38 protein-coding genes and 1 tRNA gene (1 of these 39 only partly in view) are annotated in these 57671 nt (G+C 53.5%); 18 read left to right on the top strand and 21 right to left on the bottom strand.

Annotated features, from left to right (window positions below):
- Nucleotides 1-3679 carry the 5' portion of a CHAT domain-containing protein gene (locus tag CA13_RS25680; protein ID WP_419194819.1) on the bottom strand. 29 nt of this gene lie to the left of the window's left edge, so the window shows 3679 of its 3708 coding nt (coding positions 1-3679); it begins with the start codon at nucleotides 3677-3679; its stop codon lies beyond the left edge, outside the window.
- Between the two features lie 263 nt (nucleotides 3680-3942).
- A complete protein-coding gene (locus CA13_RS25675; protein WP_419195156.1) occupies nucleotides 3943-6336 on the bottom strand; it encodes a DUF6288 domain-containing protein in 2394 nt (797 codons plus the stop codon).
- A 313-nt stretch (nucleotides 6337-6649) separates the two neighbouring features.
- Here CA13_RS25675 and CA13_RS25670 point away from each other — a divergent pair, with 313 nt between their 5' ends.
- Both CA13_RS25670 and CA13_RS25665 read left to right on the top strand, forming a co-directional pair.
- The gene (locus CA13_RS25670; protein WP_146401552.1) at nucleotides 6650-6901 is read left to right on the top strand and encodes a hypothetical protein; all 252 of its coding nucleotides are present in this window, start codon (nucleotides 6650-6652) and stop codon (nucleotides 6899-6901) included.
- Complete coding sequence (locus CA13_RS25665; RefSeq protein WP_146403892.1) at nucleotides 6835-7038, top strand: integrase core domain-containing protein; 204 nt, start codon at nucleotides 6835-6837, stop codon at nucleotides 7036-7038. The genes CA13_RS25670 and CA13_RS25665 overlap by 67 nt, the downstream gene beginning before the upstream one ends.
- 45 nt (nucleotides 7039-7083) lie before the next feature.
- Here the strand turns inward: CA13_RS25665 and CA13_RS25660 are convergent, their stop codons facing one another.
- Nucleotides 7084-8559, bottom strand: coding sequence for an alpha-L-fucosidase (locus CA13_RS25660; RefSeq protein WP_419194818.1), 1476 nt, complete (start codon nucleotides 8557-8559; stop codon nucleotides 7084-7086).
- 935 nt (nucleotides 8560-9494) lie between these two features.
- On the opposite strand from CA13_RS25660, the gene CA13_RS25655 reads away from it, so the two are divergent.
- On the top strand, nucleotides 9495-9971 hold the full coding sequence (locus CA13_RS25655; protein WP_419194817.1) for a VTC domain-containing protein: 477 nt from the start codon (nucleotides 9495-9497) through the stop codon (nucleotides 9969-9971).
- Nucleotides 9972-9989: 18 nt separating this feature from the next.
- Entirely contained in the window at nucleotides 9990-11024 is a 1035-nt protein-coding gene (locus CA13_RS25650) for a DUF1559 domain-containing protein (protein ID WP_146401546.1), read from the top strand.
- Between the two features lie 367 nt (nucleotides 11025-11391).
- Here the strand turns inward: CA13_RS25650 and CA13_RS25645 are convergent, their stop codons facing one another.
- The 4 genes from CA13_RS25645 to CA13_RS25630 all read right to left on the bottom strand — a co-directional run bounded on the left by CA13_RS25645 (nucleotide 11392) and on the right by CA13_RS25630 (nucleotide 17848).
- Nucleotides 11392-12219 (bottom strand): hypothetical protein, encoded by an 828-nt coding sequence (locus tag CA13_RS25645; protein ID WP_146401544.1) that lies wholly within the window; start codon nucleotides 12217-12219, stop codon nucleotides 11392-11394.
- 106 nt (nucleotides 12220-12325) lie between these two features.
- On the bottom strand, nucleotides 12326-15046 hold the full coding sequence (locus CA13_RS25640; RefSeq protein ID WP_146401542.1) for a cation-transporting P-type ATPase: 2721 nt from the start codon (nucleotides 15044-15046) through the stop codon (nucleotides 12326-12328).
- 397 nt (nucleotides 15047-15443) lie between these two features.
- Complete coding sequence (locus tag CA13_RS25635) at nucleotides 15444-16412, bottom strand: universal stress protein (protein ID WP_146401540.1); 969 nt, start codon at nucleotides 16410-16412, stop codon at nucleotides 15444-15446.
- A 461-nt stretch (nucleotides 16413-16873) separates the two neighbouring features.
- Nucleotides 16874-17848: a glycerophosphodiester phosphodiesterase family protein gene (locus CA13_RS25630; RefSeq protein WP_419194816.1), complete on the bottom strand. Its 975-nt coding sequence runs from the start codon at nucleotides 17846-17848 to the stop codon at nucleotides 16874-16876.
- Nucleotides 17849-18205: 357 nt separating this feature from the next.
- Between CA13_RS25630 and CA13_RS35670 the strand changes: the two genes are divergently transcribed.
- Together CA13_RS35670 and CA13_RS25620 are read left to right on the top strand one after the other, a co-directional pair.
- Complete coding sequence (locus tag CA13_RS35670) at nucleotides 18206-20614, top strand: glycosyl hydrolase family 28-related protein (protein ID WP_419194815.1); 2409 nt, start codon at nucleotides 18206-18208, stop codon at nucleotides 20612-20614.
- Nucleotides 20615-20656: 42 nt separating this feature from the next.
- Nucleotides 20657-21028, top strand: a complete 372-nt coding sequence (locus tag CA13_RS25620) for a site-specific integrase (RefSeq protein WP_146401536.1) — start codon at nucleotides 20657-20659, stop codon at nucleotides 21026-21028.
- Between the two features lie 196 nt (nucleotides 21029-21224).
- Here CA13_RS25620 and CA13_RS25615 read toward each other — a convergent pair.
- Nucleotides 21225-21298: transfer RNA gene (locus CA13_RS25615), tRNA-Val, on the bottom strand.
- Nucleotides 21299-21402: 104 nt separating this feature from the next.
- Nucleotides 21403-21597, bottom strand: coding sequence for a 30S ribosomal protein S21 (rpsU, locus tag CA13_RS25610; RefSeq protein WP_146401534.1), 195 nt, complete (start codon nucleotides 21595-21597; stop codon nucleotides 21403-21405).
- A gap of 456 nt (nucleotides 21598-22053) precedes the next feature.
- Here rpsU and CA13_RS25605 point away from each other — a divergent pair, with 456 nt between their 5' ends.
- On the top strand, nucleotides 22054-22209 hold the full coding sequence (locus tag CA13_RS25605; protein ID WP_419194814.1) for a hypothetical protein: 156 nt from the start codon (nucleotides 22054-22056) through the stop codon (nucleotides 22207-22209).
- Nucleotides 22210-22265: 56 nt separating this feature from the next.
- Nucleotides 22266-22940, top strand: a complete 675-nt coding sequence (locus CA13_RS25600) for an ABC transporter ATP-binding protein (RefSeq protein ID WP_146401532.1) — start codon at nucleotides 22266-22268, stop codon at nucleotides 22938-22940.
- Here the strand turns inward: CA13_RS25600 and CA13_RS25595 are convergent.
- Genes CA13_RS25595 through CA13_RS25585 form a run of 3 tightly spaced genes read right to left on the bottom strand, consistent with a single transcriptional unit; the run spans nucleotide 22930 to nucleotide 34916 of the window.
- A complete protein-coding gene (locus CA13_RS25595; protein WP_146401531.1) occupies nucleotides 22930-27003 on the bottom strand; it encodes a non-ribosomal peptide synthetase in 4074 nt (1357 codons plus the stop codon). The genes CA13_RS25600 and CA13_RS25595 overlap by 11 nt on opposite strands.
- Nucleotides 27000-33638 carry a type I polyketide synthase gene (locus CA13_RS25590; RefSeq protein WP_146401529.1) on the bottom strand — a complete coding sequence of 2213 codons (6639 nt, stop codon included), beginning with the start codon at nucleotides 33636-33638 and terminating at the stop codon, nucleotides 27000-27002. The genes CA13_RS25595 and CA13_RS25590 overlap by 4 nt, the downstream gene beginning before the upstream one ends.
- A 60-nt stretch (nucleotides 33639-33698) precedes the next feature.
- Nucleotides 33699-34916 carry an ABC transporter permease gene (locus CA13_RS25585; protein WP_419194813.1) on the bottom strand — a complete coding sequence of 406 codons (1218 nt, stop codon included), beginning with the start codon at nucleotides 34914-34916 and terminating at the stop codon, nucleotides 33699-33701.
- Nucleotides 34917-35089: 173 nt separating this feature from the next.
- On the opposite strand from CA13_RS25585, the gene CA13_RS25580 reads away from it, so the two are divergent.
- Nucleotides 35090-36208 (top strand): S49 family peptidase, encoded by a 1119-nt coding sequence (locus tag CA13_RS25580; RefSeq protein WP_419194812.1) that lies wholly within the window; start codon nucleotides 35090-35092, stop codon nucleotides 36206-36208.
- 139 nt (nucleotides 36209-36347) lie between these two features.
- On the opposite strand, the gene CA13_RS25575 is transcribed toward CA13_RS25580, so the two are convergent.
- The 3 genes from CA13_RS25575 to CA13_RS25565 form a co-directional block, all read right to left on the bottom strand.
- Nucleotides 36348-37274, bottom strand: coding sequence for a hypothetical protein (locus tag CA13_RS25575; protein ID WP_146401526.1), 927 nt, complete (start codon nucleotides 37272-37274; stop codon nucleotides 36348-36350).
- Nucleotides 37255-37563, bottom strand: a complete 309-nt coding sequence (locus CA13_RS25570) for a Dabb family protein (protein ID WP_146401524.1) — start codon at nucleotides 37561-37563, stop codon at nucleotides 37255-37257. The genes CA13_RS25575 and CA13_RS25570 overlap by 20 nt, the downstream gene beginning before the upstream one ends.
- A gap of 65 nt (nucleotides 37564-37628) precedes the next feature.
- Nucleotides 37629-38084, bottom strand: a complete 456-nt coding sequence (locus CA13_RS25565; protein ID WP_146401522.1) for an FHA domain-containing protein — start codon at nucleotides 38082-38084, stop codon at nucleotides 37629-37631.
- 189 nt (nucleotides 38085-38273) lie between these two features.
- Here CA13_RS25565 and mnmL point away from each other — a divergent pair, with 189 nt between their 5' ends.
- From mnmL to CA13_RS25540, 5 genes are all read left to right on the top strand, one after another.
- A complete protein-coding gene (gene mnmL / locus CA13_RS25560; RefSeq protein ID WP_146401520.1) occupies nucleotides 38274-39344 on the top strand; it encodes a tRNA modification radical SAM protein MnmL/YtqA in 1071 nt (356 codons plus the stop codon).
- Between the two features lie 143 nt (nucleotides 39345-39487).
- On the top strand, nucleotides 39488-40552 hold the full coding sequence (locus CA13_RS25555) for an AAA family ATPase (protein WP_419194811.1): 1065 nt from the start codon (nucleotides 39488-39490) through the stop codon (nucleotides 40550-40552).
- Nucleotides 40542-41423 carry a DUF58 domain-containing protein gene (locus CA13_RS25550; RefSeq protein WP_146403888.1) on the top strand — a complete coding sequence of 294 codons (882 nt, stop codon included), beginning with the start codon at nucleotides 40542-40544 and terminating at the stop codon, nucleotides 41421-41423. The genes CA13_RS25555 and CA13_RS25550 overlap by 11 nt, the downstream gene beginning before the upstream one ends.
- A gap of 32 nt (nucleotides 41424-41455) precedes the next feature.
- The gene (locus tag CA13_RS25545; RefSeq protein WP_419194810.1) at nucleotides 41456-43882 is read left to right on the top strand and encodes a BatA domain-containing protein; all 2427 of its coding nucleotides are present in this window, start codon (nucleotides 41456-41458) and stop codon (nucleotides 43880-43882) included.
- Nucleotides 43879-46674: a vWA domain-containing protein gene (locus tag CA13_RS25540; protein WP_146401516.1), complete on the top strand. Its 2796-nt coding sequence runs from the start codon at nucleotides 43879-43881 to the stop codon at nucleotides 46672-46674. Before CA13_RS25545 ends, CA13_RS25540 begins: the two co-directional genes overlap by 4 nt.
- Before the next feature lie 98 nt (nucleotides 46675-46772).
- Here the strand turns inward: CA13_RS25540 and CA13_RS35665 are convergent, their stop codons facing one another.
- Together CA13_RS35665 and CA13_RS25530 are read right to left on the bottom strand one after the other, a co-directional pair.
- A complete protein-coding gene (locus CA13_RS35665) occupies nucleotides 46773-47330 on the bottom strand; it encodes a hypothetical protein (RefSeq protein WP_419194809.1) in 558 nt (185 codons plus the stop codon).
- Between the two features lie 107 nt (nucleotides 47331-47437).
- Nucleotides 47438-49096, bottom strand: a complete 1659-nt coding sequence (locus tag CA13_RS25530) for a serine/threonine-protein kinase (protein WP_146401514.1) — start codon at nucleotides 49094-49096, stop codon at nucleotides 47438-47440.
- Between the two features lie 71 nt (nucleotides 49097-49167).
- On the opposite strand from CA13_RS25530, the gene CA13_RS25525 reads away from it, so the two are divergent.
- Genes CA13_RS25525 through CA13_RS25510 form a run of 4 tightly spaced genes read left to right on the top strand, consistent with a single transcriptional unit; the run spans nucleotide 49168 to nucleotide 53728 of the window.
- Nucleotides 49168-50283, top strand: a complete 1116-nt coding sequence (locus tag CA13_RS25525; RefSeq protein WP_473087487.1) for a glycosyltransferase family 2 protein — start codon at nucleotides 49168-49170, stop codon at nucleotides 50281-50283.
- 6 nt (nucleotides 50284-50289) lie between these two features.
- Nucleotides 50290-51918, top strand: a complete 1629-nt coding sequence (locus CA13_RS25520; protein ID WP_146401512.1) for an ArnT family glycosyltransferase — start codon at nucleotides 50290-50292, stop codon at nucleotides 51916-51918.
- A gap of 2 nt (nucleotides 51919-51920) precedes the next feature.
- Nucleotides 51921-53060, top strand: coding sequence for an LptF/LptG family permease (locus CA13_RS25515; protein ID WP_146401510.1), 1140 nt, complete (start codon nucleotides 51921-51923; stop codon nucleotides 53058-53060).
- Nucleotides 53057-53728: a TIGR04283 family arsenosugar biosynthesis glycosyltransferase gene (locus tag CA13_RS25510; RefSeq protein ID WP_146401508.1), complete on the top strand. Its 672-nt coding sequence runs from the start codon at nucleotides 53057-53059 to the stop codon at nucleotides 53726-53728. The genes CA13_RS25515 and CA13_RS25510 overlap by 4 nt, the downstream gene beginning before the upstream one ends.
- A 16-nt stretch (nucleotides 53729-53744) precedes the next feature.
- Here CA13_RS25510 and xerC read toward each other — a convergent pair whose 3' ends face one another.
- From xerC to CA13_RS35660, 4 genes are all read right to left on the bottom strand, one after another.
- Nucleotides 53745-54647 (bottom strand): tyrosine recombinase XerC, encoded by a 903-nt coding sequence (xerC, locus tag CA13_RS25505; RefSeq protein ID WP_146401506.1) that lies wholly within the window; start codon nucleotides 54645-54647, stop codon nucleotides 53745-53747.
- 222 nt (nucleotides 54648-54869) lie between these two features.
- Nucleotides 54870-55115, bottom strand: coding sequence for a hypothetical protein (locus CA13_RS25500; RefSeq protein ID WP_146401504.1), 246 nt, complete (start codon nucleotides 55113-55115; stop codon nucleotides 54870-54872).
- Nucleotides 55116-55186: 71 nt separating this feature from the next.
- Complete coding sequence (locus CA13_RS25495) at nucleotides 55187-56326, bottom strand: hypothetical protein (RefSeq protein ID WP_146401502.1); 1140 nt, start codon at nucleotides 56324-56326, stop codon at nucleotides 55187-55189.
- Between the two features lie 704 nt (nucleotides 56327-57030).
- On the bottom strand, nucleotides 57031-57671 hold a 641-nt coding region (locus CA13_RS35660), incomplete at its 5' end, for a sodium:solute symporter family transporter (RefSeq protein ID WP_419194808.1).

The raw sequence follows: 57671 nt of genomic DNA, 5'->3' as shown, positions 1-57671 counted from the left end.
CTTTCGGATGAAGTTGGCTAAGCAGGACTTCGATTTCGTCGCCGCTTGTTTTACGCAGGACAACCCGTTGGTCGTTGACGGAAACGAGCTGGGCCGTCACGGAGAATTTCCCGTTGGCGCTTTTCCATTGTCGCGGTGAACTGGCCACTTGGGCGCCAGTTGTGTGAGTCGGCGGTCGGTGAACCTTCGGCAGAGGCGGCCCCGCAATGGTGAACGCAGCCCATTGCGAAGGATCAGCGGTTCCCCCCTCTTTCTCGAGTCGCTCGATCGTTGCCAACTGGGCCGATCGCAATGCGGACGCCGGCGTGCTGCCTGATGAGTAGTGTTTGAAAAAGTCACGCATCAGATCCGCCGTAACCTCATCCGGAATGGACCACAGTGTGGCTGCGATGTTTCTCGCACCGGCCAACTGAAATGCGTACCGCAGACTAGCGACACCTTCACCGCTACGAATGCTTCCCAGTGCCGTCTGGCAAGCGCTGAGTACCACCAATTCGGTACCTCGATAGTCCGCCCCCAAAATTTCAAGTCCTGTCAGAACGCCATCTCCGTTGCCTTTGATCGCCGCGTTGGCTCCCGCGAACGCCAACCCGCAAGTGGCCAAGGGGTGTTCGTCGGCGACCACTGTGGCAAAGCCATGCGTACTGAAGAGTGCGACTTTCGGACGCTGTGCAGCCTTGACGACCGACTCGATCGCATCGCTTCCAACGTAGAAATCAGGCTCGGAGTTTGCAAAGTCTCGCAGGTATGGCCGAACGGATTCCGCTTCCTTCGCGGTTCCCGGCAAGGGACTGAACGCGGAATCGCCTTTGCCATCGATTGCACCGGCGTTGTAGTCCGGATTCGCGACGATCATCGGCGCGGATTTTGACTCCGTCGACGGTAGAGTCAGCAGATCGCGGCCGCTGAGCAGGTATTGAACTTCATGTCGGTGGATCACCAGTCGGTTGTCCGACTCCGGAAGTGCCGCCCAGGGAATCAACCACAACAGATGGTCGGGCGAAACCAACCACTTTTTTGCACTGCTGACTTCGCGGGGCAACGGACGGACGAGCTGCGCGGCAATCGCTGCGAGACTCTGACGACTGACGTTTGCCACTTGATTGGCAGGCACTCGTCCGTTGACGCAGGCGTAAAAACCCGCCAGTGGACGGGCTAGACTCATCAAGTCGTCACAGAGCACCACCATCCGGACCTTGCCCTGTCCCGCGGGGGGAATGATCCACATGACGACTTGGGGCTTTTCATTCTTAGGACCAACGTTGGCTTCTCGCCCAGCGTCCTTCTCTTGCGGTTCAACCATACCGGTGATCGTTAACTCCAAAAGCACGGAGTCGCCTGGGATCTTGTCGCGTATCGCCGACACGGAGGTCCAGGGATCTCGCCGGAGTTCTGTCCAACCGGCCAAGCCAAGTTTCCATGACAGCTCGGACTCCTGTTCTCGAAGTCTGTTGAGTTCCCCCTGAGTTTCGTTGTGACCGTCGCTTTCCGTCTTGGACGAAAGGTTGGCAAGACTCAACGACGAGAGCATCTCACGCGTCTCGCTTAGCTCCGCAGCGATTGCCTGGACCTGCGGATCGCTCGTCGACGCCGCAATCCTGGCACGTTCTGCCAACGCCCGTGTTGCAGTGCCTTTGCTGTTGAGAATCCAGCCGGCAGAAACTTCAGCCGCGTTGGGCAACTGTTTCAGTCGAACGGCCAGACGCAAAGCGGCGTCAAGTGATGGTTGAAAGCGACGTGTGAGGAATTCTCTTTGTTCGGTCTCCGACATCGAAGGCAACTGTCGCGCAACATGATCTCGCAAGATCCGTTGACTCTGGTCCATGGTCGTCAGCGCCAGTTCCGACTTGCCAAGACGACCGTAGAGCTCCGCCAATTGCAGTGTCGCCTCCGCTGTTTCTGGGTGAGTCGGTCCCATGTATCGTCTGTTTTCATCAAGCTGCTTCACCAAAATAGGTTCGAGCAATTTCCATCCACCCACCTCGTCGACCTCCTTGAGCAGCCTGTCGTAGGACATACGCGTTGTCTGATGAAGCGGTCCCCATTCTGTTTTGTCTTGTTGCCAAGCGCGGTGGTACAGCGAGATGGACTCTTGAGTATTTCCCGCGATTTTGAGCCAAAAGGCTAGGCCTGCCAAGTTATGACTCGAGGGCGTTTTGCCTTCGGAGATGCGTTGATCGATAATTCGCCGTTTGGTAGCGACCGCTGCTTGGTAATCGCCTTTCGAATATTGCTCGACCGCAATATCGCCGATCATACTTTCCCAATAGGAATCGAATCGTTTGCCAGATTCCGCCATCTCAAGTGCCTCACGAATCAAAGGCATCCCCTTTTCTCGGTCCTGCAGACAAGAGTTGTAGGCGGAACCACACTCTTGAAGCAGCTTCTGAAGCCTTTTCGGGGCTCTCTGCAAACGCTTTCGTCCGGCATCGACCAATGCTTCGATTTCAAGTCGGGCGAGATCTTTCTTTCCTTCGTTACAGAGTGCGTTCGCCTTGCGAACAATGCCATTAATCCGATTCAGAAAGAGTTGCTCGCGAGAGAGTTTTTGATTCCCTGGTGACTGTCCCGAGCCAGTAGCACGTTTGATCTTCGAGTGCGACGCAAGCAAATCTTGATCCTTGATTCCCTGCAAGTTCCAGACTTGGCAAAGCGACCCTCGAGCAAGGGTCAACAACAAATACCGTTTGTCGGGAGAAAGCGACATCTTGGGTACACCCCAGCCTTTCCCAGAGCGAGTCCATTCCTTCAGCCGGTTGTCGAAGGCGAGGTACTTCGGAACCCCAGGATTCGAAAGCTTACGTATTTGGACCGCTTGGATCAGTTCCTCTTCCCCGAGCTCCATCGTGTACCAACGATCGGTTGTGACATCGGTTAACATCGCATCGTGATCATCAAGAAACGTCAGCCGTCGCCCTGAACGCAGATCATAGCAACCCGCGCCACTGGGTGGATCTCCGCCCCAACGCGTTGCGAACAGCCGGTTTGTATTGCGATCGATTGCCAGGCTGGTGAATTCGTCGTGGACTCCAAGGGTTTTTCCTTTGCCCGACGTCAGATCCCATGACCGCGTGACTTCGCTACAACTTGATAGCAACATCGTGCCACTGTCATCAAACGCGAAGGTGCGAATTCGCGTCGGATGGCCATCCAACCGGCGCTTGCACTCGCCACTTTTTAAATCCCAAATCGAAATCACTCGTTCTTCACGCACAGCCAATGTCAAACCGTCGGGACTGATGGCAGGAACCGCCCAAGTGATGTCAATCGGCCACGTCCGCACGACCTTTCCCTGCTCGAGGTCCAGGTGATGGACCCTTTCCCTGTCGATGACAATCAGGTAGCGACCATCCGGCGTGCAGGCCGATCGAGAAGGGTCTGCGGTGCGAAAGTCCATCCTATGAAGCTCACGTCCGCTCTTCAAATCGTAGACGATCAGGGCTTCCGACATGGAATTCGACTTGGTCGGTGGTCTGCCGGCAGCGTATTGGCACGCGATCAATCGGCCGTTAGCCGCAACGTGAAGGGCTACCGGACCACGTTCGCAATTCATCACCACATTGCTGGCGTCAGCACCGCGTGGAAGCACATCGGTGGTCTCCTGGGCGGAAGCAACCCCTTGGACCATCGATGCAACGATCACGATCCATCCCGTCAAACGCCCTTGCCGATTCTTCAATGGTCTACTCGATTCGTGGAAAAAAAGTGAGGAATCAGCCGATACGGAGCTTCTCATCCAACGAGTCGCAACAGCTCCCTCTGGTTTACAGACGTGGGATAGTCCGTTTAGGTTCCCAAAAGAATTTGTTCTCAGCGTCGCTCATCGAGGACATTGTGAAGAAGTTTGGTCGCGTCTTTAAGCGAACGGCAGGAACTCCAGAAAACTTTTTTTCCTGTCAAGAACGTCGTTCCGCTGAACCGTTGACCAGAGCATGCGAAACGCTACCGGAGATGAATCAACTCGGGATGCTCGTCCGAAGCCTCGATGGCACGGATTGTCTGGCGGACAACCTTGGCCTTTTCGAGCATCAATCTCCGCGGAAAATCTTTCTCGTCGTTCTCGAAATAGTCGGCGATTTGCCTCAGTTCTGGAATGGCTGGCTTAGCGTGGGCGCCGTAGAGAAGCAGCAACTTCATCAGCTCCGGCGTGCGTTTCTCGCTGGCCCATGGGTTTTGCGTTCGCGTGTACTTCACGCACGCATCGATGCCTTCCGCGACCCGATGCTTGGCCAACAACCGGAGTCCCTCGACCCGGATGTTGCTGGCGAACATGACCCCGCTTGGCGCCGGCACAACGATCGCTTGATGGATCGCGGGCAACAGCGGTTTGATTTCATCGTAGCTGAGATTCTCGTACACCGTCGCAAGACTGCCGCGAGCCCGTCCATCTTCGTTTTGCAATCCGGCGCGAATCGCTTTGAACAGCGACTCGCGATCGACGCCTTCGAGCGACTTGCCGATCAGTCCGCCTCGCTTGTTGAATAAGGCGAAACAGAGGTAACGTTGCTCCATGCTGCGAGGATCGTTGTTCGGGTCGGTCTTGGCGAGTCTTGCCAGCATATCGGGAATGGCCGCTCTGGCCGGATCTCCAATCCCTGCCATCGCCTCGTCTGCCAGAATCCGCAGCCAGAGGTCGTCGGATCGGGACGCTTTCTGCAGCGCCGGCACCGCCGCAGCGCCACGTCCTCGTTGCATCTTGATCGCCTGGCAGACGCCGTATTGTGTGTACAGATCCGAAGCGCCGAGCAACGGAATCAATTGGGCCATGATGTCCTCCGGCCGACGCCCCAGCGCCATCGCGGCGCGATTGCGAACAATGGGCGACCAACTGCTCAGGCGGCTGATCAGTTCCTGGCTGCTTAACTCATCATAAAAGCGGGTGCGATCCTTATTCGTCCAACCGCGTCCGTCAAGGATTAGAGCTTGTGCCGCGGCGGAATCGAGTTGAGGTGCGACCGACGACTGTTTGCCGGTCAGATGGATTTTTTTCAGCGGCAAGGCGTAGGCCAGCAGGTAGGCGCCGGTGCAGTCCCAACCGACATACTTGTCGCCCTTCGTTTCAGGCGGTCCCTGGTGAAGGTAGGTCCCGTCCCAACCTCGCGCAAGGTCGAAATACCACGCGCCGAACTCCTGCATCCACACGCCTGTGGCGTGCGGTCCCGACTGCGCGACGCTGGGCATCGACCACAGGATGTTGAAGAAGTTTCCTGTGTGCCCGGTGTCACGTTCCGACCCGTGCGAGGCGACGCTCATCCGCGAGAAGAATTCAGCGCCTTTGGTTTCGCCAAGCAGATTGAACATCAAAGCAGCGATTCCGTTTTTACCGTTGTCTTCGTGGGCTTCGATCCAGGGAGCATGATCGCCGTACGGGATGCTTCCCTTGCCAATGTAGAACCGCATCAAACGCAAGCTCTTCTCAATGGCTTGATCCAGCTTGGGATCTTGCACGCCCGCTTTTCGAGCGAGAATCAGCGAGGTGGTCAGCGGCAATCCCGGGGCGTTCATCATGCCATAGCCGCCGAGCCGTCCGTCGGGATTCGCGAAGCGATGCCCCCACGTTCCGACCACGCTCTGCCCATTGGCGGCTTCCATCGTCAGACGCCGCAAGCCCGGCATGACGGAGTCGTCTCCGGTTTCAATCACATACTCTGAGAGCAACATGATGACGTAACCGTAGTACCAGGTTTGAAAACTATCGGCCGAGTAGTCCGCGGCCCATTGAGCCTCCTTTTTCACCAGCGGTAGGTAATCGTCATTGCCGCTTGCTAGAAGAGCGAGAGCATTCAATGAACGCGTGATCGGATTCTGCTGGTAAGAGGGGGCCGCGACGCGCAGAGCCAACGCCTTGCACCCCACTTCGAGGATCCGTTTCGACTTCGGGCAGTTGTAGGGCGCGGTGGCGCGGTAGGTGCCAAGAACCGGTAGCTTGACGACAACTTTCTCTGTCTTGCCGGCCCGCCAGCGAATCAGCGACAAGTCTCCGCCACCTGCGTCCGATTCAGCAAACGTGATCGCCTTGCCCAACTCCGTGCGTGGATCGTAGGAAAACGGCTGTCCGCCCACACCGAGAATCACGTCACCGACCGCAAGAACTCCGTCACTAGGTGAGTTCTTTTGCACGCTTGTGATCGCTATCTGTCGCGCGTCGGTGGTAACCAGCTTGTCACTGAACATCCAGCCGCGGGCGCCTGTCGGCCCGAGATTCCAGTCGTGGTCCGCGCCCTCGGGGATTTTTTCGTTGTGCGTAAAGTCGGGGTTGGCGATCGCAGAACCTGGCCCGGCGGCCGACAACGGATCCGCGAACAAGACGAGTACGGAAACGAATTGTGTTGCCATTACAAGGAAAACAAACGGAAACACGGTCTTGCATCGGTCGTTCATCATTATCCTTGCCTGCCTTATTTGGCATGTGAAGTGAGTGCGTTTAGCACCAATGTAGCGGCTCAATGCAATGCGTATCGATTTGTAGGAAATTTCATCGTTATTTTGTGCGAACGTTTAGTTGCGTTCGCCTTTCGGACGCAGTTCGTTCCTGCGATTCGCTTGAGACAGAGAGGCAACTCACGGTCACTGTAGATTGTCTTCGAGCTGGTCAAAGGTGAGACGTAGCTGTGGGCTCATTGGTTGTTTTCAGTGAGCGAGAGAACTTGTGTCCGCCAAAGCGGAAGAGAATGTGGCAAAGGCGGTTCCTTTGTTCGATGGAATCCATGGTTTGGATTGTCCTCGGGGGATGCGGAAAGAGCCAGCGATGCAAAGCCAAGGCAATCGCAGTGCAAGAATGGCGATCGCGGGGCGATTTCAAATGTGTTTTAAGCATGAAATCAATACTATCCCCTGGCAAAACGGTTATGTCGAAAGCTCCACAGCCGTTTTCGCGATGAGTGCCTGGCATGCAAGCTGACCGGGAATCTACCGCAAACACGGGCAGTGATTGAATCTCAGCGAGTCGACTACAACGAACATCGAGCCCACAGCGTTTTGGGCAATCTGACTCCCAAAGAGTTCGCTTCATCTGGTCAGGCTAGCCCAGCCAGATGAAACCCGGTTTCGCTCACTGAGGTTGGTACAGGAAAGGGGAGCAGGTCACCACAACGTAAATTCGTGGATTGTGGGAACGTCCTTGGCTTCAAGAATGTTCAAGCGAAAATGTTGCGATTGGACCGGCTCGAACTTCAGTTCCTTATTTGGCCCCAGTGTGGTGCCGCCAGACACGGTTTTCCACTGGTCATGTTGTAGGAATTGCAGTTCGAAGCGGCGAACTCGATCCCAGTCGCCCTCATCAATCACCGCATGATCGATCGTTATTGGCTGTCCCAAATCCACTGCGAGCCAACCGCTGCGTGAATCCTCTTCCGCGCCCCAACGAGTACTCGGGTCGCCGTCAAAGGCAGCCCGCGGCCCATAGTTCTGATTCAACTGCCACACGCTGGACGCGCTGGACGATTGGCCCTGACTGATCGGCAGTGGCGGTGGTTTGATCTCGCCGCGAACATATTGCCCCACCTTCAAAAGAGTTGCTACGTCGATCGGCCGAAGTTGACCGTCGGGCATCGGGCCGATGTCGAGCGAATAGATGTTGCCATACTTCTCGGCCCCCAGATAATCCGCATAGATTTTCTCTGCCGACAAGCAAACATCGTCATTGTCTGGATGCGAATAGAACCACTTGGCGCCCTTGGGACGACTTGGTTGGATCGGGTAAGTGAACTCGGCTAAACGATACTTTGAGCCTGGGGCATCTCGCATGTGCGGGCCGGCAGCGGTTTGATCGTCCAACGGCCCAGGACGCCCTCTTTCGCCAAGACGAATGTCTGCACTGGCTTGGTCGCCATGATTGAACCCAATGAAGCATTCAGGTTGCAATTGCTTGCACCAAGCGGTCGTCTCGTCGTGGGGCAGCCCGCCGGTCCCAATGGCGTGATCGAACCAAATGTACTGGATCGGGCCGTATTGTGTCAGCAGCTCTTTCAGTTGACTCTTCTTCATTTCAGGTTTCAGCCCGCCGCCATTCTGTTGCCGCGGCCCCGGCCAGCGCCACTCGCCTTCTGAGAAGTACAAGGCCAGCTTGATTCCGTACTTGTCACAGGACTCGCGCAGTTGAGCCAGCACGTCGATACCCAAGGGGCTCTCGGTCACCTTGCGATCCGTGGTCTGGGTGTCCCAAAGACAGAATCCGTCGTGATGTTTTGTCAAGAACAGAATATAGCCCATACCGGACTCCTTGGCCGTGCGGCACCACTGGTCCGTATCGCATCCGCTTGCTTGAAAGAAATCAACACTCTCGATATCGCGTGTCCACTCCATGCCGGAAAACGTGCTGAACGACCAGCAGATGAACATGCCAAAGCGTAGTTGTTGAAGCTCCTCGGTACGCCGGCCCATGTCGACCAACGCGGGATCGGTGACGGTTGGCTCCGTCGCCCCATTGCGTCCAACTGAAAAGCAAAGCATCAAGAAAATGCTAAGTGCGACGCGCCCGCAACCTGCGAGCTTGCGTTCAGAGACAAAATCGACCCTCGATAACAAGAATTCACCTGCTAATTGATTTAGGTACCACATGGTATTGTGAATGACTCCTCCAAAAAAATGCACAACTTGCTCTGGAAAACGAACGGCGACGTAAGCTTGTTGCTTTCGATTCTCCTGCACATTGTAGTGCATTAGCCGAGTACTTTTGGCGGACGCGCTTCGAAAGAAAAAGTTTGGCAACAAGTGCATGCTTGGAATCCCAACTGAATTCCGATCAACGTTCATGGCAGGCGTGCCCACCGAGTGGTTGCCTGTCCGCTGAAAAATCCGCCCCAATGGTGGGCATCGAACTGCGGACCGATCAGACCTCACTGATCGGACCTCGCGGGGAAGCGCGTCTTGGAATTTCCACGCATGCTCATTTCCACGCATGCTCAAGTGGATAGACTCCGCCGTGTCCAGGTTGTTCTTGCCTTCCCCATGTCAGGACAAGGTCGGCACACGAAAGCGAGGATTTCAGAGCTCAATAGCTGGCCTTCGTTTCCCCCGATACGGACGCTCGGCACGACCTTTTTTACCGGACTCGCACTTTCGCCGGAGGTCGAAGTCGATGGCTACTCGTTCTTCGTAAGAGAGGTTTGTTCTCTATCCAAGACTGGTTTCATCTCGGCACCCCCCGACCCATTTGGTTTCTCGCAAAACATTCGGAATCTGTCTTCGAAAGCCGAACATTGCAATTTGGTTCCACAGCCATCCGTTCGAAAGTTTTTTTCGCAAACCCTTTTCTTCGATGCCAATGATTCCGTTTCCAAGGATGAATTATTGAGGGTGGCCGCTTTTTGGATCGATGTGATTTCTCCGAGAATCCACTCCAGCGACGCCATTGTGGTTCGCCGACCGATTAGTATATTAAGTATTCATGAAGGCCCGGTGTCGGTCTGCGAACTCGATCATCGTGTTGGTCGCAACACGTCAAGAAGATGCCCTGAGTAGCGATGCCCTGTGCGAATACGAAACGGATTGAGATGAAGTATCGGCTGCACGCTAGTTTGGTCGCCGAGGTGCGAACTTTGACGCGAGAGCAGATGTCAGCGGACAACATCGGACATCTCGACGGCGGCGATTGCGACGGAATCCATTCGCTGTATTTTGACACTCCCGAGCGAGATTTGTATTACCGTAGCGGCATGGTAGGACGTTCTAAGCATCGCATCCACCGTTATGGCGACGAACCGACGTTGGGGTCCGAGCCGAAACGGAAGCAGAAAATGGTCGTGCGAAACAGGCGGACGGCGGTCTCCGAATGCTGCTTGCGAGCGTGGTTGGCCGACAGTGATTCAGGCGGCAGCCATCTTACTTCGGCCGAAACGATTCGTCGCGGCAGCGCGGCGATGCAGATGGTTTATCGAATCGAACCCAGCCCGCCATCCCGACCAGCCGAACTCGTCGCAGCACTCAGTGCACTGCCCGTTGTCGAAGCGGTCGCTACTCGAACACTCTAACCCAGGTCTTGCTTACCTATGATCGGACATCGTTGGCGCCATCGGCTGCCCGGCTTCACTCTAATTGAGTTGTTAGTGGTGATCGTGATCATCGGCATCCTGGTCGCCTTGTTGTTACCGGCGGTACAGGCGGTTCGCGAGGCGGCACGGCGTACGACTTGTACCAACAACCTCAAACAGATCGGTTTGGCGATGCACAATCACGTCAGTGTTGAGGGCGGTTTTCCGCCGAGCCGCATCAATATCTCCGAGCCAGATTTCGAAGCCGGCTGGCAAACCTTGTTGCTGCCGCTAATCGAACAACCCGGCCTGTTCGAGGTTTACCAGACCGATCTGAAGTGGTCCAACAAAAAAAACCAAGTCGCCACCGCCACGTCGATCCCCGTTTTCTTGTGCCCCTCGACGGCGTCGGGACGCACGATGCCGCCGCCGCTGATCATGGAAGATCGTGGCATCAATTACGAATCAGCTCAATTCGGCGGCAGCGATTACTCGGCGATCAACAACGTTCGTCGGAGTTGTTGGATCGCGCAGGGATCGGACCTGCCCGGCGGCAATAGCCGCGAACTTCGCGGAGCGTTATTCCCGCCCGATCACAAAGCCCCCGGCGTGGTGGGCCGTTGGATTCCGACGAGCGAAATTTCCGACGGATTGTCCACGACGATTATGTTAGTCGAAGACGCCGGCCGTCCCGAATTGTGGATCAACCGGCGACTGGGGAGCAATCCCGATCCCGGCGAACTCTGGACCGGAACATCTTATGTCAAAGAGGGTTGGGGATGGGCCGACATCCAAGACAGCCTCAGTTTGGATTTCGCTGATTCGGTTTCAGGTCGTACCAACAAGACCGATAAGGCCCCGCCATTCGACGTTGACTTGCACGGGACCGCTGCGGTCAATGCGACCAACGACGGCGAAATTTACTCGTTCCACCCGAGCGGCGCGATGACGCTTCGCTGCGACGGCTCGGTCCATTTCATCTCGGAAAACATTGACGGATTGGTGTTAATTCGGCTATCGACTAAGACCGGTGGCGAGGTCGTCGAGGAGTAAGGCCGACGGTCCGCAATGAGATCAATGATTCCGCCGAATCGCTCGCATTGCAATCGCTTGCAGTAAGCATGGACGGCAAAGGACGCGCAATCGATAACGTCGATGATTGAACGACTGTGGTGAACTGTAAAACATGACGAAGTCGATATCAAGGCAAACGCCATAGGAACGGATTGTCATCAAGGGCTCAGTGACTACCTGGGCTTTTCCGAACGCAAGCGTCGGCACCAGTCCTTAGACCGTCACTCGCCTTGGGGAAATCGACCATCCCAAAGGCTCGAAGCGAACACTGCTCTCTATCGAAGAATCCCGCCGTGGTTTGAACATTGGAGTCCACTTCATAACATCGGTGATTACGCGAATCGGTTCAAACGCTGTCTCCGTCTGTATATGGCTTCAAGCTATCCTGGGCAACGAATTCGGCAGGGACTTCAAGGAGACGATCCAATGTCTCTGTCAACTGAACGATCACGTCCCAATTTTCAACAGTGAAAGATTGCGAATGGGCGAGATTATTTCGAAGGCTTTCTATTCCCTTAATCGACTTTTCGATTTGATTTCGCGAACGATTCCAGTGGCGCAATCTAAGTTCCTGTGTCCTCGCAAAAATTTGGCCTTTGTCCGATAGCTGTAAACAATCAATTAGATCGACTGCCTGCTTTCGACGCGTGCGTTCAGCCTGTAATTGCTGCGCCTTTGCAATTCGTTGATCTGAAAGCGATTCGCACCAAACGTTGTTTGCCAGAGAGCCGTCAATGATTCGCGTTAGAATCATTTCGAACAACGTCACCATACCGAACAACCACATCCGCATTGGCGGTTTCTCGAGGTCGGATCGGACGATCACGCCAACAGGTTGCCCTAAAGTCGACACCAATACAAACCTCGTTTCGTTCAGGCTTCGCACGACATCTTGAAACGGCGTCGTTGTTGTCACGATGGCGGCCGATGACAAAGCCACCATTTGCTCGGCCAGCGGATAATCGGTTACGTTGTCCTGTTCGATGAATCCAGCAACGACCCCCTCTCGTCGGATGCCAATCACCGTCAGCGGGCGACTGACCATGAATCGGCGAACTTCTTCAACGTCCGCGGTTACATCAAAGGATGCGAGCGGCTCGGCAAGATCTCTGGCAACAAAACTGTCGTAGAAAACTCGACGGAGACTCTGAACGGTGGTTGGCGACGTTTGCATCGCGACCTCTTTGGTGCTTGAATGTTTATGATTGATCCTAGACCCGCGAATACGATAGGCGAGATGGTCGCTCTTGAATAACTCAGGTTCTTTTACAGAGCCTGCTCTAATCCACGCGGCTTTGCCCGAACCGCCACTTGTCTAGCTCGACAAGCATATAGAGTAACAGGCCGGAACCGATGGCTAGAGCCCACGGTCGCCACGTGGTCGGCGCCGATTCGAAAAGGCGATTCATCAAGGGGGAATAGGTAAATAACAGTTGTAGTGCGATCATCCCTACGACCCCAAGCCACAGCCATCGATTACTAAATACTCCAACCCGAAACATTGAATGCCGAAGCGATCGACAGCTCAACAAGTAGAACACCTGTCCCAGCACGATGACGTTAACAGCAGCGGTGCGCGCGGAATCCACATCGACGCCAAGGGACTTCTTGAAAGCGAAGACCATGTAGGTGGCAACGACCAAAATCCCACCAACCCATAACGTACGCCAAATCATTGTTCGAGAGAGTATCGGATCGTTTTGTGCCCGCGGCGGGCGAGACATCAGGTTGGGTTCCTTCGGCTCAAAGGCGAGCGTCGCGCCAAGCAGTACGGCAGTCGCCATGTTTATCCAGAGGATTTGCAGCGGAGTAATGGGAAGCTGAAGTCCCAAAAACGCTGCAACGAGAATGATTCCGGCCTCACCCAAATTCGTTGGTAATGTCCAAGCGATAAACTTAATCAGATTGTCATAGATCCCACGCCCCTCTTCCACGGCCGCTTCAATCGACGCAAAATTATCGTCGGTCAAAATCATATCGGCTGCTTCTTTGGTCACTTCTGTACCAGTGATTCCCATCGCAACGCCAATATTGGCTTGTCGCAGGGCAGGTGCATCGTTCACACCGTCACCGGTCATCGCCACAACATGATCGCGAGATTGCAGTGCCTCAACAAGACGCAGTTTCTGACTTGGTGACACGCGTGCGAATACCGCAGCGTTTTCGGCAGACTCGATCAATTGACGGTCGGTCATCTGTTCCAGTTCCAAACCGGTGAACCCAACCAGCGACTGTGTATGCTCGTCTCGTTGGCCTTCAAGGCCCAATTGCGACGCAATCGCTGTGGCGGTTCCAACGTGATCCCCCGTGATCATCTTTACTTTGATGCCAGCTTGCTGACACGCCTTAACCGCCGTGATTGCTTCGGGGCGGGGCGGGTCAATCATGCCCTGCAAACCTAGCAACTGTAATCCGTCTTGGACGTCATCGTGAGAGAGTGTTTCCTGATGCGATGGCATCGGCTTCGTAGCCAATGCAAGAACACGAAGGCCTTGTTTTGCCATCGTCTGTACCATTACCGTGGTCTCATCAACGTCAAGATCACCCCCACCGAAAAGACTAACGCAACGCGGCAGTAATTGTTCAACCGAACCTTTCATGTACACCGTAGTTTCGCCACCAGATCGATGCAGCGTCGCCATGTATTGGTGCTGCGACTCAAAAGGAACGACATCCAGCCGAGGCCGAAGTGTTTGTTCATGATCGCGGACAAAACCTCCCTTTGCCGCCGAAACCAGTAAAGCAGCCTCGGTCGGGTCACCCTCGACCCGCCAATTGTCGTCGTCATCCTGGGTCACTCGAGCGTCGTTACAAAGCAGCCCACCAAGCAGAATTTCCGACAATGGTTCGCCTACGACAACAGGTACTTTGGTAGCTTCGTCACCGTCCCGCAGCGTGCTAGTCATGTGGCCATCGGGATCATAGCCAGTTCCCGTGACGCCGTATTGCTGTCCGCCGGTATAAATCGAGCAGACTGTCATTTGATTTTGAGTCAGCGTACCGGTCTTGTCGGAACAAATCACGGTAGTACTGCCGAGTGTTTCGACCGCAGGAAGCTTTCTCACTATCGCATGTCGCTGCGCGAGTCGCGACACACCAAGAGCCAAAGTTGCGGTCACTACCGCCGGAAGTCCTTCAGGGATTGCGCCCACGGAAAGCGCGACTGCGGCCAGCAATACTTCAACAGCGGACTCACCACGTATCATGATTGCAATCGCAACCAATGATGCCAGCACGAGAATCACTTTCAACAGCGAATGGCTAAGCTCGTTGATCCGACGAACAAGTGGGGTCTCTAAGACATCGGCGGACGCGATCAATTCGTTAATCTGGCCGATCTCGGTTCGATCCCCCGTCGCCACGACTAGGCCAGCCGCCGTTCCGTACGTTACCAACGTTGTCGAAAAAACCATATTGGTTCTGTCAGCCAATACCGTGCTTGCCGCCAAAATATCCGTATGTTTTTCAACCGGAACCGACTCGCCCGTCAACGCAGACTCATCGATTTGCAGATCTTTTACGCGAACTAAACGTAAATCAGCAGGAACTCGATCGCCCGACTGCAGCAGTACCAAATCTCCCGGCACCAATTCCGCCGCCGCGACCTGAGATGGCTGACCACCACGCACAACGGTTGCCTCGTTGTTCATGATCTTACTAAGTGCGTCGATCGCCTTTAAGGCTTTTGCTTCCTGCATAAACCCAATCGTCGCATTGACAATGACGACGGCAAAAATGACAGCAGCGTCTGCCCACTCGCGAAGCACCAAAGTAAGGGCAACCGCAGCCAATAGGATATAAACCAACGGTTGTTGAAATTGACGGAACAAGATTTGAAGCGGAGTCTCACCGACTCGCTGCGTCAGCGAGTTCGGACCATGCCGATCGAGACGCCGATCAATCTCTAGCAACCCGAGTCCACGGTCGATGTCAGCTTCAAGCCGCGATACCACATCCTCGGTGCTCTGATGGTGCCAAAATTCGGTTTGTGGTTTTGCCATTTGACAATCTCCCTGCACGATGCTTCGGTGTTCGTACCCAATGCACAACCGATCACGATCCGAAATCACTTTTTGCTTGTAACTTGAACAGGATCCATCCGCCCCGAAGATGCCTTCGCAACCTATCGGGCATTGAACATCCTACCATGAGTGAGAAGCCAAAATGCGAATTGGTTCATTGCGACACCTGACGCGTCTACCGGCCCGTGTTTTGGCGTTTTGCATGCGGCAACTCACCCCGCTCGATCATGCCTCACTTATCGCAAAGATGCGCATTCATAACGCTCACGGCTTTGGATGCAGCGTCCTAAGCTTTCGATGCCAACATTGGCGTGAAAGCCTCGGGAATCCGTAATGGCACGGATTCGCGATGCGGAACAAACCGCACCTTTACAAATCAGGAAAGCTTGGGGGCCTGGAACCCAATCGGTTTTTGCACAACCACGGAACAGCTGACTCGCGTCAGAATCGCCTCGGCTGTGTTCCCAACCAACATTCCGGTCACTCCCGAACGGGACCGAGTGCCAAGCGTCAACAAGTCCGCATTGACCTGCTGTACATATTCGGGAATCACCTGAACCGGATCTCCATGCAACAGTTTTGTATTTGGCTTGAAACGATCGGCGTAGTGATCATCCAATCCGTCGCGGAACCGATTCACCAAAGCTGCTAACCACTCTCGGCTACGAGCCTCCTCAGCCTCGGTGATACGGTCCAACTCCTCGATCAGGTCAGGACGACGCTCGGATCGCAAAAAAGACTCGCCGTATACTGACCACGCATAAACAATATCTACTTCCGTGATCGAAGGGTCGAATGTCGCCGCAAACGCAACACCATCTAGGATCGACTGATTCAGGTTTGCTTTGTATTCATTTCCATAATCATATTCGACAGCCGCAACGATCTTCCCCGAACTTTCTGAATTGGAGTCCAGTTTAGGACGCGCGATGCACACGGTGCACGGACACGCCCGAATTAATCGCATGTCGGCTCCGCCAAACAATTGTTCCCTAAGTCCGTGACAGGGCGCAGGTGCCTTGATCAGAAGATCGTAATCCTCATCACAGACCAATTGGATGATCGGCGTAGTCGGGTCTCCGACCAATACCCGCGTGTTAATGTTTTCACCACTCTGGGCAGCGAGCGTTTCAAGCTGTGACTGCCGCTGCTCAACCATCATCTTCTGTACTTGATCCAAACCAATCAATTTGGAGGAAATCCGAACTTGAGTTTCCGCAGGCGGCACGACGGAAACCAAGGTCAGTTCAGCCCCCATCCGTTTTGCTGTAGCAATCGCCGCTTGAATGACATTCGTAGCATTGTCTCCGTCCGCATCGACCAAGAATTTTTTTAGATGTCGCATTAGCTATGTCCATGGTGTGTTTCGAAACGCGCCTCGCAACTTGAACGGTAGTAGCGCCCGCCATCGAAATCTAACACGAGCGATACCGAGCGACAACCGTTGCGCCGCGGAACGAACGCTCCGATTTCGTCACACCGTTTGAAACGTTAACGCTGCATGCATGCGAACCGTTCACGCTCCCCAGGAATCTTCAATAACTCGTTTTGCATCCTCACACTGCATTCTCGGACGATCGCTCTGCTGTTAAGAAGAATGTCAAAAGCGATGCGATTACGGATGAAACTTAGTCCGCTTGGCAGAGTCCGGTTATCAATGGTCTACATCTTATGGTGTTTTCTCATCTGTTTCCGAAGGCAACTCGATGACGCTCCGCGTTTGAATGGGCCGTATTCAAATGGGCCGCATTCAAAAAACCCGTTAATCTGTTTTGCTTCATGCCTGCGCCCGATCCGGACACGCACTCACTGGGACGCCGAGGTCTGACCGTTGGTCGGCAAGAAAAAGAAACGAGCCTTTGATTCAGGAATGTCCTGCAGATCATAAATCAAAGCACTCAACGCAACTGGCAAATCGGTCTCTATCAAATCGATACCAAAGTCAAGCCGACTTTGATATTCCGCTCTCAGCATTGTACATTCCTGCTCGTTAGCATTACGAAGTTGCCGATCGAGGTTTCGTGAGGTACCCGCCATGCAGCAAACACCATTTGCATGAAGACGCCTCAGAAGATCTGCGTCGCGTGGCACATCGTGTCCGACAAACGCGACAATTCGATCCCAAGGCACTCCCGACTCACGAAACCCACGTAACCTTTGTGAGTTTCCGATCATCACTTCCATCATGATGTCAGGATCCAGTCGGTGACAGGTTCGGATATCTTCAAAATTGTAAGCCATGATCATCGCGTAGCCATGCGCTTGGTGCTCTTGAATCTTCTTGACACAATCTTCAACCTGAACGTTCTTTTTGTCCAGAATAAGGATTGTCTTGCCACGAGCCCAACGCAGCGTTTCGTCCAATGTCGGCATCAGATACTTAGTCACGTTGCCCGCGTTATCTTTCAAACGCAGATGCTGCAGCTGTTGCAAGCTCCGATCGGAAACGGGCCCCGTTCCGCTTGTCGTACGATCGAGCGTGCGATCGTGGTGTAACACAATTTGTCGATCCTTGGTGTACTGCAAATCGATTTCCAAAATCGAAAATCCACTTTGAAGTGTGTGCTCAAACGTTGCAATACAATTCTCAGGATAGTTGGCGACCGCGCCGCCGCGGTGTGCACTGACCAGTGGCATCGTAGCACCGTCGTGCCTCAATAGTTCCCGCAGTCCGTTCGCATTTTTCGTATCAATGCGGTGCAAGCGTGCTTGTTGTTGGCATAATGTTACACTGGGTGTCAGCAACACTGCGAAAGCAGCCCAAACGAAAACTCGTATCATCGGTGTACTCATTTCGAAGCGTCGTGTGTATTTGTAAAAGGCGATTTTGCGGTGCAGACCGATTTCCTTTATCGTCCCTGCTGACTAAGTGAATATTGTAGGTAAATGCGAACGGATATGGTAGAATTGGTCGCTCGCCGATGACAATGTAATAACGAAATATGACGACGATCAAGTCGGCAAATCGTTATCAATGGACATCGCCGACCACACACTTCGCTTGGGGGGCTCTCAGCCGAGCGAATTTCACAATATCCTTTCCCCGCCCTACGATGTTCTTGCGTGCATTGATCTTAGCGATACGACCTATTTCGAACGCGTTGTATCGAACAAATTTTGAATCATCTTGGTGACATCATGCTGAAACGCCTCGCCACGCTATTCTATCTTGCGACTGTTATTTGCCACGCAGCGGCCTGGGGACAAGAGCTGTTAAGCCCCGAGACCCAGGAGCTCGTCCGCCGACGCAACAATATGACCAAACAGCAGTTGGCCGAGTATCTACCCTATATTCATCGTCGTGTTGAAGAGCCAGTCGCCGAGGGCATTTGTTTGGACGTGCCCGCAGAACTCGCCAACCAATCGATGGCGGAGCTGGGACTAGTTGATGTCACGGCGGCGCCGTTTCGTGCCGACCGCTTAGGACAACACGACGCAACCGAGGCAATCCAAGCCGCAATCAACTTTGCCCGCGATCATCAGATGGTCGTCTTTTTCCCGGGCGGAACTTACCTAATATCCGATACGATCGAGTGCCGCCAGAAGCTAACGATGCGTGGCAATGGACGCGTGACGAGCGCAGCAAATTTCCCATGCGTTCTGGTGGGCTCTAGCGCACCAGAACAACGTTCGGCGCTATTGCTCGCACCGCGGTCGCCGGGTTTCTCCGATCCAGAGCAACTCAAGATCGCGGTGCATTTCACCAATTGCAACTATGGTTTCGACAAAGGAGATTACCAACAGGGACCGCTACACCCACAAGCGAACATCAATTACAACCAAGTTTTTTCCGACATTGATATCGTTATTGGCGAAGGAAACGCCGGGGCCGTTGGACTTCGTATGCAAGCCGCCGAGGGTTCTAGCGCTCAAAACGTAACCATCGACGCAACCCACGGTCACACAGGAATGCTCGGCGCGGCGGGCAGCGGTGGTAGTCATCACAATATCACCATTCGAGGCGGTCGGATCGGAATCGACACGCATGGTTTTCCGCCTGAATCTCGTGTCGATGGCTCTGGGACTCAGCCGACGCCTACGATGGTCGGTATCACCTTGATCAACCAGACGGAAGCTGCGCTGGTCAACAAATCAAGGGGACCACTCGTCGCAGTCGGATGGCGGATACTAACGAAAAATAGCGGGCCCGTGATTCGCTTGGAACGCGATTATCCAGCCAACCCATACAACGGTGGTTTGGCCCTGATCGATAGCGTCATTCAATTCACCGGAGAGTTAGGTGGCTCGGTGTGTGAGGCAGAGAAGAGCTTCTATATGCGCAATGTGTACGTGGAGCAAGCGAGGAATGTCGTACAGGGAATCGCAGCGAATCCGACGGGATGGATGCACATCAAAGAATTGGCTTATCCGATCCAACCACCAAACTTCAAGCATCACCATTTTCAGGAATCAGTCTACATAAACGGCGAACGTTCATCTCTAACTTATCTGGAAGCGCAATCCGGCAACACGCCACCGCAGGACCTAACCGCTCGGCATCTTTGGAGCGACTCATTTGCTTCGTTCCAAAATGCAAAGGCAATCAATGTAAAGTCGCCTCCCTACAACGCAGCGGGTGATGGCGTTACCGACGACACCAGCACTTTGCAAAAGGCCATCGACGAACATGAAATCGTGTTCTTGCCCAAAGGTTACTATCGCGTCACCGACACCATTCGATTGCGACCATCAACCAAGCTGATTGGAGTAGCCCAGCATTTATCGAATATCATGACTCGGGCTCCCTATGGCGAACTTGGCAAAGGAGATGTGCTCAAGCCATTAGTCGAAACGGCCAACACCGCCGATGCCGATACGACCCTCTTTCGTCTGGGAATATTGCTGACCGATGAAGCTCCCACCGAAACGGTTGAGCGACTCGATGGCACCATGCCATTCTATGCACTTTCGTGGCGTTGCGGAGGGTCTTCCATTGTCCGCTCGCCGCACATCGCGCGCACACATCTCTACGGTTATCCACGCCGTCAAAAAGAGGGAATTGACAAGTTCCGATACTCAGCACCTGCGGTACGAATCAGCGGACATGGCGGCGGCAAGTGGTACAATTTCTTTATTCACGGGCTCGCAGAAGAAACGGACGACTATCGCCATGTGTTGGTCGAAAACACCCAAGGTCCACTGGCGTTCTATCATCTTCACGCTCAGCACGCTGATTCCTACGCTCAATGTGAGTTCAGAAACTGCGCCAACGTTAACGTCTACGGTGTCAAAACCGAATACCAGACGCGTTTTCTAAAGGTTCAGGACTCAAACAATATCAACATCTTCGGTCATGGTGGAAATGCGACGCCATTGAGAGGCTCAGCCCACTATGTGTTTGTCGATTGCCAAAACATCACTCTCACCAACATGAGTGACCAGTTTAATGCGCGTCAGACGTCGCCAATATCAATGGCATACCGGAGATATCCAGCGCAGCCCTACACGTCGTATTCACCTTTGATGGTCATCAACGACGGCCAAGAAATCCGGTTGCCCAACAATGAAGATCCGATTCTATGGCGACAATCCACGCCAAATGACTAAGCGTGTTCTGTTGAATTTTCATCACCCGAAAATCCTAGCGACGTGAAGTTGGTTACACCTGAACAACTCCGCAAACGGGGCCTGTGTTCAGCACCAAATCCTGCCTGCCTACGTCCGTACTTGGAGGACTTGGCGACGTCGGCCAAACCTGGCATCGAAACGCCACTGTCCGCTGTCGTGTTTCCACGATTCATGAATACCAGTGATTCGGCGATCCGGTCCGCAGTGGACAAAATTTTGAGCCGAGCAGGAATCGAGCCATGGCCGAACTTGTTCAGCAACGGACGCAAATCAGCGATCACGGATCTACTTGCCGCCAAGCACGATGTTGTGGACGTGGCCGCCTGGGTGGGAAATTCGCCCGCGGTGATTTGGGAAGTACTACGCAATGGCAACCGAGGAAAGCCGTCGTAAGGCTGCTTCGATGCCTTGCCCAGCTGTTGGTAGCGACGATGCCGAGAAAGGCGAATCGTCGGAGGCGACCGAAAGTTGTGGACCACATTGTGGACCAAATCAGGGTGAATCTGAGTCCATCACGGCGAATCAACCATGTTGTGGACCACACGCAAACCGCCTGAGTGACGGGAAAAGAATGATGGAAACCCATCAGTGGGCGTTGAGGGACTCGAACCCCCGACCCCCTCGGTGTAAACGAGGTGCTCTAACCAACTGAGCCAAACGCCCGATTCGCTACTATCCTATTCGGCTTTCAGCGACACCCGCTCGATCTGAATTTCGGCGGTTTTTAGACAAAATGGGGCCTTCGGGAAAGGCCACTATCGGAGAGACTATCGACTAAGCAATCGGGTTCGGCGTGCTCGGCGTTCCGCTCGCAGACGGTTTCGACGGTTTGTTTCGCTGGGTTTTTCGTAGTACTCGCGACGACGCATCTCTTTTTTGATGCCGCTTCGTTCTACCAACTTTCTAAACCGACGTACTGCCTCCTGAATCGTTTCGCGATCTCGAACCACTAACTTAACCATTTTGTCTCCGGTTTCATGTTTGTCTCTTTCAACTCCCCTGTAGGAAAGGAAATCGTATTTTTATACATGTTTTCTACACTCTTCGTCGCGTCTGTCGACGAAAGAGCGGAAGTTTACCTGTCCGGGTGGCACGCATGCAATGCCCAGTCTTCCCTAAACGAGCAAAAACGGCGGTTTTCTCAGTTTCTCGCCAACTCGGACGTCCGACCTCCGAGTTTGTCTGACCCTGTGAACCGGAACAACCCGAAAAAATTGCCTCGTTTCGCCGATGAGACTAACCCGACCTGCGGTGGGGAGCGACCTCGAGGGCCGTCGATGCATAGAACTGTCGCCAAAGAATCGCAGGCCCAGAACCACTCCCGCAAGTGGTTTTGGAGCCGCGGATTCGAACCGGCGTTTCTCGATTGACCCTCTTGCTTGGCTTTCCTGCAAATGTCGCCAACTCCGACTTCCACCGTGGACGCTTCCGAACCAGGTCAACTGCTAAATGATTTGGAACGACGCCAAGATGACGTATTGGCACAACTCGATGCCCTCGACGCCCAGTTGACCGAAGTCCTGAAAGGGCTCGGCGTGACGCCCGAAGATGAAATCGACCCGGATTTGGTGTGACACGGATCAGCTAGGCTCCGGACGAGTGACTGTTGCCTTGGCAAGAGAATGTTGGCATGAACAATCAATCTGTCTTGGTCGAATTGGTCGGCGTTAGTCGGCATTACGCGGATGGAGATGTGCTTGCCCTGGATCAAGTTGATTTGTCGATTGGGCGAGGTGAATTCATTGCCATTGTTGGACCGAGCGGTTGCGGCAAGTCGACGCTTCTCAACATGATCGGTGCGCTTGACCGGCCCACTTCGGGTACGGTGCGATTCGATGGTCAAATTGTCGATGCGGCAATGAATCTTGACGCATTGCGTTCCAAGCAGATCGGGTTTGTTTTCCAGTCGTTCTATTTGTTGCCGAATCTGACAGCCGAAGAAAACGTCCAATTGCCAATGTTCGGAGACGGCCGCCACGTATCCGAACACCGACAAGCGGCCAACACACTGCTGGACTCAGTGGGATTGTCCGACCGCACAAAACACTTCTCGTGGCAGCTTTCCAACGGCCAACGACAACGGGTCGCGATCGCCCGAGCCTTGGCCAACAGCCCGTCACTGGTACTGGCAGACGAACCCACAGGCGCACTCGATTCGGAAAGTGGGGACACTGTGATGCAGATGCTAGATCAATTTTGTCGCGGCAGTGATCGAACTTTGGTCGTCGTCACTCACGACATCTCGATCGCGGAACGTGCCGATCGCATCGTCCAGCTTCATGATGGCAAGATCGTTAGCGATTGAAGTAGCGGGCCAATTCAACAACGTGTGGCATGGACAACATGCTATGATGATGGCCGGGAACATCGATTACAGTCACCTTCTTTGCAAGCTTGGACCATCCACGGTCATGCGAACCAGACGATTGCACCGGCACATCTAGAGGTCGAAACAAGACGATTGGAATTGCAACCTCATCAAGCTGGTAGCGATTTGCAAGCTCGACATGGTGGTGAAACAACCGCTGAAGATCCAATAGCGTATGACGCACAACCTCCGCAGGCACATCGTCGTCGAGTACCCCAAGTTTTTTGGCGTGTTCCCAGAGGAATGGCAACTGCTCCTCGGGTGCCAATTCCCCGAGTTGTTCAAGAGACAAATCAATTCCGTATTCGAGGCCGACTTGTTGATGCTCCTCTTCATCGACCCGGTCGTTGGCACCCGCGGGAATCGAGGTATCCAGTAGAATCAAATGCTGAACTTCTCGCCGGGACGCAAGAAGTTGTTTGGCAACTTCGACAGCCGCCAATCCACCGAGCGACCAACCGCCAATGACAATCGGACCATCAGGACACGTCGCCTCGATGGCTGCGACATACTCGGCTGCCATCGCTTGCATCGTTTCCGGCAAAGCTTCGTCGCCGTGCAGACCTTTAGAGCGAATCGCATAGAGAGGCTGCTTGGTTGAAAGCTGCTGGGCAAGATCGCGGTAGCAAACGACGATCCCACCGGGCGGATGCACCATAAATATCGGTGGACGGTCGCCGGACGGTTGCCACGCCGCGATCAAGGGATGGCTACCTTTTTTCGACACGCAACGTGTCCCGGTTTGAACCGATGCAACGCCGAAGCTCGCCTCGATTTGAGTTGGATAAAGCTCAGCCAAACGTCGGGCCAGCGTGCGAATGTCCGACAAATCAAACAGCAACGCTACAGGAACACGAACACCGAGCGAATCCGTCAACTTGGCGGTCAACATCGCCGCTTGTAGGGAACTACCACCAGCATCAAAAAAACTTTCGTCGAATTGCACGCTATCCGTCTGTAGCACTTCGCACCAAGTGGTTGCCAAGAACGCTTCGAAGTCATTCTGTGGTACGGTGATTCCAGTTGGTGCTGGCGTTACGGCACGAAAAGTTGCCGCCAACTCCTTTAGCTGACTGCGATCGATCTTTCCACTCGCGTTCTTGGGAATCGCATCGACACGGTGGACACGAGCGGGCCGTTTGTACCGGGGGAGACCGCTGAATCCATCCTCCAAGTTGGAAACTGCAGACGGGGTGACCATCAACCCAACCAGCAATGCAGATGTGCCTTCGCCTAAGACACAAACTGCGGCATCGAGCACGCTTGGCTGATTCCGCAAGTGCTGTTCAATCTCTTCGAGTTCGATTCGGTAACCACGCAGTTTGACTTGCCCGTCGATGCGTCCGAGAAACTCAACCAACCCGTCAGCATTGATTCGGCCAAGATCGCCAGTCAGGTAGGCACGTTTGCCGCCAAACGATTCGAGCAGGCGAAATGATTTCGCGGTTTCAGTTGGTTGGCTCAAGTAGCCACGTGCAAGGCCGTTTCCAAGAATAGCTATTTGCCCTGGCACGCCATCCGCAACCGGTTGAAAGTGGTCATCCAGAATGGCGATTTGTGTGTTCGCAATCGCTCGGCCAATTGGGACGGGGCGACTTGGATCGTGGTCAAGTGGTGTTTCATAGGCCGTCGCTTCAATCGACGCTTCGGTCGGTCCGTAAAAGTTCCACAGTCGCGCATTTGTGCGTTCCCGAACCTGGTTTGGTAGATCCGTCGGCATTGTTTCGCCGCCAGTCCAAATTTGTTCTAACCAGCAACACTGATCAAAGCGAGGATGAGCAAGAATGACTTGCAGCAAACTTGGATTGGCCACCAAAACCGTGATACGTTGTCCGATCAACGTATCGATAATGTCATCAAGGTCGAGTTGGAAAGGTGACGATTGCTTCGGCCAAACCAACGTCGCGCCTTGCGAAATTGCCGTAAGCATAACTCCCAAGCCAGCGTCAAACTGGTGAGACAAAAGTGCGATCACGCGATCTTTGGCAGTGAGTTTTACATCCTGTTTCCGCCATTGGATGGTGTTTGCGATCGCCCCCTGATTGATCATTACTCCCTTGGGGCGTCCCGTTGAACCGGATGTAAAGATGACATAGGCAAGCTCGTCCGGACCAACGCTTGCCAAACTGTCCATTGACGATTGCGTTGCCGTATCGGTATCGCAACCGGTTAAAAAATCATCGATATTGATGGAAGGGATGGCACTGAGTTCCAATTCTCGGTCGGTAATCACAACAACCGGCTCGGCTTCGGCCAACAATTGCTGCAAAGGCAGCGATGGTTGATCGGCGTCTATCGGAATCAGCGCCGCGCCACTTCGCAAAACAGCTTGCACCGCGATGGCGCACGCAGGACGATTCGGAAGAATGACCGCCACGAGTTCGTTTGACTTGACACCAACATCAACCAGCCTCTTGGCAAGACGGCTAGTGCATCGCTCGATTTGCTGCGGCGAAAACGACAATCCATCATGGCCGCCGGCAAGCGTCGCGGTATCAGCACCTTCGGCGAGTAAGTCGTTCAGATTGCCTGTTGCAGGACAATCCATTGAAGCGACCGGCGGAGCTTCGCCCCATTTGAGGGAAGAAATCGAGCAAGTACTCTGATCGATCAACGCATTTGTCAAGCGGCGAAAATTTTCGACAAACTGTTGCATCGACGAGGTTCGAAACAGGTCAGCACAAAAACAGACGATACCGCCGATTGCTGTCGATGACGAATCGAAAGCGAATTCGATGTCGTAATGACAAGTGGGATGAGGAATGGCGAATGACTCTTGAATCATTCCACCAACTTCGGACTTTCGTGTTCGCGTCGGCATCAAAAACGAAGCGTGATCGGTCTCGGACTGCAAATGGGAATTTTCAAAGGTACAGAGAGACTGAATCAATGGAGCACGACTCGCGTCCCGTAGTGGATTCGCATCTTTGACAATTTCGGCAAACGGATAGCGTTCGTGATCGAGTCCTGCCAACATGGTTGCGGAAGTCTGACGAACAAGACTTTCAAAAGAGACTCCGCCCGATACATCCACACGGATAGGCAATACACCAGAGAAATAGCCCACGGTGTTTTCGAATTGTTGTCCGCTGCGTCCCGAGGAGGGAATCCCGATAAGGAAGCGAGGTTGTCGACTGTACCGGCTTAGAAGCACCTCAACGGCGGACAAAAGTACGGCATTGGTGGTAACACTTGAGCGTTGTGCGAATTGACGAATGCGATTCGACAGAGGCAAACTCAGAGAGATTGGGATCGAATGGGCGCGACCCGTGAAGTGGGCAGGCCGGCGATAATCTAACGGCAATTCAAGCGTCGAGGCGACACCCGTGACTTGTTGTTGCCAATAGGCTTTGGAAGCGTTCTTTTGGTCACTGGTGACAAATTCGGCTTGCTGGCGAACATAGTTGGCAAAGTGGTTGGCCGGTTCGCTGAGGTTTAGCGTTCGCTCCGCTCGCACCGATGGATAAATCTCTCGCAACTCACGCATGATTAGAACCAGCGACCAAAAATCGGTCACAATATGATGCGTGGTCGCCACAACCACCATGTCATCATCGCTGACACGAAGTACCACCAACCTCAGCAACGGACCCGCTTCAAGATCAAACGGTCGTCCAACATGCTCGAGAACTCGGCAGCGCAGTTCAGCATCACTAAAACCTTCGACCGTTTCAATTTCGATCTCCGGATTCAACGACTCGTGAACCGACTGCTGAAGCGTTCCGTTGGAGTCAGAGAATGTCGTCCGCAGGGCATGGTGACGCATTGACAAGACGCGCATTGTTTCCGCCAACGCATCCAAGTCCAATTCCGACCGTACGCGACTGGCAAGAAAAACATTGTATGCAGTTGACTCGGGGTCGCGTCGAAAAGCATGCCAAAGTCCCTGCTGTTGAGAGGACATCGGGAATTGCCGCTGCGAATTGGCTTTCTCCTGAAGTAGTCGCTTAAGGAGTTCGCGTTTCTGTTCCGGTGTCAACTCGGAAATCGAATCGGTCACGACGTGGGTTCCGGTGGAAATTGCGTGCCGGTCAATTCGGACAACAGTCGATCGATTTGGCTATCGTCCATTTGGTCAACCGAGCCAAGCAATTGCTCGGTATCATGAGTCAACCGCAGATCCGTCGGCGGGGTCGAAGAAACGTTTGGATGTGGCGTCATTGTACTTGAACTAATTCGATCAGCGGTATTCTCCGAGATATCGTCAATGGATGCTCCACGCATCAATTCCGAGATCGGCAGCGAAATTTGAAATTGATTCTCGATCCAATTCCTTAGTTCGACCGCCATGAGCGAATCGAGTCCCAATTCCAGCAGTGAACGCGTAGGATCGAGTTGGTCGCAACGAAGTCCCAGCAGAGACATCAATTTGGTCTGTACCATTCGTTGAATTTGATCGAGTTGTTCCGACGTGTTGGCGCGACGCAGTTGTCCAAGATCAAACGATTGATTCATTTCGGCCGCATCGTTTCGGATCAGATGAGCAAATCGCGGCGAGACATTTTGGGTCAGCCCCAAACCTCGCCAAAGTGACCAATCCATTTTAAGGACGCTTGCCTGGATCGCTTGCGTGCGAAGGAGTTCACCGAGGCAAGTGGTTGCTTCTTCGACTGAAAAACGGAGTACTCCTTGGCGTTCCAATCTGGCACCAAGTTCGTCTCGCTTGGCTAAATAGCCGACTTCACCGAGGTGCCCCCAATTGATCACCAAAGCCGGCAAACCGCTTGCACGCCGTTGATACGCAAGCCCATCGAGAGCCGCGTTGGCAGCCGCGTAGTTCGCTTGCCCAGCGTGTCCGAAAACACTTGAGAGTGACGAAAACAACACGAATTGATCAAGTGGTTCGACAACCAACGTTTTATCAAGCGACGCCGAATGAAGGTTCCATCCGCCAACGACCTTGGGCCGAAGCACACGATGGAGCGTTGCCAAGTCTAAATCGCCAAGCAAACGATCTTCTAGCACCATTGCGGTATGGTAAATACCGCGCAGCGGTGGAAGTTCGTCTCGGATGCGACCAAGTGTTGCCGCCACTTCGTCTGGTTTGGTTATATCCGTTGGCATTACCGTCACGGCTGCGCCGAGCGATTCGATTTCGGCAATCACGCGGTTGGCTTCATTGCTCAATGAATGACTTCGTCCACTGAGGACCAAATGGCCCGCACCGTTTCGGGCCATCCACAGGGCGATCTGTAAGCCGAATCCGCCTAACCCACCCGCAATCCAGTAGGTTTTGTCGCTAAGGAAAAGATCGGTCACTGTCGCCGTTGGATCATGGATCGCGGTCGGGTAGACTTCGCTCGGTGATTGATCGTATCGCACAGCCACTTTGCCGATATGCTTTGCCTGCTGCATGTAGCGGAACGCCTCGCAAGTCTGGTCCGCGTCAAACGTCTTCACAGGAAGTGGTTCGAGCGATCCGTCGTCGAATTGGGCTGCGAGTCGGCGTAAAGAGTTCCCCATACGAACCGGATCCGTGGTAAACAATTGATCCAAATCAATGGCAAAGAACGCAAGATTTTTCCGGAATGGTGACAAATCGATCGGGCGATCGCCATAGATATCTCGCTTGCCGATTTCTAAAAAGCGACCACCCGTCTTCAATAATCCCAGACCTTTCGGGATCGCCTCGCCAGGGAGTGAATTCAAAATCGCATCCACACCATCGCCATCGGTTTGGCTTCGCACTTCCTCAACAAAGGCCAAACTGCGAGAATCCCAAATCGATTCGACTCCCAACGCGCGAACGAAATCACGCTTTTGCGGACTGCCTGCGGTGGCGTGAATTTCCAAGCCGGCTTGTTTGGCCAATTGGACGGATGCCAATCCGACTCCACCACTCGCGGAGTGAATCAAAACCGATTCCCCTGCGCGCAATCGTGCGCACTGGTTCATTGCATAATCGGCTGTCAAAAACGCGATCGGAATCGTTGCCGCTTGCTCGCTGGTCAACGTCCTAGGCTTCTTTGCAACCAAGGCTTCGTTAACAATGGCATGCGTCGCGAAACTACCTTTTGCGATCGCAATCACCTCATCACCGATTTGCCAATCGGTTACGGTGCCCCCTCGCTTCACGACTATTCCGCAGCATTCGGCACCGAGGATCACGGGACCATCGGGTAGACCAGGGTACAAATCCAACGCCTTCATCACGTCACTAAAATTCAATCCCGTTGCAGCGACTTCGATCAAGACCTCGTCATCTGCAAGCGGTCGATCAACACTGGTTTTGTAGTGCAAATCGTCGATACTGCTGGTGCGACCGGTCGCCAAACGACACCTTCGCGTTTGTGTCGCAGCAGGTATTGCCGGAAGCGGCACGGAACTATGAGGGACAAAACGACGGACAAAACGGGTACCGCTGCGATACATGACTTCGTCTTCGGCATCGTCAATAAGTAGTTCGCTGACGAGATCCGCCATAAGTTGTTTCGGACATGACGTCGAAAGATCGATTAAGCGCGTCCGCAAGACGGAACATTCGCTAATCAGAACGCGTCCCAATCCAACGAGCGGCGTTTGGCAATACGTCAAATTCTCTGGGGTTTCGTCGATCGATTGAGCTTCCGCAGTGACGATGGAAAGCGTTGGCATTTCGTTGCCTGTTGGTGCGTCAACGAAACGTCGCTGCCACGCTTGTGCAATCGCCAACGGTGCTTCACAGGAAATGGCGGTGCTATGTTCGACTTGCTCTGCCGAAACAAACGATTCGTCAAGGTCCAATCCCCAAGCGAAAACGATACCGTTGATCGTTTCGGCGTCGATCGTTTGGAGCAACTTATCCCACTGGGGGCCGGGCTTTGGCGGAAGCGTAAACATCGAATCGGTTCGTTGTTCAAACTGGTCGCCAGGATAGACTTCGATTACTTCGTCATCGCCGAGATGGTTCATCAACCGCTCGGACAAGCCTTGCTGATCCGCGAAGATTAGCCATTTCCGCCGCGAGGCAATCTTGTTCTCGTTGGAGGTTCCGGAGGCCAATTCCCAACAATAACGATACATCAACTCCGTCGCAGCGGCGGACGAAATGGCTCCGCCTGCATTGCGGCTTTCGAAGCCATGAATCTGCACAACCACACTTCCTGACGAATCGGCAAGTTCTAAGTTTGCGATCATCCGATGTGCGTTCTTTTCAAGAATCTTAGCGTGCACTTGTAGTTCCGTGATCCCGCTTAGATCGCCCTTGCAAACGATGCGTTCGATTCGATGCGGCAAATAGAGATCGTCCAGAGCAACATCAAAAGATCGATCGGCCACGATCATCGCGTGAAAACACGCATCGAGCAGCGCCGGATGAAGGGTATGATTCTCTGCTTCGTGACACAAATGAGCCGGCAATTGAACTTCAACGAGCGCTTCCGATTCCCTGCGAAAACCACCGGCAACCCCACGAAATTTCTCACCGTAGTTCAGCCCAAGCAGCTGGCAATAATCGTAACAACGTTCTTCGGAGATCGGCTCGTCACATCGGCTTTGGATAGATCGGACGTCGACAGTGCCCAAGATAGGCCGATCGTCCGTACTTGTTGCTACGGTTGCCAATCGATGCCAATCACTCGAACCTTGTTCTTTGAATCGCATTTCAAACCGTTGGCGATCGCTGCGGTACGATGTTGAGACATCGACGATGCGGTCGTTGTCAAGCACGAGCGGTTGGTGAAGTTGCATGTTTTCAAGCCGAATCGCCGCTGGCGTTTCCGGACTCTGACGTGCGACAATCCTCGCTGCTGCGAGTACCGTTTCGATCATCGCAGCAGCGGGGTACAGGCAACTGCTTCGGACTTGGTGGTCTGACAAATACGGATGCGTCTTCACCGACAATTGGTTCTTCCAAGCAGGTTCCGGTGCCGCAATTCGCGTCCCTAGCAGCGGATGAAAGTCATCTTCGAGTCGCGTGCGTCGCGATTCGTCCGACTCTGCCCACAACCGCTCCCGTTGCATGGGATATCGTGGCAATCGCAGCCGACGATGCGGTTTCGGTGCGACAGTTTGCCAATCGATCGGAGCGTCCAATTGGTATAACTGTTCAAGTGCATTTCGGAAAGCTTGGACATCATCCACTTCGCGGTGCATCGACGGAACGACATGTATCGATTTGCCTTGTTCGGCGAAGCATTCGTTAATCGAATAGGTCAAAACAGGATGCGGGCCAAGTTCGATGGAGACAGCAAATCCCGAGTCGGCTGCGGTTTGCATCGCAGGTGCAAACAGGACACTGTGGCGAACATTTTGCCACCAGTAATCGGCATCGGTTTCATTACCGGTAATGAGTTGCCCGGTTACCGTCGAGATCATTGGCGTGGTTGGGTTCCGAGGCGAAAGGCTTGCCAAGGATCGCTTCAGCTCGTTTTCTACTGGATTCATTTGCGGGCTATGGAATGCATACTCCACCGCCAATGGCCGGCAAAACAACCCTTTCTGCTGCAATTGTATGGTGAGTTCGCTAATCGCATCGGCATCGCCGGAAATGGTAACGCTTTGCGGACCATTTACGGCTGCAAGTGAAAGCAGCTGTTCCCGTCCCTCGATCCATTGGCGCGCTTCGTCGGCGGTGATCCCCGCAGCGATCATGGCACCACGCGATGTTGCCAAGTCCATCGTTCGCCCGCGATGCACAGCAACGGCACAGGCATCTTGGAACGACAGCGTTCCCGATAAATGGGCAGCTGCTATCTCACCGACACTATGACCAACAACCGCCGCTGGCCGAACTCCATATTCAGCCCACTGGGCTGCCAAAGCCACTTGAATGGCAAACAGTGCGGGTTGCGCAATCGCGGTTTCTTGAAATCGCGATTCCGATTCGTCACGATGAAGTTCAGCAACCAACGACCACGTCGCGTGTCGCGAAAACTCTCGATCGCAGCGATCAATGGTCTTCCTAAACGCACCACCCGCATGATAGAGGCTGCGTCCCATTTTCCAGTGTTGGGGGCCTTGGCCACAGCATACGAACAAGATGCCGTTTTCTCGGTGCGTTTTGGTGATCGTTTGATTGGATCCAGAATTATCAAGCTCGGCGGCCAGCAGCCGATGCGCCAACGCATCCATGGTTTTTCCGAAAACCAATTTTCGCGTTCTCAAGTGGCTTCGCTGCTGAGTCGCCGAACCAACCAAGTCACGGATGTTCAATGAGGTGGTCGATTCACTTAACCATTCAGCCCACTGGTGTGCAACGACTGGCAAAGTCTCACTCGTTTGCGCCGACACTGGCAGCGGCCAACCAATTTCTCCTAATGATTCGCCCTCCGCCGACGAAGGTTTCGATTCAGCGGACTGCATTGTGGAAACGTCTTCGACCACCACATGCGCATTAGCGCCTCCATAGCCAAAACCGTTAATCCCTGCGATTCGCCGTCCTTCGATTGGAGTCCATGGAGTTGATTTCAGTGGCAGCCGCAGATTGTTTTCCTGTAGACGAATGGCTGGATTGAGCGATTCGAAATTCAAGTGTTTCGGGATTGTCTGATGCCGCATCGCCAAGGCGACTTTGATCACGCTGGCAATTCCTGCACCTGCTTCGAGGTGGCCAATGTTTGTCTTGACGCTGCCGACGTAACATGGTTGCGAGGCCGTTCGAGCGGTGCCGACGACACTTCCAATTGCAGCAGCTTCGATGGGATCGCCAACGGGAGTCCCCGTACCGTGGGCCTCGATATAGCTGACCAACGCCGGATCGATGTTTGCGGATTGGTACGCTTGCGTCATCAACGTTTGCTGGGCCGATTGGCTTGGAACGGTCATGCCATCCGTGTGACCGTCTTGGTTTAGTGCCGAAGCCCGAATGACACAATAGATCGCATCGCCATCCCGGAGGGCCGCATCGTACGGTTTCAGGACGACGATTCCCGCCCCTTCGCTGCGGACGTAGCCGTTGGCCCGCGAGTCAAATGTCTTGCACCGTCCGTCAGGCGACAACACCCCGAGTTGGCTAAACGCGACGTAAAAATCAGGCAAAAGTAACGCGTTCACACCGCCAGCAATCGCGATTGGTGCGTTGCCACATCGCAGGCTTTCGCATGCCATGTGCAGTGCAACCAATGACGATGAGCATGCGGTATCGACCGCGACACTCGGACCACGCAGGTCGAAGCAATAGCTGATTCGGTTCGCGGCGATGCTACTCGATCCGCCGGTGTTACTGTACGGCCCGAGCACCGTTCGATCTTCAAAGCTAAGAGATGCAACGGAGTAGTCAAAGCTACTGATGCCGACAAACACCGATGCGGGTTGCCCAGCAATGCTCTCAACCGGTGTTCCAGAATCTTCTAAAGCCTGCCATACAGCTTCAAGTAACATTCGCTGCTGAGGATCCATCGCAGCCGCTTCGCGAGGCGAGATGCCGAAAAGTTGCGGATCAAAGCAATCGATTTCATCAACGTATCCACCCCAACGGCTGTTGGTTTTGCCAAGCTTAACGCCACCACTTGAGTAGAATTTGTCGAGTTCCCAACGATCCTTTGGCGTTTCGGAGATCGCATCGCGGCCTTCATTTAGCAGCGACCAATATTGATCGGGATTATTCGCACCACCTGGGAAACGGCAGCCGAGACCGACAATGGCAATTAGGTCCGCGTTGGGGCGATTAAGTTGTTGGATCACGGCTGCATCACCAGGAAAAGATGGTGTGGACACTAAAAAAGACTAGATATTCAGACTAATAGTGATGCGATCCCGTTCAACAATGGCGATACATTATCGTTCACGAAACGCTTGAGTCGGTAGCAATTGTGCGGCTCGCCATGCCGGAAGCAATGCCCCAACCATTCCAATCGCCACTCCGATCACAAGTCCTTCCACCATCACGACCGGTGGAACCGATGCCTCCATTATACCCCGCACGGCAGGTGAACGGCTTAGCAGCCATGTCAAGGCAACCGCCGCCACACACCCGATCACACTAGCGACGACGGCCAACATACACGATTCACCCATAATCATCGCGACCACACGGCGCCGCGACCATCCTATCGCTCGCAAAATCCCGATCTCACTCGTGCGTTCAATCACGCTGGTCATCATCGTGTTGAGCGTGCCGATAGCGCCGATCAAAATCGCAATGAACGACGTCATCCACGCCATCGCCGACGCGATTTGCATCCGCGTATCGGTGGTGACGAAGTCTTCGGTAGCCAGCGGTAACAATTTCGCATCGATCGCCTTGATACCAGCGATGACATCATCCATCGCTTGAGGAGTCACTTCGCTATTCAATTGGACATTGATGTAGGTCACCTGATTCTCGCGTCCGGTCAATTCCTGCAATAACGACAATGGCACTATCATCGATCCGTTTTCCCAAGTGCTACGGCTGGTGAAAATAGCTTCCACGACATACCGCTCATCGAACAATTCAATCGATTGCCCTGGCTGGACTCCAAGTCGATCAGCAAGATGGACGCCTAGCCATATCCGATTGTCGATACTCATCGGCGGGTCCAAACTTGTCGGCGGGTCCAAACTTGTCGGCGGGTCCAAACTTGTCGGCGGGTCCAAACTTGTCGGCGGGTCCAAGCGTTTACCGGCTGATTGATTTTCAGAGAAGGTATAGTTCTGCATCATCCACGAATCGGGCTGCATCCCCATCGCGGGAATGCCATAGACACCTTCGTTTTCGAGTGACAACGTTTCCAGCAGCACTGGCGCAATACGAGCAACCCCGTCGGCGAGGGCAATCGAATGGGTGAGCGATTGGTCAATGGAGCTACTCAACCGGTCAGCCGCTCCCTGTCGCGAAACGACGATATCGACGTCATGGCTACGATAGACGTTGGCAAAAGAGTCTTGGAAGTTTCGTGCAATCCCGAGCAACGCCACAACCGACGCAATGGCACTTGCCAATGCCACCAACGTCAACGCGGTCCGAAAAGGGCGGCGGTGAAGATTTTTCCAGATCAGGGATGAAAAACGCACGGTTCGGTCACTCGGCATTCAAACTTGAATCATTTCGCAAAATTGCGGGTAAACACGACGTTGTCAGTCTAGTCGGTTGAGTCGCTTGTAATGAGTCGATGACATGGAAAGTCAGTTTCTCATGAGGGCAATCGTGCCCATTTTTTCGTTTATTTCGGTTGATCGACATTCGCATGTTCCGTTTGATTCTGCTTTGTATCGCGTTCTTCGCCTCGGTGGGGTGCCAGCATCGACCGATGCGGGTCAACATGCTTGGCAATATCGGCGGAAAGATGAATATGGACGGAAATATGAACGTCACAGGTGACACTCGTGTCGACGGCACGATGCATATGACCGGCGATTTGGCCACCAGTATCAAGACGGACAATACGGCATCTCGCCTGTCCCAAGTTACGGTTGAGGGCGATCTTAGTCAGCCTCGACGCGTGGCCGTCGTTGACGTGGATGGCTTGCTGATCAATCAAAACAGCGGTGGGCTTGGTTCCATGGGTGAGAACCCTGTTGCCTTGTTTCAAGAAAAACTACGCGCACTCGAATCAGACCCCTCGATTGCCTCCATCGTCCTGAGAATTGATTCACCCGGAGGCGGAGTGACGGCGACCGACATCATGTGCCAGGAACTGCGCCGGTTTAAAACGAGCCGAAACATTCCGATCGTTGCTTGCATCATGAGCACGGGAACAGGCGGCGCGTACCAATTGGCAATCCAAGCGGATCACGTCATCGCGCATCCGACGTCCATCGTGGGTGGCATCGGAGTGATTTTGAATCTCTACAGCATGGAAGACACTCTCGGCCAATACAACATCGCCGCAATCCCAGTGAAGTCGGGTGACAAGATTGATGGTGGAAGCCCCGTTCGAACGATGGAACAAGACGAACGCGATTTGCTGCAGAACATTGCGGATGAATTTCACCAGCGATTTGTCAATGAGGTGAAATCACGTCGATTCGAACTAACGGGACCTGATGAAGCAGGCAAACTCGACGATTGGTTTGATGGACGCGTCGTTACCGGTCGCGCTGCAACCGAAGCGTCAATGGTGGATCAAACCGGATATCTCGATGACGCCATTGCATCGGCGAAACACTTGGCCGCACTCGACGCCAACGCTGCGGTTGTGATGCTTCGCCGCGACAACGACCGAGCCTTTACGACCATGGATGTGACGCCGAATACGTCGCAAATCGGTTCGCTAATACCACTCAACATCCCAGGCTTTGATCGCAGCAAATTGCCAACGTTCATGTACCTGTGGCAACTCGAGCCAAGCATGGTGACGAGGTAGCAAGCATGGTGACGAGGTAGCAAGCATGGTGACGAGGTAGCAAGCATGGTGACGAGGTAGAGCGAGACTCGGTAAACGTAGCGAAGCTCACGTTAAAAGACGCGGTATAGCGAATCAAAACGTGGCCATGACAAGCGATTTACTTCGTTTTTTGCAGCGATCTACGGAATTTCCTCGCCGCTTCTTGAATGAGTAACGGGAATTTGCTGCGCAGGAAATTGCTGCTTCCAAACCATGCTTGTGGCTCGTGGAGGACAAATTGTCCTTCAATCAAACATACGTTAGCGAATGTTTCATCCACCGGCGCCAGTGATTGTACATTGACGTAGCCCCCCGCTCCGTGGTAAGAACTTGCATCCCCTTCGACTTGCTTCCCAAGCGAATCACGTTCCAGTGGCGACCAACGGGCTGTATACGGATTGGCAGCGTCAATCGTGTCGACCAGTCGCCAAGCCGAGACAAAGCCCGATTCATCAAGAACGGTTTGCCCTGCAATGACGCCTCGAAGAAGGACGCGATTCATCAGAGGCACGGTGGCAAATCCGAATGTCATCTCGGAACTCGCTTGCGCGACGTGCGATGCTTGGTCGTCTTGCGATAGCAGATCGCTTCGCTTGAGTTCTGTCCAATGGTTAGTTTCGGATTCACCGTTGAATAGTGACGATAGAAAATCCCGGTCGCGTAAACGTTCGACACTCTCGTGAACGACAAACCGAAAGCGGACGCTGTGGCCTACTCGCTCGCCCGCTGCGTTGTTGATGTAGTCGAGATCGATCCAAACCGGTGCAACGACGGATTTTTTCGTGAACCGTGGCCACCCAAAGTTGCCTGCTAGACGATCACGACTGCCGGTGGAAAGATCATCAAGGTGCGTTGGCGATTCTAACTTAACCGTAACATGATCGCTGACTTGGATCCCTTGATCCACCAAATGGTCGAGCATCGATTCATCGCCAAATCCCGGGCTGGTAAAGCAAAGGATCGTGATTAGCAAAATCAAAGCAAGATGGAAGGAATGTCGCAACCGCATCACGATGGAGCTTTCGCTAGCGAAGATTGCTGTCACAGACGGTGACTTTTTCCCAGCTATCTTTGTTCTCGGCGATAAACTGCAAATGTGCCTCAACCGTTTGATACGCGTCGTGACTTGGTCGGTCCTTAAAAATCACGTGAAGCGAAACGTCATAATCCATGTTCACGGGCCGAGTCAATTCAGGGTCTCGGGTTCCCACCGAAAAATCGACGACGCCATCGTGCCCATCGAGATACTTCTCACAAGCCTTGGCCAGCGACTCGACCGCTACGGGGCTACGGTCTTTGAGTGTGAAAAAAACGTGGTGAGCTAAGCGAGCCATAAGATGTACTTTCAAATCGTCATTGGGAGGTTTTTGTGAGTGAAACCGATTCTCACCCACAAACCTTAATCGTTCGATTTACGGTTTGAATAGGGGCTCTTTGGGTCTCGTTTAGCCAGTCCCGCTCGATCCATCAGCGAACTTCGCATCAAATCTTCTAGGTAATCGTCGTCCGCCGGAGGAGGCCCATAGGCTCCCAGCGTTTGAGGCTCATATTCGATCGTGAAATGGTGCCGAGCGATGGACACTTTGCAATGTGGGTCGAGCCGTTTTCGGATAACCGGACGACCATCAACCTTGATTCCGTTACGGCTATTCAGGTCGCGGATGAACCAATAACCGTTTTCGAGAGTCATGCGGCAATGCTGCCCCGAGACATTCGCAAATTTCAATTGGATATCGCATTCGGCGCGACGTCCGATCAGCAAGCGATCTTTCACCAATGGAATGATGTCGCCACCACCGGTGGGGGACAATTGACCATAAGGGCCCGCAAAATCGTGTTTTGATTCGGTGTCCACTCGTCGCCCTCGATCGAACTCTTTGCTAGGTTAAAAAACACGTTCGTCGACATTGGGTGACGAACGATCAGCGGATCAAAAATATATCACTTACTAGATAAACGGAAAAAGCGAGTTGCTTGTTCACATCTAACGTCGTATTTTGACCCGTTTTACAAAAATGGCAACGGTTGAGATGGTGATTGAGCAGTGATCGAGCAACAATTCGACGAGCAATTGGCGTGGCAATCCGAAAAATTGCTTTTTAACGCTTTTGGGGCCTCGCTAAAGCGAAAATTCGGTGGCCGAATCCAACGTGTCAGCATTGACGCGGGATTTACGTGTCCCAATGTGGATGGCGCGGTCACCCGTGGAGGCTGCAATTTCTGCGATAACCGCTCCTTTAGCCCGTCACGACGCGTGCGTCTCAAACAAGTCAGCGAGCAATTAGCCAACGGAATCGCGTCAGTAACGGAGCGATATTCGAAAGTCTCCGGTTTTATCGCCTATTTCCAACCTGCAACGAACACCTACGCACCGGTCGACCAGCTCGAAGAAGTATTCGAATTGGCGCTTTCAATCGATCCGCGCGTGGTTGGTTTGGCGGTAGGGACGCGGCCTGATTGTGCCCCCGATTCGGTGCTTGAGTTGCTCGAACGCTTGGCTGAAAAATCGAGCGTTTCCTTAGAATACGGCATGCAAACGATTCACCAGCCCGGTTTGGATTGGATGAATCGTGCGCATGATCACGCCAGTATGGTCAATGCGATCGATCGTAGCCGTGGGCGAGGATTCGAATGCTGCGGACACGTGATTTTGGGAATTCCTGGGGAAACGCATGCGATGATGATGGAAACAGCCGCAGAAGTGGGCCGATTGGGGTTTGATTCGATCAAACTGCACAATCTATATGCCGTCCAGGGAACGCCGCTTGGCGAAGAGGTGCTTCGCGGCGAAATCGAGTTAATGGGAAAAGAGGACTACGTTCAAACCGTCGTCGACTTCTTAGAGCGAATTCCGCCGGAAACGATCGTCGAACGCGTCAGTGGCGAGGCACCACCGAATTATTTGATCGAGCCGAAATGGTGCTTGGAAAAGTCGGCAATTCGATTGGCGATCGAGCGAGAATTTGTTCGTCGTGGCACGCGGCAAGGGGACCATCATAATCCGCCGAAAGTCGCCCCCAGCGAGCGACCGCGGCCTGCTGACGAGACCCCCGAGTCGATTCGCAGCCAAATTGATCGCCGTAGCCGATTGCCGGTGCTGAAGATGCAAGAGTAGGGGCAGGGAAACTCCCGAATCCCCAATTCGATTCCTTTTTTGCACCCTACGCGCGATATGGTTGATTTGTTGCTATTCTTATGGGCGTAGGCAGCATTGGTTGCATTCCCATCATGATTGACTCTTGTAGCGAAGGAAGTTGCATGTCCGCAGACCCCGCGGCGAACCAAAATCCAATCAGCGACGCCGAGACTGGGCGATTGCATGAGGCTCGCAGTCGCATTATCGAACAACTTGGCAAAATCATCGTCGGCCAAGAACGGGTCATCGATGAAATCATGATCTGCCTCTTCAGTCGCGGCCATTGCATGCTTGAGGGAGTGCCGGGATTGGCGAAAACGCTGATGATCAGCACGCTGGCTCAAACCTTGGACCTTTCCTTCAGCCGAATCCAGTTCACACCCGACTTGATGCCGGCCGATGTAACGGGGACCGAGATCATGGAAGAAGACCGGGCGACCGGCCATCGCGATTTCCGTTTCATGCAAGGGCCGCTATTCGCCAACGTGGTTCTGGCGGACGAAATCAACCGTACGCCGCCCAAGACACAAGCGGCACTGCTTGAAGCGATGCAGGAACGCCAAGTCACCGTGGGCCGAAATCGTCATGTGCTTTCGGATCCCTTTTTTGTGCTCGCGACGCAAAACCCAATTGAACAGGAAGGAACCTATCCGCTGCCGGAAGCTCAACAAGACCGATTCATGTTCAAAGTCTACGTCAATTATCCGAGCTTCAACGAAGAGTTCGAAGTGGCACGCCGAACGACCGGCACCGCAGTGGAAACGGTCCAAGCGGTTCTGGGAGCGGAAGAGATTTTGCGGCTCCAACATTTGGTTCGCCAAGTTCCCGTCAGTGACCACGTGGTTCGCTACGCACTTTCGCTGGTCCGCCAAACGCGAGTCGGCGGCGATGGGGTGCCTGATTTTGTGAACGAACTTGTTGGATGGGGGGCGGGCCCTCGTGCGGTCCAGTTCATGATTCTCGGCGGCAAAGCTCGCGCGCTTTTGGAAGGTCGATTCCATGTCCAGGTCGAGGACATCCAATATTTAGCCAAACCGGTTCTACGTCACCGAATGGTGGTCAACTTTGCTGCTGAAAGTGACGGAGTGACTAGCGATGACGTGATCGACCGTCTCATCGCAGCAACGCCAACAACCGAGGATGAGCTTTCACGCGATGCCCGATTCCAAACGATATTTGCGTCCTGAGGTTACCGCTCGCATCCGTCGATTGGAATTGACGGCGCGGCGTGTCGTCGAAGGTTTTCTGTCAGGGATCCATCGAAGCCCGTACTTTGGGCAGTCGATCGAATTTCTGCAGCATCGCCAATACACTCGAGGTGACGAGATCCGTCATATCGATTGGAAGGTATACGCGCGTCAAGATCGATTGCACATCAAGCAGTATGAAGAGGAAACCAATTTACGTTTGACTCTGTTGGTTGACCGATCGGCCAGCATGTCTTATGGCGATGGGGAGTCGAACAAGTTCGATTATTCGGCATCGATCGCAGCGTCGATAGCCTACTTGGCACTACGACAAAAGGATGCAACGGGGCTATTCACGTTCGACACGAAAGTGCAAGCAACGGTACCAGCCAAAAGCAATCAACAACAATTATCGCGCATCCTGTCAATGCTAGACAGTGTCGGTGCTGACGGACGAACCGATTTCGTTGCCGTGGCAAAAGAAATCGCCCAAGGTATCCCGCGTCGAGGATTGGTGGTCGTGGTTTCCGATTTGCTCGGTGTCGACTCGTTGATCGAAGGACTACGGTATCTGCGAAGTCGTGGTCATGATGTCGCGGTATTCCATGTTCTTCACAGCGACGAATTGGATTTTGAATTCAACGGAGCAACTCGCTTCGAGGGGTTGGAGTCCGAAGACATATTGAATTGCAACCCACGTGCGTTACGAGAAGGCTACCTTGAAGCATTAAACGAATTTCTGTCCAGAACAAAAAAAGCGTGTGGCCGATTATCGATTGACTATTTGCAGGTTCGCACCAACGAACCACTGGACGCCGTGTTAGCTAAGTTTCTCGCCGCCCGACAATCGCTTCCCAAGTTAAAAAAGTAATTCCTTCACCCTTTAAACTTCCCAATTCAGCTTTGTTCCTCTATCCCGCTCTAACGATTGGATTCCTTTTTGTCGCGGTGCCGTTGTTGGTCCATTTGATCAACATGCTTCGGCATCGGCGTCAAAAATGGGCCGCCATGGACTTCCTGCTGGCTAGCTATCGCAAGCAGAAGAAGTGGATTCGTCTGCGTCAAATCTTGCTGCTCCTGTCGCGACTCGCCGTCGCGGCGGTTCTGATTGCGATGCTGTGTGGTTGGACCGGTGGCGGACAAATGCTTGGTATGCTCGGAGGCAGCACGACGCATCATGTCGTCATTCTTGATGACAGCTACTCGATGGGTGACAGCAGCGGCGGCGTGTCGGCCTATTCCCGCGCGTTGCTTTCGCTGCAAGACCTGACGCGGCGTTTGGCTAGCGACGATGGAATTCACGAATTAACCGTCATGCGATCAAGCCGCGCAGCGATGACGATCCGCGGCGGAAGCGATTCAGGTGATTCGGCAGCCGATCTATCGGCTCAAACGGTCACGTCGGATGCACGGCTGATTAACCGCGTGATGGCGACCGAAGCGTCACCGGTTCAAACGGACTTAGTCGCGGCTATCGACCTCGCCGGAGAATTAATTCGAAACGCGCCGGCCGATCAAAAGGTGCTTTACATTGCAAGCGATTTCCGTCAACGAGATTGGGCGGCTCCACAACGACTTGCCGAATCGATGCGAGGAATTTCGGGTGACGACGTTTCGATTCGGATGATCGATTGTGCACTGAGTCCAATGTCAAACTTGGCCGTTACCGACATTTCTCCCATTCGTGATGTCTGGGTCGCCGGTGTTCCGGTCGTCGTGAACGCAACGATCCGCAACTACGGGCCAACCAATGTTAGTAATGTCTCGCTTGAAACTCGCGTCTATCACTACTCCGATGAAGTCGTGCAATCCGACCCGACGTTAGCGGTCACGGGAAGCGTCGAGTCGCTTCCCGCGATGGTCATTGAATCGCTCGACTCAGGCGCGGAAATCACCAAAAAATTCCAAGTATTTGTTGCCGAACAGGGGACGCATGCGATCGAAGTCTCGCTTCCCGAAGATGCCCTTTCAATTGACAACGCTCGTAGTTGTACGCTGCCTCTATCGGATGCTGAAAAGGTTTTAGTGATCGATGGTAATGCCGACACACTTGGCGCCTACCATGTCGCATCCGTACTCGATCCTGGCAGCCAAGTGCGAATCGGAGCAATTCCGGAAATTCAGCCGCCGTCGTTCTTACGAGCGGCAACGCTTGAAACATTGACTTCCTATCGAGCAATCTATCTGATCGACTTGCCTGAAATTAGCGAAAATGCCGCCGATGCACTTGATCGCTATGTTCGTCGCGGTGGAGGATTAGCGTGGTTTCTTGGCAAAGATGTGGTCAAGGATTCGTATAACCAACATTTGCTCGCTGGGGATCGTCGTCTATTGCCGATGCCGCTTGAGGAAGCCAAACCGATGCCACCACCTGCGGGCGTTTCGTCAGCGGATGTCGTATTTGGCGACGCACCACAACTGCTCGCACCACTGCGAGCCGGTGGGGATGCCGCATTGTCGCTAATTGGGTTATCGCAATCGTGGACACTACAACAACCAAGTTTTGCCGAGCCGGACGATCCGGAACAACCGCGAATCAACGTGGTGCTCAAGCGTCGCGATGGCGGACCGTTGGTGACCCAGCATGACGTCGATCGCGGACGAATCATCACCGTCTTGACTGGACTTGATGGCAGTTGGACCAATTGGCCGGGTGATCCGACGTTTGTCGTATTCCTGCTCCAAGCGAATGCGGATTTGTGGAGCGGGGCGGCACCACCGACTCGACGATATATCGATGAAACAATCGAGCGACATATCGCACTCAGCGCGTACGCTCTGGAGGCAACCTACCTGCCCGCCGTAAAAGAACCGCCACGTGTTCCCATCGAAGTGGTCGCCAAAGTAGTGGAAGAAAACGATGGCTCGACAAACCCCGGTTCATCAGGAAGCGTAGCTGAATTCATCCTCGATCCAAGCGAAATGGTGATTGCTGGTGAAGCGAACGTGAGTGACATTTTGCGTCCAGGGATTGCGGAATGGGCGTTGACTCGAAGCGATGGCCAAGGCGAATTGGTTCCCGTTGCTGCGGTCATTCGAACGGGTGAAGGGGATCTTCGGCGAGCCGATTCGGCCACAATCCAACAAGATCTTTTGCCAGTGGAAGTCCGATTCTTAAGTAGCGAAGCATGGAGCACTCAAAATCAAACCGCCGGAAGTTCGACGTTGGCCCTTTTGCTGCTTGGACTGCTTGGAACTTTACTCGCCAGTGAGCAAGCATTGGCGTATTGGGCTAGCTATCATACTCCGCTTGAAAGTGCAAAGGCACCAGGCAAGAAGCGATCGTTTCTCGATCATCAAGGCCCCTTTTCTATACGAGCTAGCCGATGAACGAAACTATCAATGGCGTGATGGACGAAACGCTCGTCGACCGAGTCAGTGGCGGGACACAACAAGTGGTCTACGAATTCGCCCGCGCAGCGACGCTTGAAGGTTGGTGGTCCTGGGCGTTGCTGATTGGAACGCTGGCTCTTTTGTTGTTCCTCTGCATTCGATTGTATCGGCGGGATGTCGCTGAACTTGCCCCGTTGACGCGGTGGACGCTGATCGGACTGCGTCTGATAACGATCGCAGGTTTGGTCTTTTTCTTTTTCGATCTCCATCGTCGAACCGAGCGAATGGTGACTCGACCGAGCGAGGTCACCGTTCTCGTGGATACCAGCCAAAGCATGTCGCTTCCCGTCGGTGCAATGGGTAGCACTCAGACCCGGGCCGAGCGAGCGGCGAGGTTACTTGAGGATTCAGACCTATTAGAAAGGTTTGAGCAAGACCATCGCGTCAGTGTATATGCATTTGATCAAACGAGCGAACCCAAACTGCTCGAAACACGTGGCGGTGTGTCTCCGCTGGGCGCGGTTGAACAGCCCACTCGCGAACCGGCTTTGGCGTCCAATGCAGCCGTGATCGGTGCCTTGTTGGTAGGGCTAGGAGTTCTGCTTTCGGTCATTGCACTCCTCGTCGGCGCGGCGGGTCGGACCGAGATATTACCTTGGTTGATTTGCGGCGCGGCATGCTCGGTTGTGCTCGGCATGATCTCGCTCGGCAGTGTGTATGCGATTCATACCGATCGATCGCTCGCCGAACTTTTGGGCCGTGATAAGGCAGCCGATTCAGCAGCCACCGAAACGAACGAACCGACGGACAACGACGCGACACCACCGCCGGTGCGAGTTTCCGATTGGTCCAAGACGATTGCGGCGACTGGATCGCAAAGTCGCATCGGCGATGCGCTGCGGAGCATTTTGTCGGACCATGATCCGTCGACGCTTTCAGGAGTCGTTGTCATGACGGATGGTCAAAATAACGGTGGTGTTGGGACCGGAGCCGCAATTGCAGCAGCCCGCCGAACGGAAGTGGCCATCTATCCCGTTGGACTCGGCAGCAGCAGTGCGCCGGTAAATGTACGCGTCGTTGATCTTGATGCTCCCCGACGAGTATACCCCGGCGACAAATTCGCAGTGACCGCAATGCTACAAGCCAGCGGTCCGAAAAACATGGAAGTCGATGTCCAATTACTCGACAAACTCGATGATTCGTCAAGCGGGTCTGGGGCCGAAACCAACGAGGCATCCGCGAATCTGGGCGAAGTCGTCGACAGCCAAAAGATGAATGTCGCTAGCGACGGAACCTTGACCGCGATCCGTTTCGAGATGGAACCCGAATCGGTCGGTCGCCGTCGGTTAGCGATTCGGGTGGTTGCCCCCGAAGAAGATCAAAACCAACGCGATGACTCACGCGCGGCTCGGTACGAAGTGGTCGCAAAGAAACTACGTGTGCTGGCGATTGCGGGCGGACCGACACGTGAGTACCGGTTTGTTCGCAACTTGATGTTCCGCGATAAATCAATCGAATTGGATGTCTGGCTGCAAACCGGCAAACCGGGAATGAGCCAGGATGCCGATCGCGTGCTAGATGCATTTCCGGCTAAGCCCGAAGAACTGTTTGATTATGACGCGATCTTCATGTTCGACCCCAATTGGACAGCGATGAGTGCCGAGTCTCTCGATTTGCTCGACCGCTGGGTGAGCCAGCAAGCGGGCGGTTTGATCTTGGTCGCTGGCCCTGTGTATCATTCACAATGGACACGACTTCGAACCGACCCACGAGTGAGTCGGATCGCAGGTTTCTTTCCCGTGAACCTGTCGAAGCGTGGGACCTTAGTCAGTGGCGGACGACAAGGGGGCGAAAATCCATGGCCGTTGGATTTCACGCCCGAAGCTCGACGTGCCGAATTTCTATGGATCGCGGAAGATCCCGCGGACAGTTTCGATGTTTGGGAACAATTCGGCGGCGTTTATGATTTCGTGGGAGTGAAAAATGCGAAACCGGGAGCCAAGGTTTACGCCTATTTTTCGGATCCCACCACGGAAATCGGCGGCTCGTTGCCCGCCTATTTGGCGTCCCATTTCTATGGTGCAGGACGTGTCTATTTCCAAGGCAGCGGCGAAATGTGGCGACTGCGAGGAGAAAGTGATACGTACTTTGATAGTTACTACACAAAACTTGTTCGCTGGGTCAGCGAAGGACGGTTGATGCGAGACAGCACCCGTGGCGTTTTGCTAGTCGATTCGTCGCGAGCGATGGTAGGAGAGACGATCACGGTCCGAGCGATATTGACGGACGACCAATTCGAACCGCTCGATGTTGCCGAGGTCGAAGCGAAACTATTGGCCCCAAGCGGGCGGATCGACGATATCAACCTATTGCCGTTGAAAGGGGAACCACGCCCAGGAACCTATGGCGGTCGGTTTGTTGTTCGTGAAGCCGGTAGCTACGAACTGCGTTTGACGCTCGGCGATGCACTGGAGGAACAAGTCCTTCAGCAAAGCGTCCAGGTACGATTGCCGACCGTGGAGCTAGAGCGTCCACGCCGAAATGACGATGAACTAAAACAGCTTGCCGATATGACGGGCGGCGTTTTCGCAGCCGTCGAGCCAGACACCACCAACGACGCATTAGTATCGACATTGGTATCACAGCTTAAACCGCAACCGCAAACGACGGTCCTTCCAGGAACCCCGGATATTGATTTCAATCGCCGCCGCAACGTCGTATTGATGTGGTTGATTGCAACCATGTTGACAATGGAATGGGTCACAAGGCGGCTGCACCGCTTGGCGTAGCCAGCCCTCGCGACTTCGACTAATTGCCAAGAGAGAAAAACGTACCGGCGTATGGCTTGGCTCAATCGCCCCATTGCACGGTGAGCCCAATACGACCACTACTGATCCAACTCAAGCAGGTCGACACTCTCTAGTAGATCTTTGAAATCAGCTGGTGGTGGAGAGACCGATTCGAGCATTTGCTGGGATCCAGAGTCGAGATCGGATACTTCGAGCTCTTCCCATTCGAGGCTGCGGTTGGTCGCTGCAGCGTCGTCAAACCGCTGAGCAGGATCAATTGTTGCAGGGGTGATTTTTGCTTCGTCATCTTCGACAAAATCTTTTGACGTACGTGCGCCGACTTTCAACGCTTCCCAGGGTTTGGGATAAAAATACTGGGGCACGCGGCGACCTTCGCATTTGTCATACGCACAACGATGTTCCGCTCGATGCCACGCCATCGCCTCTTGGCTCGAAGGAGCGATTTTGTAAGCGATCTTGCCGCCGAGGTAGGTCGGGCGATTGTAACTCCGTCGGTACGACTCGGGCAATCGATTTCCCAACGGGCCAATCACGTCATAGCGTGGGTGCACCGGCTGGCACTTTCGATCAGGATGATGAGCCAAAACGGGAGTACTCACCATCGTGGCAACAACAAGAACGAGTAAGCGTGACATTCGAATAACTTAGGGTTACAGGGAGCGTTCACTTGCAGGAAAGGGAACGCACGCACGGTTCGCCACATTCCCCCAATTGTGCTTTCGGCAACGATCGTCGCGACTAATCAATCAAGCGACGGTTGTTCCGAATATGCGGATGTAGAGGAAGGTTTTCGGGATCGGTAATGCCAACCTAATCCAACTAAACTGACAAGCCAAAGGCTACCGAAAACCAGGGGAGCAAAGGAAAGCCAAACGACCGAAGCAACCGCACCGGCCAAGAACGCTATCCCAAATAACGCCGAACCACCCCATACATGGCCTCCCATCGCGAGAAATCCAAAACCGCTTAGCGCTGATGCCACAGGGAATAACAACCGCTCATCAAGTTCACCTAAGAGTAACAACACATTCATCGTCGCGAGGGTCGCTAGATAGCCGAGCCAGATCGACCAAACGGGACGCTCGGCAATCGTGCGGGGCAAAATCTGCCCTCGACGTGACCAATAAATGGAAACGAAGATCAACGTCAACATGATGATTCGAGGAATCCAATACGCATACAAAGTCGAATAGGAAAGCCAATCGAGCACATAGATGACGACGTGGGAGACAAAGATAATCACGCCGATTCCAATCAGTGTCCGCCCCCATGATTCAAAATAATTTTGATGTTGGTCACGCCGGATTTCACGTGCCATCCGATCCAAAATGCCACTGCCGGCTGCACGGATCGGTTCGCCCGATAGAAAACGATCTAGATCGTCGGCAAGTTCATCCGCCGTTGCGTATCGCATGTCCGCTTCGTACTGCATCGCTTTCAAACAGATAGTCTCGAGATCCGTTGGAACATCGCGGCGAATCAGTCGTGGCGACAACGGTTCGTCGTGCAAAACCGAGCGAAGTACGTCGGCGGGTGACTTGCCATCGTGAGGTGGACGCCCCGTCAGAACGGCATAAAGAATCGCGCCAAGGGAATAAATGTCAGCCGCTTTGCCAACATCGCGGCAACCTGTTGCTTGTTCGGGACTCATGTAATGAGGTGTCCCAAGCACTTGGCCGGTTCGCGTTAGCATTGTCCCTTCGCAGTGCCACTTGGCCAATCCAAAATCAGCAACCAACGCCCGCCCATCTTCACTCATTAGAATGTTCTCAGGTTTCAGATCGCGATGCACTATGCCGGTTCGGTGAGCGTAGGCAACCGCACGGGCGATCTCGCGGACCACCCGGGCGGAGGCGGTATCGTCATAGCTGCGGTCCTCGACAATTTTTTGAAGCGTTGGTCCTTCAACCAACGTCATCGAGAAGTACTCGCAGCCCCCCGATGACCCAATATCATGGATCGCGATGATGCCGGGATGGTCCAATCGGGCAGCCGCTTCGGCTTCGGTCCGGAACCGCTTGCGTTCCTCTTCGCCCGCCAAAACGCCACTACTGATTAGCTTCAAAGCAACCGGCCGACCAAGGTTGCCTTGGTGAGCACGGTACACGACTCCCATGCCGCCCCGAGCAATCTCGGATTCGACTTTGTAGGGACCGATCTGCGTCCCGATCAGTGAATTGCTTGCAATTTCAGTCTCTGCGTCACCCAAAAGCCAATGGTGATTTCGAAAAAAACTCTTTAACTCGTCGGCGAACTGCGGATAGGCGTTGAGGTAGCTGCCAGCATCCGGAGACTCTCCTTTCTCGTATTTTTCGACATATTCAGCCATAACGGCCTCGATCAGCGACGACTCACGGTCGGCTGGCAAGGTGATCGGCGGATCGGATTCAGATCTGGACATCGGCTTCATGCCTCAAGTATACCCGCCGTAAGGAACCACAATCACATCAACCATCCACTTGATCTCACTCAATGAAACGACCCCTGGCAATCATGGACGAGGGTGCCACCGCCGATGCAAACGCGCCAGCCGAACGTGGGTCCTTTTCCGAGATCGACCTTTCGGTCGTCGTTCCACTGTACAACGAAGAAGAATCGGTCGAGCCACTGATTTTGGCGATTCGAGACGCATTTCAGCAGACTTCGCTTTGCTACGAGGTGATCTTGGTGGATGACGGCAGCACCGACCAAACGTACAGGCGTGCTGCCGATGCCGGTGACCAATCGGGACTGACCCTACGCGTATTATCTCTGCAACGAAATTTTGGCCAAACGGCCGCTATGCAGTCGGGTATCGACGCAGCGCACGGGCGGCTGATTGCGACACTTGACGGAGACTTGCAGAACGATCCAGCCGACATTCCCAAAATGGTCGCTCATCTCGAAGCGGAACAGCTCGATCTGCTCGTCGGACGAAGAAAAAAACGACAAGATGGATTGGTGTTGCGATTGATCCCCTCGTGGATCGCCAACCGGTTGATTGGAAAAGTCACGGGCGTTCGCATCCACGACTATGGGTGCAGCCTAAAAATTTATCGATCAAGTGTCATCAAACACGTCAAATTGATGGGCGAAATGCACCGATTTATTCCTGCCTGGGTCGCAGCGGTAACGCATCCGTCGCGAATTGGCGAGATAGACGTTCGTCATCAAGCACGGCAATTTGGAACGTCCAAATACGGCATATCGAGAACCATTCGTGTCGTGTTGGACCTATTGTCGGTGCTGTTCTTCATGAAGTATCGTGCGCGGCCCGGTCATTTTTTCGGCACTCTCGGCTTAGTTGTCGGCGCCGCGGGCACGGTGATGTTGAGCATCGTCTTCGTGTCAAAATTTGGTTTCAATCAAGACATCGGGACACGCCCGATGTTGTTGCTTGGCTCCGTGGCGATGCTGTCCTCACTGCAATTGATTTGCTTTGGCGTCATGTCGGAAATGTTAGCTCGCATTTACAATGAGTCGAGTCATCAGGCTAACTACATCATTCGCAACCAACACGCAACGGAGTCGATGGCGGCGACGGAAAACGAACGTAAACCATCGCATTTGATTCCCCTTCCCGCCGTTACCAAACGAAAAGTGGGGTAACGATTGATGGCCGATTGGATAGTGCATCAGCGTTATCGTTTCATGATTGTCGTTTGCGTTTATTTTGCACTTCACATATGCATACGAACAACCATTTCGGGTTCGCTTGACTTTGACGAATCCGAACAAGTGTTTTTGTCGCAGTGGACGCTTCTTGGATACAATAGCCAACCCCCTCTGTACACCTGGATGCAACAAGGTCTGCTGTACCTATTGGGTGACAATGTTTTTTCTTTGGCATTGTTAAAAAATGCCTTACTCGCTGGAACCTACTTTGCCGCATATGGGATTGTAAAGAAAGCAACCGACAACCCAACTCAGGCCGTTGTCGCTTCGCTAGGCATTATGACGATCCCTCAAATTGCTTGGGAAAGCCACCGCGATTTGTCGCATACGGTTGCAGTCACATTCGCCACCGTTGCACTGGTGTATTGTGTCGTTTCGCTAGAAAAAAGTCACCGAACGGCTTGGTATGCAGCGATCGGAATGGTCACCGCATTCGGAATCATGAGCAAATACAATTTTGCAATCGTCGTTCTTGCTGTTGCAATAGCGGCATTGAGTGTTCCGAACTATCGCCAGCGTCTGTTTAGTCCGCGAATCCTGTGGACCATTATCGTCGCGGGTAGCTTGATCGCGCCGCATGGCTATTGGATAGCCAACCACCATGGGTTGGCATCGAAAAAAACGGTCAGCACGTTAGCCGGTTCGAGAACATCGAGTTGGTTTGACAACGTCATTGAAGGCCTTGATGCATTAGCATCATCCGCGTTCGCCTGTTGCGTCCTAACCGTATTCGTCTTCATCGTTGCCTATCGAGCGTCAATCATCCGATGGATTCAAAACCGAAACCGAATTCGCAAGGAATCTTCGCATGACTCCATCCGACAAACGACGCTTTTTGTCGAACGATTTTTAATCGTGGTTGCGTTTATTTTGTTGATGATCGTATTGTCGGGCCACGCGATCGAGTTCAAGAATCGTTGGCTGCAACCGTTCGTTGCGCTGCTGCCAGCCTATTTGGTGTTGCGATTTAGGAACTTTGCAAGCGAAGATCATGCTGGGATGAATCGCGTCGCACTGACATCATTCCTGTTAATGGCGACGGTGCTGATCGCGGTATCGTCCCGTCCGCTGTTATCAAGCTATCGACACAAGCACATCTTATTGAATGTGCCTTTTGATTCGTTTGCCGAGTCCGTTCGTGAACGCTGTGGTCAAGATCCCGCTGTGATCGTGGTGCCCGACATGCGGTGGGCAGGGAATTTGAAGATACAATTCCCATCCGCTTTGGTCTTGTCTCGCGACAACCAACACGTTGCGGATCAGGCCTCCGTCGCGCAGCGGATTCAAAATGGTGGCGATAACATCTTGGTCGTTTCCAACGGCACCGAATCGATCGCCGTCGATACGATGAAGCAGTTTGTCAACAAAACGCTCCGTCGCGACATTGAAGCCCTGTATTGGCAAACCATTGATCACCCCTATTACTATGGTAGTGCGGAAAACCATAGTGAGTTCACTTTTGCGAGGCTGAATGATCCGCAGCGTCATATTGGCGAAGTCGCATCGGCCTCATCGGCAAGTGATCTAATCAGTGCGAAACCGACTCACGAACCTCATACGAACCGTTAGCCGTGACAAAGATTGATCGATATATACTGATTCTCTTTCTGCGAACCGTGCTGGTCTGTTTCTGCTCGATCGCCGGCATTTTCGTCGTTTTCCACGCCTTCACCAGCCTCGATGACTTAGTCCGCCAAGGGCAAACCGAGGGTGGGCTTGTTCGCGTCATGGCACGCTATTACGGCCCCTATATGCTGCTTCTGTTTGACTGGACCGGCGCAATCATCGTGCTGATGTCACTGCTGTTTACGATCGGTTGGCTCCGTCGGACAGGAGAGTTAACGGCCACATTAGCAGCGGGCGTTTCTCATGGACGCATTTTGCGACCGATGATCATTGCTTCGCTTGTGATCATCGTGGTTCAGATTGTCAATCGTGAAGGATTTCTGCCGGGTTATCGTGATGCGTTGGCAATGAAGCCAAAGGAACTTGAACAGGAATCGCAGCAACTAATGTTGCCATGTGATGATCGGACTAGCGGAATTTTGATCGAAGGCGCTGCGATCTTGCCGCGCAGTAAACGAATCATCCAACCTAGTTTTCGCCTCGAAGGCGACTACCAGGGATTTGGCGGTCTCATCACCGCCGCAACGGCTCAGTGGACCGAAGCAACCGAGGACCACCCCTGTGGTTACCTCGTCGACGGCACCCTACGACCCGAAAACATCGAATCACTCCCTTCTGCGGGTACGCAAGACCGAATCATTCTGTATACGCCATACGATCAAGCATGGCTGCAACCGAAACAGTGTTTTGTTGCGACGACGATCAACTCGGAACTACTGCAAGCCGATCAATCAACCTCGCGTTTGGTATCCATTCCCGAATTGGCCGCGCGAGTAAAGAATCCAGCGGTCCATAGTAGCGCCAGTGTCCAGGTTCTGTTACACGAACGACTCATCCGTCCAACGCTTGATTACGCCTTGATCTTGCTCGGTTTACCGATCGTGGTGAACCGAAAGAACCGCAACTTGTTCGTGATGATCGGCGTGGCAATCGGCACAGTACTCTTTTTCTTTGGGATCAAGACACTATCCGGAGCACTTGGTGGTGCCGGCTATTTGTTATCGCCATCGATGGCAGCATGGGTACCGCTGTTGGTCCTGGGACCAATCGCCTACGTTCGCCTACGAGACATCCAAACGATATGAAGCCCTCCGATATCTCTGTCGTTATTCCAACATGGAATGAAGAAACGACCATTGAGGGATCTATTCGTTCGGCAATCGAAGCGGGCGCGGTAGAGGTGATTGTGTGCGATGGCGGAAGCAATGACAACACGATCGCCCGAGCGACCGAAGCGGGCGCCAGTGCAATCATCCGTTCGGTTCCGGGCCGCGGAGTCCAATTGAACGCCGGTGCCATGTTCGCCAAACGCGACTTTGTCTTGTTTCTGCATGCCGACAATCGACTGAGCCACGACTGTTTGAGGCAAATTTGTGACTCGCCGGACGTCGTTTGGGGAGCGTTCAAACAGCAAATCGAAGCCAAAGGTTTCGTCTATCGGTGGCTCGAAAAAGGGAATGCGACGCGAGTGAAGTGGCGGAACATGGCGTTCGGCGATCAAGCAATCTTTGTCGAGCGGTCCACCTACAAGAAGCATGGCGGATTCGAAGAAATCCCGCTGATGGAAGACGTCGCGTTTTCGAGACAAATGCGGAAAGTCGCTAAGCCGCGGCTGCTCGCAGGCCCTGTCATTATTAGCGCCCGCCGTTGGCAACGCCGAGGTGTGATTCGCCAAACACTACGAAACTGGTATCTGCAATTTGCCTACGCAGTAGGGGTCCCCCCGCGACGCTTAGCCAAATGGTACCGCTAGAAAATTGCAAACAAGTCTAGCTTGCTCGAGGATGAGCTTTTTCGTAGACCGACAACAGATTCGCTGCGCTCACATGCGTGTAGATTTGTGTGGTTGCGAGGCTTTTGTGGCCCAGTAATTCTTGGACGCTTCGAATGTCCGCCCCACGATCAAGTAGATGCGTCGCGAAACTATGACGCAGCGTGTGCGGGCTGGTTCGCGCATCAAGACCAACGATGGCGATGTATTTGTCAAGCATCCGGCCAATGCTCCGTGTGGTTAAGATGCGACCGAAGCGATTGACAAACACCGGCGTATCGCGTCCAAGCACCTCCACCTTTGGATCGCGAATTCGACGTTTGGCATATTGCCGTATCGCCTTAATCGCGAATGAGCCGAGGGGACTGATACGTTCTTTGCGGCCCTTTCCTCGGACTCGCAGGATTTGTTGTTCAAAATCCATATCCCCGTCGCGAAGTCCCACCAACTCGCTGACGCGTAGACCAGCGGAATACATCGTCTCGAGTATTGCTCGGTCTCGAAGGCCCGCCGTTACATTCGCCGGGGGTGCTAGTAGCAAGCGACCGACTTCTTCGTTACTTAACACATGTGGCAGTTTGCGTTGTCGCCGTGGATTCCGTAGCGGCTTAGCAGGGTTGCTTGTCGCAATCCCTTGTCGCATCGCAAAGCGATAGAAACTGCGTAGTGATGCAAGCTTGCGAGCAATCGTTGTCCGAGCATAGCCGGCCTCTTGAAGGGCTGCTTGAAAGGCCCGGAGATCTTGCGGCGAAAGCGCGTCGGGGCGAGGAGTGCTACCACGCGTGGCTTGTAACCATTCGACCAAACCAAACAAATCTTCTCGGTACGCCTTGATCGTCAAGTCCGAAGCGTTGCGTTCGGTCGCGAGATATTGCAGAAATTGGGCAATCGAACGGTGCATGGTTCTTTGAAACGTGCCGGAGAATGTAGGCCGGAATAAGCAGCCTAAGCGACGCCGATCCGGCAGCGATGCGAAATAGAACGCTTTTCAATGCTTCATGCCGCAACGATGCTAACGCCCACGGTATGGATAAGCCTTGTTCTACTTCACGTTTGACTCGCGAAAAACGTGTTCCTTTGCTACTGCGTTGGCTTGTTCCGGCCAACAATCGTGCAGCGACGACTAATAGAAGTCGTCGATAGACAAGCTATCAAACTCTTCGCTAGCAACCATGTCGTCATCCGACGGCACCGCATCGCGAATTTTTCGGCTTAGCATCGCGGCGTCGTACCAAGTGAAGTCTAGTTCAGGGTCGGCTGCGTACCGAGCCAGTTGCCGTAGCGTTTGGTCTCGGTTTTCATCATCGAATAGAAAGATGAATCGCTCTTCGCCTTTGACTAATGCCAGAACGTTGATTTCCTTGTCCATGGACGCGACTATCCGTTTGCTGTCTTATCGAAACTTGCCATTCAGCCGAGACCGCCCGACTTGCCGTGGCTTCAGTATCGGCTAAGAGGCCAGCGGAGGATGAGGTCGCTCTGTTCACTTCCGCCCCGAGACTCAAGCATTTCGGTTATGTGCAAGTGACAACAGAAACGAACGAAATCTTCGCTACGCTTGAGATAACCCTGCCAACCCCCCGGGCGGGCGTCGTCCCCCAACTCAACGTAATCAGAAAGTCGATCGGTAAAGTAAGAGTCGTCCCCGCGATAGATGCGTGTATGCGATAACACAGGATCTCGACTGACAAGTGGTACTGGTCGTACCGGTGCAGGTGGATCGGGGATCAAATCGGTTGGGTCTGGCCAATCATCGGGCAGTGGAGCTTCGGGGACGGAATCAGCGGAAAGGCCAAACCAAGCTTCGGTCGTGGCCGGATCACCGTTCGCTGGCATTCCATTGCCAGCAATTTCAATGCTGGCAATCTCGTCCGTGGCCATTGGCGGGTAGACACCGTCAGGGGTTGTCAAATCAAAGCTACCATCACCTCGTACTTCGTTTGCCTGTGGAATAGGTGATTCGGCCGAGACGCGATGCAACTTTCGCTCGGCAATTTCTTGGCCATCACTCGAAGCAAGCGGTGTTTGGGTGGCCATTTGGCTGCGAGCCAATTCAAATTCCGCTTCGCGAGTGATTCGGCGTGGAATATGCTTCTCGTTTTCAGTCCCCCACGGCAAACCGTAGCCGGCAGGAATGGGATGAAAACCTTCGTTCGCCGCATACCAATGAACCGTCATCGCCATTCGCGGTGGATAGTAGGGTTGGTAGTCAGTGACCGATCCAACAATCAACGCCTCAACACCCAACTGTTTGGCGAGCCGCTGAAAGTCCTCTCCGGTCGTTGGTTCACCGTAGGTGCTGGAATACTGCATCCATTGAGCCTTCGTGACTCCAATAGGCAAGACTTCGAAACCGGGAATACCTTGCAAAGCGGCGTAATACCCCTCAGCAACCATTTCCGTATCGAGCGTCGGTTCGTTGCTTTGGTTAAAAAACGGCAGCACGGCAACACGTTTCAGCTGTGGAAACGGATTATGCAGTGACTCGCGGTGTCGCGTATCAGGCACCAACGAGCAGCCCGTCGCCAAGAGCGTCACGGTAGCAAAGAATAGGTGTGCAAGCGATTGATGGAGTTTCACGAGATGCCTCGGCGAGTTTGAAACGCGCACGATCCCTCCACCCCCATCTAAGAAATCGACTGTCTCGGCCCGCAAACTGAACCTAATCCGAGTCTTTTATCAAAATGTGACTCCTATCAACTCCCAGGCATTCGGATGTCGAACGCGATGGAGTTAACGAATCCTCTATGACACACGTTTCAACCGTGTTCCCAAGGTTCACCACACGCAATCGGAGTCATGGCGAGCAAAAGTATGCCATCAAACCTCGAGACATTTAGTGAATCCATTTTCAGATATTGACCGGTCCGATTCGTTGCTACGACCCATTTGGTAGCAAGGCTTTATGCACTTGGTAGAGTATTTCCCCAACTTGAAACACTGATTCGCGGACTACCATGAAGATCCGACAAGTTGCATCGGAGAGGGGGCCTCAATGGAGCGATCCGCTATTGCCATGAACTTATCGTTCCATTGGCGCTGCGAGGCAATTCCATCGTCTTTGGCGCATAAGCTTGGCGGGTGGATCGGCGAACGCTTTTGCAATCACCGTTCGCGCTACATGTGGACAACAAAGCCGTTCGGGCAACGGACAAAACATAAGCCGCGCCGCCTGAATTCTCTGCTACCTGACTTTGAACCGTTCACCTCCTCGGCGTCTATCGAAGACACCGAGGAGCATTTCTTTGAGTGATTCATCGCAAACGAATCTGCTATAGAACCGTCTATCCTCGGAAGTACAAGTAGGCAGCCAGAATCGCGACAAGGACGAGTCCTGAAGCGATGACGTCGAGTTTCGACCAACTTTCACGGGATGCTGTTTTTTGGTCTGCGGTTATAGTTCCAAACGTCAACCCGCTGATTCGTTCATAGTCTGGTTCACGCGTTGCATAGCTAACCGCAACCATGACGATCCCACTGACCAACAAGATCAACATGCTGTAGTACTGGAAGAACATGTTGTTCATGATCCAAAAGAACGATCCCTCGGTATAGGAAAAGTCCTCGAGCAGTTTCACCGGAGTATCGATGCCGAGTCGAAACAGCCCCATTGCAAAACCAACAATCAACGCAGCCAAACAACCAGGTCCATTGAGCCGCTTCCAAAAGATCCCCAAAAAGAAGACCACAAAGATCGGCGGCGCCAAATAGGCTTGAACGCCCTGTAGGTAATCGTAAAGTCCTCGGCCGCCTTGGATCACAGGAATCCACGCTAACCCAATCAGAACCATCACAGCGGTCGCCACTCGGCCAATCCAAACGAGCCGTTGCTGAGAAACCCCAGGTCGCAGTGCCGAATAAAAGTCCATCGTGAAGAGTGTCGCGGATGCATTGAAAACACCGGCGAGCGAGCTCATCAAAGCCG

This window comes from Novipirellula herctigrandis, assembly GCA_007859835.1.
In the GTDB taxonomy this organism is placed as follows: Bacteria; Planctomycetota; Planctomycetia; order Pirellulales; family Pirellulaceae; genus Novipirellula_A; species Novipirellula_A herctigrandis.
The sequence above is the reverse complement of the archived record's forward strand: the minus strand, read 5'-3'. Positions and strand labels throughout refer to the sequence as shown.

Excerpts from the sequence above, each read along its gene's own strand:
- CA13_RS25675 (WP_419195156.1), bottom strand. The coding sequence starts at position 6,336 with ATGGCAACACAATTCGTTTCCGTACTCGTCTTGTTCGCGGATCCGTTG.
- CA13_RS25660 (WP_419194818.1), bottom strand. The coding sequence starts at position 8,559 with ATGTGGTACCTAAATCAATTAGCAGGTGAATTCTTGTTATCGAGGGTC.
- CA13_RS25655 (WP_419194817.1), top strand. The coding sequence starts at position 9,495 with ATGAAGTATCGGCTGCACGCTAGTTTGGTCGCCGAGGTGCGAACTTTG.
- CA13_RS25650 (WP_146401546.1), top strand. The coding sequence starts at position 9,990 with ATGATCGGACATCGTTGGCGCCATCGGCTGCCCGGCTTCACTCTAATT.
- CA13_RS25645 (WP_146401544.1), bottom strand. The coding sequence starts at position 12,219 with ATGCAAACGTCGCCAACCACCGTTCAGAGTCTCCGTCGAGTTTTCTAC.
- CA13_RS25640 (WP_146401542.1), bottom strand. The coding sequence starts at position 15,046 with ATGGCAAAACCACAAACCGAATTTTGGCACCATCAGAGCACCGAGGAT.
- CA13_RS25635 (WP_146401540.1), bottom strand. The coding sequence starts at position 16,412 with ATGCGACATCTAAAAAAATTCTTGGTCGATGCGGACGGAGACAATGCT.
- CA13_RS25630 (WP_419194816.1), bottom strand. The coding sequence starts at position 17,848 with ATGATACGAGTTTTCGTTTGGGCTGCTTTCGCAGTGTTGCTGACACCC.
- CA13_RS35670 (WP_419194815.1), top strand. The coding sequence starts at position 18,206 with ATGCTGAAACGCCTCGCCACGCTATTCTATCTTGCGACTGTTATTTGC.
- rpsU (WP_146401534.1), bottom strand. The coding sequence starts at position 21,597 with ATGGTTAAGTTAGTGGTTCGAGATCGCGAAACGATTCAGGAGGCAGTA.
- CA13_RS25600 (WP_146401532.1), top strand. The coding sequence starts at position 22,266 with ATGAACAATCAATCTGTCTTGGTCGAATTGGTCGGCGTTAGTCGGCAT.
- CA13_RS25580 (WP_419194812.1), top strand. The coding sequence starts at position 35,090 with ATGTTCCGTTTGATTCTGCTTTGTATCGCGTTCTTCGCCTCGGTGGGG.
- CA13_RS25570 (WP_146401524.1), bottom strand. The coding sequence starts at position 37,563 with ATGGCTCGCTTAGCTCACCACGTTTTTTTCACACTCAAAGACCGTAGC.
- CA13_RS25555 (WP_419194811.1), top strand. The coding sequence starts at position 39,488 with ATGTCCGCAGACCCCGCGGCGAACCAAAATCCAATCAGCGACGCCGAG.
- CA13_RS25540 (WP_146401516.1), top strand. The coding sequence starts at position 43,879 with ATGAACGAAACTATCAATGGCGTGATGGACGAAACGCTCGTCGACCGA.
- CA13_RS35665 (WP_419194809.1), bottom strand. The coding sequence starts at position 47,330 with ATGTCACGCTTACTCGTTCTTGTTGTTGCCACGATGGTGAGTACTCCC.
- CA13_RS25530 (WP_146401514.1), bottom strand. The coding sequence starts at position 49,096 with ATGTCCAGATCTGAATCCGATCCGCCGATCACCTTGCCAGCCGACCGT.
- CA13_RS25525 (WP_473087487.1), top strand. The coding sequence starts at position 49,168 with ATGAAACGACCCCTGGCAATCATGGACGAGGGTGCCACCGCCGATGCA.
- CA13_RS25520 (WP_146401512.1), top strand. The coding sequence starts at position 50,290 with ATGGCCGATTGGATAGTGCATCAGCGTTATCGTTTCATGATTGTCGTT.
- CA13_RS25510 (WP_146401508.1), top strand. The coding sequence starts at position 53,057 with ATGAAGCCCTCCGATATCTCTGTCGTTATTCCAACATGGAATGAAGAA.
- xerC (WP_146401506.1), bottom strand. The coding sequence starts at position 54,647 with ATGCACCGTTCGATTGCCCAATTTCTGCAATATCTCGCGACCGAACGC.
- CA13_RS25500 (WP_146401504.1), bottom strand. The coding sequence starts at position 55,115 with ATGGACAAGGAAATCAACGTTCTGGCATTAGTCAAAGGCGAAGAGCGA.